This window comes from Mediterraneibacter sp. 210702-DFI.3.120, from assembly GCF_020561005.1.
Lineage (GTDB): Bacteria > Bacillota > Clostridia > Lachnospirales > Lachnospiraceae > Mediterraneibacter > Mediterraneibacter faecis.
This window is the reverse complement of record NZ_JAJCNG010000008.1, coordinates 57,672-115,342: the sequence shown is the minus strand read 5'-3', so window position 1 is coordinate 115,342 and position 57,671 is coordinate 57,672. Positions and strand designations below refer to the sequence as shown.

Below are 57,671 nucleotides of genomic sequence, written 5' to 3'. Positions count from 1 at the left end.
CCGGATGAAATGCAAATGCAATCTGATTCTTATATTTCACTCCGACAATACGATTCTCTACAATACTGAGGATCTCAGGTGTGTTTCCGGAAGCGTCAGCATGAACGGATTCTACAAAAGGGGCACGGATGAAAGTCATAGGAATTTCACCGATACCGGATGCATCAGCATTTGTATGGAAGCTTCCAAGCTGGCGACCGTAGGCGTTTCGTTTGACTGTCATAGGAATGGTTTCAAAATAGGTTTCGTCTTGTTCAGCAATGTCAGAAGCCAGGAGAATCATTCCGGCACAAGTAGCCAGAACGGGAATACCGGATTCAATCTTCTCTTTTAAAGGTTCGAACATGTTAAGATCGTGTAAGAGTTTTCCCTGAACGGTGCTTTCGCCGCCGGGAAGGATAATCCCATCAAAATCTTTTTGCAGATCAGAAGCCTGTCGGAGTTCAATGGTATGAACTCCAAGCTTTTGAAGCATCTGTTCGTGCTCTATGAATGCTCCTTGAAGGGCAAGTACTGCGATTGTCATTTTATTTTCCTCTTTCTGCCATGAGAAGTTCAATTTCCTGTTCGTTGATGCCGACCATAGCTTCGCCAAGGTCAGATGAAAGTTCAGCGATCAGTTTTGCATCTGTATAGTTTGTAACGGCCTGTACGATAGCAGCAGCACGTTTCGCCGGATTTCCGGATTTGAAGATACCGGAACCGACAAAGACTCCCTCTGCGCCTAACTGCATCATAAGAGCAGCATCAGCAGGAGTTGCAACACCGCCGGCAGCAAAGTTTACAACAGGAAGTTTTCCGTTTTCATGTACATAAAGGACAAGATCATAAGGAACCTGCAACTGTTTGGCTGCCTCGAAAAGTTCATCTTCACGCATACTTACTAGTTTGGAAATTTCACTGTTCATTTTGCGCATATGGCGAACTGCCTGAACAATATCACCGGTTCCCGGTTCACCTTTTGTACGGATCATAGAAGCTCCTTCATTGATACGTCTGAGTGCTTCGCCAAGATCTTTTGCACCGCAGACAAATGGAACATCAAACTCTCTTTTGTTAATATGGTAGACATCATCTGCAGGTGAAAGGACTTCGCTTTCATCAATATAGTCGATTTCAATTGCCTGAAGTACCTGAGCTTCTGCAAAATGTCCGATTCTGCATTTGGCCATAACAGGGATTGAAACAGCTTCCTGGATTCCTTTGATCATCTTCGGATCACTCATACGGGAAACTCCACCAGCAGCGCGGATGTCAGCCGGAATTCTTTCCAGCGCCATAACAGCACATGCACCGGCAGCTTCTGCAATCTTTGCCTGTTCCGGAGTTGTAACATCCATGATCACTCCACCTTTTAACATCTGTGCCAGATTTTTATTTAATTCATAACGTTCATTATTTGTACTCATTTTTAAATCTCCTTTTCTTTACTAATTCGATAGGTAATAGTATAATGACAAAGTGACTATATAAAAATACTCAGTTTTAATATATTCAAAAAGGTCAGAATGGAGAAAAAAGTAAATATGTTGACATATAATTTTGAAAATATAGGGTCAGATACGCTTTATCAATATTTGTATAAATGTATTAAGAATGACATTATTCAAGGGAAAATTAAGAGTGGAGAAAAACTTCCATCAAAGCGTGCACTTGCAAAAAATCTGGCCATAAGTGTGATCACTGTCGAGAATGCCTATGGTCAGCTTGCAGCAGAGGGATATATTTATTCCGTTCCAAAGAGTGGATTTTATGTAGCAGACCTGCGGGATGACAGAATGAAAAGCGAGAGTGGTTTATCAGAAAATAGGATTTACAGCAATAAGTTAAACCTTACCGGTGGAAAGAATGCTTATATCGCAGATTTTACGAGTAATCAGACGGAACAGAGTGCATTTCCATTTTCTATTTGGACAAAGACGATGCGGGCAGTAATGAATGACTATCAGACTGAATTGATGCTTAATCCACCGTGTGGCGGAGTAATGGAATTAAGACAAAGCATTGCGGATTATCTGAAAGCATTCCGAAATATGACGGTGCGGCCGGAACAGATCATTATTGGTGCTGGAACAGAATATTTGTCCAGTCTTTTGATTCAGCTTTTGGGAAAGGAATTGAAATATTCAGTTGAAAATCCGGGATATCATAAAATCGCAAAAATTTATCGCAGTATGGGAGCTTGTTATGAGTATATAGAAATAGAAGAGGACGGACCGAAGGTAGAAGAACTGGAAGAAAAAGAAATCAATGTGATACATTGTTCTCCGTCACATCATTATCCAACGGGAATCGTAATGCCAATCAGTAAACGCTATGAACTGCTAGGCTGGGTGACAAAAACGAAAGATAGATATATTATAGAAGATGAATATGACAGTGAACTTAGATTGAACGGTAAGCCAATTCCATCGCTTCAGAGCATTGATGTATCGGGAAAAGTGATTTATATGAATACATTTTCCAAGACTTTGTGTTCAACAGTGCGAATCAGTTATATGGTGCTGCCGGATGAATTGGCAGAACGATTTTACAGAGAACTTTCTTTTTATTCCTGTACGGTATCAAATTTTGAACAATATACGTTAGCGCAGTTTATGAATTCAGGGGCATTTGAGAAACATATTAACCGGCTGCGTAATTATTATCAGCAGAAGAGAGACCGGATCCTGGAAGCATTTTTACAGGGAGTATTGAAAACTAAAATCCAGATTCTGGAAGAAGATGCAGGAGTACATTTTTTAATGAAAGTAGATACAAACCTGAGTGAAGAAGAATTTCTGGATAAAATGAAGAGCAAAGGAATTAAGCTGGCTGCATTGTCATCCTATTATCATTCAAGTGAGAAGAAGAAAAAGTATGAAAATATTTATGTTATGAATTATTCATTTGTTGATTGTGAAAAAATGGAATATGTTGCAAAGATGATAACACAAGTGGAATGACATGGAGAAAAGTATGGAGGGAGAAAGATAAAATGACTTTGCGAAAGAAGTTAATGCTCTCTTTATTTATTCAACCGTGGAATGGTACTGGCAAGTGTGTACGATTTGATTTATAATGTATGTGGAATGCTTGGATTGTTGCTGGGACCTATCTCGGGATTATATCTGGTATCCTATCTGTTTGAGCATAAGACAGAGATTAGAAACAGCACTCATCAGGCACAAAAATCACCGCAGCTATGGAAAGCATAGACTGCGGTAGAAGTATAACTGAAACTAAGAGAGGAGTGGAAGGAAGTATCATGAAAACACTTGTAAAAAATGGAATGATCGTATCACCGGAGGACACTTATGAATCAGATGTCCTGATCGAGGACGGTGTGATCGAATGTATCGGAAAAAACCTGGAAGCAAAATTTGGGGATGCAGATAAGGTGATCGATGCGAAAGGAAAATATGTTCTCCCGGGAGGTATTGATGTTCATACGCATATGGATATTGATGTCGGAATTGCGAGAGCAGTAGATGATTTTTATACAGGTACTGTTGCAGCCGCATGCGGCGGAACTACAACAATCGTAGACCATATGGGATTCGGACCGGCAGGATGCCCACTACATCATCAACTGGATGTATATCATGGACTGGCAGACGATAAAGCTGTTATCGATTATGGATTCCATGGAGTAGTCCAGCATGTAGACGAGTCTATTTTAAATGAACTTGAGACAATGATGGATGACGGAGTCCAGAGCACAAAGGTTTATATGACTTATGGCTATAAGATTGATGATGATGGTATTTTAGAAGTTCTTAAGAAGATGAAAGAACTGCATGGAATCACAGCATTCCATTGCGAGAATCATTATGTGGTAGAGCATCTGAAGAAAGAATATGGTGATGCCGGAAAGACTGCGCCGATCTATCATGCAAAGAGCAGGCCGAATCTTGCAGAAGCAGAGGCTGTAAGAAGAGTCCTTTATCTTGCGAAGCTTGCAGGTGATGCACCGGTGTATATTGTACATCTTTCTTGTAAGGAAAGTCTTGAAGCAGTTGAAGAAGCAAGAAGAAACGGACAAAAAAATATTTTTGTCGAGACATGTACACAGTATCTGACACTTACAGAAGACAGATATAAAGATCCGGATGGATTGAAATATATTATGTCTCCACCGCTTCGTACACAGCAGGATCTTGATGCGCTGTGGAAAGGATTAGAGGCAGGAGAGATTCAGATCGTTGCGACAGATCATTGTCCATTCAATTATGCAAAAGAGAAACAGGACGGCAAGGATGATTTCAGAAAATGTCCGAATGGAGCTCCGGGAGTTGAAGAAAGAATGATTCTTCTTTTCTCAGAAGGTGTAATGAAAAACAAAATCAGCATCAACAAGCTGGTAGAAGTTGCCTGCACAAATCCAGCAAAGGTGTACGGAATGTATCCTAAGAAGGGAATTATTGAACCGGGAGCAGATGGAGACCTTGTGATTATTGATGCTAATGCAAAACAGACATTGACTCACGAGATGATGCACGGAGCTGTTGATTATACTTCATATGAAGGAACAGATCTGCACGGAAAGATTGATCTCGTAATGCAGAGAGGAAATATCATCGCTGAAAATAATGAATTTAAAGGTAATCGAGGAGATGGAAAGTATCTCTACAGAAAACCTTTTTTAGGAGATTTATAATCGAAAGACAGAGAATCTGAAATAATAAGAGACCCCCCAAAACAGAACCGTTCACACGGTAATGTTTTAGGGGTTTTTTGTAGTTATATATTTTAGACCATTACATTAGATCAGATGTGTACTTTCAAGCTTCTCCATAAATGCGTCGTTCATCTTTATGATCGGTTTTCTGAGCAGAAGACCAAGCAGCAATGACGGTGCAAGGAAGATTGCCAGTTTGCCGAGCTCTGTGGCATAAGTTGTTCCGTAGAATCCTGCAATACATTCACGCATCGCATTCATGCTGTGTGTGAACGGCAGAAGTGGATAAACAATCTGGAAAAACTTCGGTGCACACTGGATCGGGAATGTTCCACCACTTCCTGCAACCTGCATTACCATCAGGACAACGGCAATTGCTTTACCGATATCTCCAAAGGAGACAGTCAGTGCATAGATCAGATTCACATAGACAAAGCTTGTGAACATACCGGTTAGTACAAACATTACCGGATGCTTACACTGAATACCAAGGAAGAAAAGATCTCCAAGACAGATGAGTGCACTTTGCATGAAACCGATAATGATCAGAAGTAGGATACGTCCGATATAGAGCTGATATTCTTTCGGATGGAATAGTTTCTTCTTTGTGGAATCAGCTACAGTGACTTTTAGCATGGCAGCCATAACAACAGCACCTACCCAGATCGCAAGAGTGGAGTAGAATGGAGTCATTGCAGACCCGTAATTTTCAATTGGATAAATCTTTTTCTCATCCAGTTTGACTGGGGAGGAGAGAAAAGATGAAATCGTTTCGGAGTCTTCGGATAACAGGTTTGTTACGGCAGCCATACCTTCTGAATCATCAGTGGAAAGTTTTGTAGCTACAGCCGTCAGTTTTTCAGAAGATTCTTTTAACAGAGCAGCAGAATTAGTAAGTGCTGTCTGAAGTCCTGTAAGTCCACTTGAAGCAGAACCGGTAACGTTAGCAATATTTTCAATGCTGCTGTCAAGGCTTCCAAGCATAGAGGAGACAGAACCTGTTGTAGAATTCAATGAATTGGAAAGATTATCAAGATTTCCTTTTACATTTTGTTCGTAAGTTGTCTCAACTGCCTTGACGGAAGAGGTTGCTTCGCTGATCAGACTATCAAGTTCACTCTTTAATGTAGTGGCATTTGCAGTTGCTGTAGTAATTGAAGTTGCAGCACCGTTAATTTTATCACGGAGTGCAGTCTGTCGTTCAATTGCCAGCTGAATCTGCTGATTGATTCCATTGACCGCATTCTGAATCTCAGGATAATCTGAGGAGGCGTCTGCAATAGCAGATAATGCAGCAGAAAGCTGATTATACCCGTCAATGACATTCTGTACGCGGCTACTTACGGAAGACAATGCATTTGCTGCCGCCTGTGCATCTGAGTTGTAGGAACTTAAAGCCTTGTCAATAGTATCAGAGACAGCGGTGTAGAAGCTTGCATTCTGTGCTAATGCGCCAGAAATCGTGCTTGTAGTTCCGGACAGGGCAGCAGTTAATGAATCAATTCCGGAATCAGAATTCTTTAAGGAATTGAGGCTGGTTTTTGTGCCGGAACCGGTTTCCTGAAGAAATTCTGTTGTTGTGTTTAGCATTGTAACTGCAGAGTTTGTCATGTCAGAGAAGGACTGAACAGTTGCAGCAACAGTTCCAAGATCAGATCCCATCTGATTCAAATTACTACTCATATTGTTGATCAGAGAATCATCACCTGTCTTCTTTGCGATTGAATCTACCGTCTGAAATGCATCAAGTGCGGTCTGGGCAATTGTCTCAATGAATGTCTGATTAATTTGTTTCTGGACAGCCGTTGCGCCTTTTCCGGTAATGATCGGAGCAATCGCATTTTCTTTTTCATTTTCATAATAAGTCAGATCCGGATGTTCAGCTTCAGAAGAGAAGACACTCATCATTTTCTGGCTAAAGTCTTCAGGGATTATGATCGCAGCATAATATTCTCCGGATTTTACACCTTTTTGAGCATCTTTTGAATCAGTAAAAACCCAGTTGAACTGAGAATTTTTATGCAGAGAAGAGAGGATCTGCTCTCCCATGTTGATCTTTACGGCAATAAGATCACTTTCATACCCTTTGTCATCACTTGCAACTGCAAGTTTCAGCGCACCTGTATTTCCGTAAGGATCCCAGCTTGCGGAAATGTTAAACCATGCATAAAGAGTCGGAATTACAGTGATTCCCATAATAACGATCATTGCGATGACATTTTTCTGGATCTTCATCAGATCATTTTTTAGGATTAAAAAAATATTTTTCAAATTATTCCGCCTCCTTTCCACGGAAGTTTTCAAGCATTTCTTCATAAGACATGCCGGCAAGTTCTTTCTGTTCTTCTAATTTTGTATGAATGTATTCTACAACGATCAACCATACTGAGATCGCAATGATGGAAATGATCCATAAAGTCAGGAATACAATCTTTGATTCGAGACTGAACATCAGGATCAGGAAGATCAGAGGGATGATCGCAATGGCAAGGAAGCCGATACGAATCATCTTACGGTAATTGTTTTCAAATTTCTGTGCCCGTTCAGCTGTTACAAGGCGAAGGTCTTCGATGGAAAGAGATGCCTGTAAGAGCATGGAGAGCTGTGTACTTCTGCTAAGTTCTGCTTCGTGAGGTTCGCACATCATAAATTCTGTCTCTGCCAGTTTCTTGTCGAACAGATGGTTCAGTCCGGAAAGAGCCGGGCGAAGTCCAAGTCCAATAAGCAGAGAGATCGGCACGTAGCACAGGAGCAGGATCAGAAGATCATTGCGGAAGTTAGAACCGTAGAAACCGGCGATTGCTTCACGCATAGCATTCACACCATATGTAAATGGAAGGAGCGGATGCAGTTTTTGGAAAAAGGCTGGTGTCATCTCAATCGGGTAGGTTCCGGAAGAACCAGGAATCTGCAGGATTACGAGAATAACACAGAGCGCTTTACCAATATGCTTAAATGTAAGTGACAGTGCATAAATAATATTTACATAGACGAAAGAGCAAACCATTCCTGTCAGGATGAATTGTGCCGGATGATTGCATTGGACTCCTGGAAGGAGTGTATCACCAAGGCAGACGATAAATCCCTGAACAAGACCAACTGCCATGTATAAGAGCCAGCGTCCAAAGTATAATGTTGTCTGTCCGTAACCGCGCATGGATTCGTCTTTGTCCACTTCCATCTTAAAGATTGCGATCAGTACGATACCGCCGACCCAGATTGCAAGATTAGAGTAGAACGGTGTCATAGAAGAACCGTAATTATCTACGGCATAATAAGTCTCTGTTTTAATCTCCACAGGAGAGGACATAAATGATGAGATAGATTCTGCATCAATGCCTTCAAGAGAGAGTAGTTTTTGGTATGTAGCAGAGCCTGTCAGTGCATTCAGATCCGTCTGAATTGTACTTAGTTTGTCGCTTACGGCACTTAAAGATTCCTTCGTACTGTCAAGGAGAGCAGTTGTATTTGACAATCCACTCTCTAACTGGTCGAGCATATCATTGATCTGCTTAGAAGTGGCCGGTACTCCGTTTAGCATTCCTTCTACCTGACCGGTCAGTGTGGAAAATGTATCCAGTGTCTGACCGAGCAGTGGAAGAATATTCTGGTCAAATGTAGAACGGAAAGTATGTAAGTTATTGATACTTTCTTTTGTCAGAGAAGTAAGCTGTTCCTGTGTTGCAGTTGTTGTATCAATCGCATCTTTGATTCCGTTATTTCCAGTCTGAAGACTATTGATCAATTCCTGATTTGACTGGTTCTGAGTTTGCAGGGCAGAAATCTGTGCATTGATCTGATCTCCGATCGTTCCCGGAAACTTATTGGCAAGTTCCTGCATTTTTTTAAGAATATCTGCATTCAGTTCATTGACTGAGTTTGCATAACCAAGCGCATCACTGACAGAAGTGTTGATCTTTCCGGCTGCGGTAGCAAGTTCTGTCAGTCCTGTGGATGCTGAGCTGCTTGCCTGACCAAGTAAAAGTTCTCCGTCAGAGAGGGACTTAGAAAGTGCGGAAGAAAAATCTCCGGCAGAAGAACGTGTCGTATTCATGACAGAGTCAGCACTGGACAATGCATTTGCTCCGGATGTTGCTACATCTCCTAAAGATGTAGATGCATCTTTTGCATTCTCTATCAGCTTTGAGGTATTGGATGAGTCTTTACTGAATTTTTCTAGAAGCTGTTCGTATTCTTTGATATTATTATTTGCTTTTGTAAGCAGATCATTAATCTCTGCATTTGTTGAATCAACAGAGTCGGAAATGTTGAATACAGAATCCTTTAAAATCTCGGCAATTGTCTCAGATGCAACAGAGGAAAATGTGTTATTAACCTGTGTCTGGATCGTGCTTGCACCTGAACTGGTGATCTTTGGCGCAATTGCATTGAGTTTTTCATTGATATAGTATTCAAGTTCCGGAGTTTCAATCTTTCCGGACAGGACACTTAGCAGGGATTCGCTAAAATCTTGCGGAATAATGATTGCTGCATAATATTCACCGGATTTGACTCCTTTAATAGCAGCATCTTTGGGAACAAATGTCCATCCTAATTGGTCGTTTTCCTTTAGTTGTTCAATGATCTGGCTGCCGGCATTGATCGTCAGATCATCATGTGTGGCATCGGTGTCCAGATTTGCTACTGCTACCTTGATGCCGGAAGTATTGGCATAAGGATCGATATTTGCTGCAATATTGAACCATGCGTAGAGTGAGGGGAGAATAGATACTCCGATCAAAACAAGTATTGCTGCCGGATTACGGAGCAGGCGTTTCATATCGCGGCGAAAAATCCGAAATGCGTTTCTCATGGATAAAACTCCTTTTCTTAAAAATATTTCTAGTAATAGATACAATGTTGATTTTCATGTCAAAAAGTATTATATTAATGTAGAAACTAATTTACAACCATTAATCAACACTGGATATGTCTAATAATAGACGAAAGATTGAAAAATGTCTAGCAGGTGGAGAAAATCATGTTACTGTTCACACGATGTGCGACCAGCAACGCATCTCGCCATTTTAAATCGCCTTTGGCGATGGGGCGAGATGCATTTAAGTCATAGAAACAGAGTAGAGAGTTATTGGTCAGTAGTACTGTAAGTTATAAAGGGGGGAAGAGAAGATGCAGAAGAAGACAGATCGCAGAGTCAGAAAGACAAAAAGTCAGCTTAAAACAGGTCTTGCTCAATTGATGAGGGAGAAGAGTATCAGAGAGATTACGGTAAAAGAATTGGTAGATGCGGTGGATATCAATCGTTCTACCTTTTATCTGCATTATTCTGATATACCGGGGCTGCTTGCAGAAGTTGAAAATGAAATGATGGAAGAGATGCAGCGCGCAATCCGTGAACATCCAATTGATCCGGGAAAAGATAGCGTTTACTATTTTATTCAGGATTTATTTCATGTGCTTGATGAAAATCGTCAGATTGCAAGTGCGCTTGTAGGACCACATGGGGATATTGGTTTTGTACATAAGTTAGAGCAGCTTTTAGAGGAAAAGAGTCGGGAGTCACTTGCAGCTCTTGTACCGGAGAAATCAGGTGAAATGAAATATTTTTATTCTTATTGCCTGAACGGTTGTCTCGGTTTTGTGAAAACATGGTTGGAAACAGGCGAAAAGGAAACACCGGAATATGCAGCAGAGATGGCTTATCGAATGGTTGTAAGTTCAGTTACAGCATTTTATGACACTAAAGAAGGAAGAGAGGACAACTAAGAAATGAAACGAGAAAAATTTGGCTCACGTCTGGGATTTATCCTGATCTCAGCGGGATGTGCCATTGGCTTGGGAAATGTTTGGCGTTTTCCGTATATTACAGGAAAGTATGGAGGAGCAGCATTTGTTCTGATCTATCTACTGTTTCTTGTTCTGTTGGGATTGCCAATCATGGTAATGGAATTCGCAGTGGGTCGTGGAAGTCAGGCAAGTATTGCACTATCCTTTGACCGTCTGGAACCACTGGGAACAAAGTGGCACTGGTATAAATGGTTTGGAATCGGTGGAAACTATCTTTTAATGATGTTCTATACAACAATCGGCGGATGGCTTCTTCTATATACAGGAAAGATGGCAATCGGAGAGTTTAAAGGACTTGATGCGGATGGTGTGACCGGAGTATTTACATCACTTCTTGGACAGCCTGTTACAATGACAATCTGTATGATCCTTGTTGTTGTGCTGTGCTTTGGAATCGTCTGTATGGGACTTCAGAAAGGTGTGGAGCAGATCACAAAGAAAATGATGATCCTCCTTTTCGTGTTGATGATCATTCTTGCAGTGCGTTCCGTGACATTGCCGGGAGCAGAGAAAGGACTGGAGTTCTATCTTCTTCCTGATTTTAAGAAAGCAGCAGAAGCAGGATTGAAAGAAGTTATTTTCGCAGCGATGGGACAGGCATTCTTTACATTAAGTCTTGGAATTGGTGCGATTGCGATCTTTGGAAGTTATATCGGAAAAGAAAGAACTCTGACAGGAGAAGCAGTCTGCGTAACAGTTCTGGATACATTAGTTGCATTGATCGCTGGATTTATTATTTTTCCGGCCTGCTTTGCATTTAATGTCCAGCCGGACAGCGGTCCGAGTCTGATCTTTATCACACTTCCGAACATTTTCAATGCAATGAGTGCAGGGAGAATCTGGGGAACAATTTTCTTCCTTTGCATGTTTTTCGCAGCATGCTCTACGATCATTGCCGTGTTTGAAAATCTGATCGCATTTGTGATGGATTTAACAAATTGTTCAAGAACAAAGGCGGTTGTGGGAAATCTGATCGCGATCACTGTACTTTCCCTTCCATGTATTTTTGGATTCAACATATGGAGCGGCTTCATGCCTCTGGGAGCAGGAAGCAGCATTCAGGACCTTGAGGACTTTATTGTAAGTAATAACCTGCTTCCGATCGGAAGCCTGATCTACCTTCTGTTCTGTACAAGCCGCTATGGTTGGGGCTGGGATAAGTTCCAGAAAGAAGCGAATGCAGGAAGTGGAATCAAGTTCCCGGGTTGGGCAAGATTCTATGTATCCTATATTCTGCCATTGATCGTATTATTTATCTTTGTGCAGGGATATTGGAGTAAATTTGTTGGATAAAACAATAACAATATTGTGAAATAAAAAACGCTATAATAACCAGAAATTCATTGCCATTCTATTAGTGATAAGTTATAATTTAACTAATGGTTTTGCAAGAGATTTACAACTGTTCCAAACGGAAAGAATACGTTTCAATCTGAATGCAACAGAGAGATATCTCATAGCAATAAAGACATGGATTTTGAATAGAATATAGACTCTGACGGCAAGGAAGTAAGAGATACCGAGCGGGAATAGTTGTAAAGAAGCGTTTAGACAAAAAAATATTTTGTGATTTTAACAGACTCTTTTTCCGTTGGGGAAGAAGGGTCTTTCTCTTTACCAGGGAAATAAAATGGGAGGATCAGCAATATGTTAAAGGTAGCAATTTACGGAAAAGGTGGGATTGGAAAGTCCACGATTACATCGAATCTGGCAGCAGCATTTGCCGCTATGGGGAAGCGCGTAATTCAGATCGGATGTGATCCGAAAGCAGATTCAACGATCAATCTGTTAGGCGGCGAGCCATTGCGTCCGGTAATGAATTATATGAGAGAAGAGGATGAGGAGCCGGAAGAATTAGATCAGATCGCAAAGGAAGGATTCGGTGGTGTGCTCTGTATCGAGACAGGTGGACCGACACCGGGACTAGGATGTGCAGGACGCGGGATCATAGCGACATTTCAGTTATTAGAAGACTTGCGGTTGTTTGAGACATACAAACCGGATGTTGTTCTGTATGATGTGCTTGGGGATGTTGTCTGTGGCGGATTCGCAGCACCGATCCGGGAAGGATATGCAGAGAAGGTTGTGATTGTTACATCCGGAGAAAAGATGGCATTGTATGCGGCTAACAATATTTCCAGCGCAGTACGTAACTTTGAAGATCGCAGTTATGCAAGAATTTTTGGATTGATCCTGAATCATAGAAATGTGGAAAATGAGACTGAGAAGGTACAGGCATTTGCAGAAGAAAAACAGATCCCGATTGTCGGTGAGATTCCAAGAAGTGATGAGATTATACGCTGGGAAGATCAGGGAAAGACTGTGATTGAAGGTGACGCAGATTCTGAGATCAGTAAGAGATTCTTTGAACTGGCAGAAAAGCTGTTAGAGGATGAAACAGAACGTGTGAGATAAAATATAAGTCGAGGGAAAATATATGAAGAAAGCATATTTTTGTACAGCGGAAGAACTGGAACAAAGAGGAAAGGATAATCTTCCGAAACAGTTTCAGTCAGGGGAACATTTAATCTATAGTTCGCCGGCTACGCTTGCCTTTAACTCTCCAGGAGCAGAAGGGTTCGGAGTGAAAAGAGCAGGACTTGCAGTGCCTGGATCGATCATGCTGATCGTGGCACCGGGGTGCTGTGGAAGAAATACGTCCATGATCAGTTCAATGAAAGAATATAATAACCGTTTCTTTTACCTTTGCATGGATGAGACTGATATTGTAACAGGGCGTCATCTAAAGAAGATCCCGAAAGCAGTTGCATCAATCTGTGAAAGTCTTGAGAAGAAACCATCCGTTGTGATGATCTGTATTACCTGTGTGGATGCCCTTCTTGGAACAGATATGGAACGTGTCTGTAGAAAAGCGGAAGAAAAAGCCGGACTTCCGGTGCGTCCATGTTATATGTATGCATTGACACGAGAGGGACGAAAGCCACCAATGGTTCATGTGAGACAGTCTCTGTATTCACTTCTTGAACCAGGACATAAAAAAGGAAATGTAGTAAATCTGCTCGGATACTTTTCACCACTCGTAGATGACTGCGAATTATATACACTGCTTCAAGAGGCAGGTGTGAAAACGATTCATGAGATTTCGAGATGTGAAGATTTTGAAGAATATAAGAAAATGTCTGAGGCAAATTTTAATCTTGTTCTTCACCCGGAGGCACGATTTGCAGCAGAGGATTTTCATGATAGATTAAAGATTCCATTTATCGAACTGCGCAGACTTTATCAGATTGATAAAATTGGAAGCCAGTATCAGGCATTTGGCGCAGCACTTGGAATAGAATTTCATGCAGAGGAACAGAAAAAACAGGCACAGGAAGCAATTGAAAGTTTTCGTAAAGTCTGTCCGGAGCCGGTATTTGCTGTTGGGGAATGTGCAAATGCGGATCCGTTTGAATTATCATTAGCATTGGTGAAATATGGATTTAAAGTAGCAGAAATCTACGGAACGATTACTGGGGAGAACTTTATTTATATCAGACAGTTGAAAAAGTTAAGTCCGCAGACAAAGATTTTTTCAAATATGGAACCGACGATGCTCTATTACGATTCAGCGGAAAGTGGCGTGACACTGACAATCGGAAAGGATGCCTGTTATTATCATCCTAACACAAAAGGAATCCATTGGAATGAGGAGAGACAGCCTTTCGGATATGTAGGCGTGAGAAGACTGTTTGAGGCGCTGGAACTGGCTGTGACAGAACAGGCAGAAGGTAATGTTTTGCAGAAACAGGTGGAAGTGATCGGTTCTAAATCACAAGAAGCAATTGCAGAGCAGAGTCAAGAATCACTGTTCAAAGAGGAAGTGGACAAAAAAGAAGACGTTTATGTACGTGGCCTTTGGAAAGGACTGACTCCATTTGCACCGGATCAGTCAGGTGCAGCGTCCGTTTTCTATGAACTGGGAGGAATTCTTGTTATTTGTGATGCGGGAGGCTGTACAGGAAATGTATGCGGATTCGATGAACCGCGCTGGTTTGGGGAACGTAGTGCGATTTTCAGTGCGGGCTTGCGTGACATGGATGCAATCCTTGGAAGAGATGACAGGCTTGTTGCGAAACTTACGGATGCAGCAGAGAAGATTGATGCAAATTTTGCAGCGGTGATCGGTACTCCGGTTCCGGCTGTGATCGCAACGGATTATAGAGCATTACAGAGAATGTGCGAGAAGAAGACAAATCTTCCGATTCTGACTGTAGATACGAACGGAATGGAACTGTATGATGTGGGAGAAGAGAAGGCATGGCTGACTTTATTCAAGACATTTGCAGGAAAAGATGTAGCATCACAGAAGGAAGCTTCAGAAGAAGACGATTCTTCTAAAAAGATGAAAATCGGAGTTCTCGGTCTGACGCCACATGATGTCAGTGACCTGAAGATAGAAGAGAAGTTTCGGAAATCAGAAAATGAGAATACGCATTATATTTGCTATGGAATGAGAGCGGGTATTGATAAAGTAAAGACAGCAGGCTCTGCAGATAAGAATCTGGTTGTAGCACCGGCGGCACTCGAGACAGCAAAATATCTGGAAAAAGAATTTGGCACACCGTATGAAGTGGGATATCCATTCGTAGATGAATTGATACCTGAACTTGGTTATGAAAGGAAAAAGATACTGATCATTCATCAGCAGGTGATTGCAAATGCCATCAGACAGGAAATTCGTACAAGAAGTGATGAACAGAATACAGAAGTTACGGTGGCAAGCTGGTTTATGATGAAATCCGAGCTTTCAGAAGAAGGAGATCTTTCACTGAAAGAAGAGATGGATTATTGTAAGCTTGTTCAAAATGGGAACTATGACATTGTCTTTGCAGATGAAAATATGAGAGGCCTGGTACCGGGATTCAAAGGAACATTTGTTAATATACGGCATTTTGCAGTCTCAGGAAAACTGCAGGAGTCATAACGGGAGGAAAAAGTCTATGGAGAAGGAGATAACGAAGAAAATCCGTGTCTATGGAATTGTACAGGGCGTAGGATTCCGTCCGACCGTCAGTCGACATGCAGATTCCTGTAAGATCAGAGGAAGTGTCAGTAATCGTGGACCTTATGTTGAAATCTTCGCACAGGGAAGCGAGACGGCAGTGAATCTGTTTATTGAGAAAGTTCGTACCTGTCCGCCAAAACGTGCAGCGATTCTTAAGGTTTCAGAAGAAATACTGGATACAAAGGAAAAATATCCGGACTTTTCTATCATAGAAAGCGAGAAGACAAAAGGAGAGATCTTTATTTCTCCGGATATTGCAATCTGTGAGGAATGTAAGGAAGAATTGTATGATCCCAAGGATCGCAGATACTTACATCCGTTTATTAATTGTACGTGTTGTGGTCCGCGGCTTACGATTCTGGATGCTCTTCCATATGACAGAGAGCGTACGAGTATGAAAGAATTTCCGATGTGTCCGGAATGTGAGGCAGAATATTACAATCCGGAAAGCAGAAGATACGATGCGCAGCCGGTTTGTTGTAATATGTGCGGACCGGAAGTTTATTTGATCAAAACTTCTGATAGAACGATAGACATGAAAGGTTCTGATGCAATTACGGAAGCAAGAAGAGTGATTTCCGAAGGCGGAATCGTAGCAGTGAAGGGAATCGGAGGATTTCATCTTTGCTGTGATGCATCAAATGAGGCAGCAGTGGAACTGTTAAGAAAGAGAAAACGCCGCCCGGCGAAACCGTTTGCAGTGATGGCAAGAAATCCTGATGTAGTGCAAAGTGTCTGTGAGTTGAGTAAGGAGCAGGAAGAAATTCTCACTGGACATCAGAAGCCGATTCTTCTTTTGGTGAGGAAAGAGATAGAAACGAAGCAGCTGTGTTCATCTGTCGCACCGGGCAATCCAAAAGTAGGAGTGATGCTTCCATATGCGCCGGTGCAGTTACTTCTATTTCAATATCCGGATGGAATCAAGATGCCGGACTTTCTCGTAATGACCAGTGGAAATGTATCCGGTGCGCCAATCTGCAGATCGGATGAGGAAGCACTCGAAGAGCTTTCGGAATTTTGTGACTGCATTTTGTCTCACAATCGAAAAATTCGTGTGAGAGCAGATGATTCCGTGATGGATTTCTATAAAAACAGACCATATATGATTCGCAGATCAAGGGGATATGCGCCACTTCCGATCCAGACGTCAGGAAAATGGAAAGGACAGGTATTAGCTGTCGGTGGAGAATTGAAAAATACATTCTGTATCGGTGTGGATAGTAGATTTTATCCTTCGGCTTATGTGGGGGACTTAGAAGATTTAAGAACGGTAAATGCATTGAAAGAGACAATACAGCGGATGGAAACATTGTTAGAAGTGGAACCAAGCGTTGTCGTCTGCGATATGCATCCCAAATATAATTCGACGGTGGTTGCGGAAGAACTGGGACTTCCTGTTTTGAAAGTGCAGCATCATTATGCACATATCTTATCTTGTATGGCAGAGAATGACTGGATGGAACAGGTGATCGGAGTATCTTTTGACGGAACCGGCTATGGAACGGACGGAACCATATGGGGCGGAGAAATACTTCTGGCAGATCTTGACGGATTCCGGAGAATCGGAAGTATTGAACCATTTTTACAGGCTGGAGGCGACCTATCAGCAAAAGAAGGATGGCGTATCGCAGTTTCTTTAATCTGGCAAATATCTGAATCAAAAGATGAGGTGATGCAGATCATTCAGAAACTTGGTCTTTGCGAGGAAAAAGAAGCGAAAGTTCAGCTTGCGATGCTTGAGAGAAAGATCAATGCGGTAGAGTCAACCAGTGCAGGAAGATTATTTGATGGAATCAGTGCGATACTTGGAATTCGAAAGAAATCTTCTTTTGAAGGAGAAGCCTCCATGGCATTGGAATTCGCAGCAGAAGCTTATGAAAAAAGATCTGGTGAGAAGAAAATAAATGTCTTAGACGGGCAGAAGTGTTTAACTGAATCAGCAGACGACGGAAGAGAACTTCTTCTGACAAGTCGACTGGTGAGGGCAGCAGTCGAAGTGGTTAGCAATATTGGCGAAAATGCAGTGGCAGAAGATACATTTGATCAGGACTTAATAGAAAAGGCAGCTTATGAATTCCACAAAGGACTCGCAGAGCAGATTGTTGCAGCGTGTGTCCATGCTGCAGAGAAAACCGGATGCCGGACAGCCGCACTTAGTGGCGGTGTATTTCAGAATGGATTACTGCTTCGTCTGACGGAAGACGGATTAATTGCAAATGGTTTTCGTGTACTGACACATCAGCTGATTCCGCCGAATGACGGAGGAATTGCGCTTGGTCAGGCATTTTATGGAATGAATCATGAAAGAAAGGAATAGAAAATATGTGTGTAGGATTATCAGCTAAAGTGGTTCGCATCAGTGACGGAACTGCAGTGGTAGATGCAGGTGGTGCGAAAAGGGAAGTGTCTTCAGAGTTATTAGAAGATCTGGAGCCAGGCGATTACGTGATGGTGCACGCCGGAGTCGCAATTGCAAAGATCACAGAAGAAGATGACGAAGAGACCGATCAGCTTATGGAAGAACTGCTATAGAGCAGTGAACAATGGGGTGAAAAGAATAAATGATGATGCAGGATATAACAAAAAATCAAACATCTGAAAGAAATGAGAAACAAAGAAAAACAGCGAGGGAAATCATCGAGCAGTATGATGGCCCCCCGGTTCGCATTATGGAAGTGTGCGGAACACATACACATGAGATCTTTCGCCTTGGAATCCGCAAATTACTTCCAAAGCAGGTGGAACTGATCTCAGGACCGGGATGTCCGGTCTGTGTGACACCGGTTGGGTTTATTGATGAGGCAGTGTGGCTTGCACTTCAAGCAGGTGTGACAATCTGTACTTTTGGCGATCTTGTCCGTGTACCGGGAACAAAGATGAGTCTTGCGGGAGCGAGAGAAAAGGGCGCAAAGATCCAGATTGTTTATTCACCGGCAGATGCAGAAAAATATGCGAGGTTACATCCGGAGGAACAAGTCGTATTCCTGTCCGTTGGTTTTGAGACAACAACACCTTCTTCTTGCTTATCAGTAAAGAAAGCGAAAGAAGAACAACTAGAGAATTATTCTATCCTGACGGCAAATAAGACGATGCCGGGAGCTTATGAAGCATTAAAAGGAAGTGCAGATGTGTTTCTTTATCCGGGACATGTAAATGCAATTACCGGAACGGCATTGTGTGAATCTCTGACAAAGAAGGGAGTCAGTGGAGTTGTAGCAGGATTTACTGCGAAAGAACTGCTGACAGCATTGGCTGTTTCATTGAAACGCTACCAGGAAGGAAAACCATTTTTTGTAAACTGCTATCCAAGAGTAGTAACAGCAGAAGGAAGCAAAGAGGCACAGCGTCTTGTAGATGAACTGATGGAATCCTGCGACAGTGAATGGCGTGGTCTTGGAGTGATTCCAGATTCCGGAATGAAGCTTCGTAAAGAGTGGGAAATGTTTGATGCAAGAGTGAAATATCAGATTCCGGAAATGGAAGGAAGAGCAAATCCGGCTTGTCGTTGCGGAGATGTTTTACAGGGAAAATGTAAGCCATCAGATTGCAAAGTATTTGGAAAAGTCTGTACACCGCAGCATCCGGTAGGAGCATGCATGGTTTCAAATGAAGGTGCGTGTTCCGCTTATTTCATGTACGGAGTATAGAAGAAAATAGAAATGGTTACTGTGAACAGTGACGGAAAAAGAGGAAATAATATGAGCGAAAAAATAGAAAGCCAGACAGTTACAATGGCACACGGAGCAGGCGGAAAACAGACTTCAGAACTGATCGACAAAGTATTTGCAGCACATTTTGCAAATCCGGATCTGACAGCAGATGATGCAGCCGTATTAAATCCGCCGGTTGGGAAAATGGCAGTGTCAACAGATGGATTTATCGTATCTCCGGCATTTTTCCCGGGAGGAAATATTGGAAAACTGTCTATCTGCGGAACAGTAAATGACCTGGCCTGTATGGGGGCAAAACCATTATATCTGACTTGTGCATTTGTGATTGAAGAAGGATTCCCAATGGAGAAACTGGAGCAGATTGCGGAGGCAATGGCTAAAACAGCGAAAGAAGCAGGTGTTCGCATCGTATCAGGAGACACCAAGGTCGCCGGAAAAGGACAGGTAGACGGAGTCTTTATCACAACAACCGGAATGGGACAAATTGAAGATGGCGTACAGGTTGGCGGAGAACTTGCGAAGCCAGGAGATGCAGTTATCGTAACCGGAGATATCGGCAGACATGGATGCACGATCCTTCTTGCGAGAGAAGATTTCGGAATCGAGGCAGATGTGAAGAGCGATTGCGCCCCACTTTGGAAGACGGTGGAGGCTGTTATGGACACGACACATGAACTTCATGTAATCCGCGATGCGACAAGAGGCGGTGTCGGAACTGTATTATACGAGATTGCAGGACAGAGCCAGGTTGGAGTACAGATTGATGCAGCAAAAATCCCGGTAGCTACCGAGGTGCAGGGAGTCTGTGGAATGCTTGGACTTGAACCACTTTATCTTGCCTGCGAAGGAACAATGGTGATCATTGCTCCGGCAGAACAGGCAGAAAAGATCGTAGAGACACTTCACCAGTGTCCATACTCTCAAAATGCAGCAATCATCGGAACAATCACAGAAGAAAACCCAGGCAAAGTTATCCGTATGACAGAAATCGGAACCCAGTCCCTCCTCCCACAGCCGGGAGGAGAGTTGTTGCCACGGATCTGTTAAACCAGTTCCGAAATGCGGAGAAATGAAGCATGAGCGGAATTGAGCTGTAGTATGAGGAACGGAAGAGAGCGATATAAAAAAATGCGGAGAAAGGAATCGAAATGGATACAAGAGTAGCAGTAATCTCCATAATTGTGGAAAATCCGGAAGCGATTGTTACACTGAATGATCTTCTTCATGAAGCCGGAAATTATATTATCGGGCGTATGGGGATTCCATATAGGGAAAAAGGAATTAATATCATCAGTATTGCAATTGATGCACCGCAGGATATGATCAGCAGCCTTTCCGGAAAGATCGGAAGACTCAAAGGTGTGTCAGCGAAGACTGCCTATTCAAACATCATTACAAAAGTGGAGGCACAGAATGATTAAAATTGCAGTATATGGAAAAGGTGGAATCGGAAAGTCGACGACAGTCTCCAATGTGGCAGCAGCACTGGCTGAGCAGGGATTAAAGGTTCTTCAGATTGGATGTGACCCAAAGGCAGATTCAACGATTCTGCTCCGACATGGAGAAGAAGTTCCGACCGTACTTCATATGTATCAGGAAAAGAAACAGAACCTGAAACTGGAAGATATTGTGAAAATTGGATACAAAGGAATTGTCTGTGTAGAAGCAGGAGGCCCGACACCGGGACTTGGGTGCGCAGGACGCGGAATCATAACTGCACTGGAAAAACTAGAAGAGACAGGTGCATATGAGAAATACCAGCCGGATGTAGTGCTTTATGATGTGCTCGGAGACGTTGTCTGTGGTGGATTTTCTATGCCGATGCGAAATGGGTATGCAGACAAGATCTTTATTGTTACATCTGGAGAAAATATGGCGATTCACGCAGGTGCGAATATTGCTATGGCGGTAGAAAACTTTAAGAATCGCGGATATGCCACACTGGGAGGGCTGATCCTGAATCGAAGAAATGTCCTGCGTGAGGAGAAGAAAGTAGAAGAACTGGCGGAAGATTTTCATACAAGTATCGTAGGAACTTTGACAAGAAGTGATCTTGTTCAGCAGGCAGAAGAACAGAAAAAGACCGTTCTTGAAGCATTTCCGGAAAGTGAAATGGCAGAAGAATATCGTATACTTGCCAAAGCAATCCTGATGAAAGTGAGAGAAAAACAAGAGGTGTCAAATGCTTAGAAAAGTTGGAGAATCAGCCTGGCCGATCAGTGAGAAAGATGCGGTTGTCAGCATAAAAGACGCATCCTATCCAATTCCGTTCCCACAAGGGCTGGAATTTAATTCACCGGCACATGGCTGTTGGAATATCGTTCATACTGGAATGCTGATTCCGGAAGCACATCAGATTTATGTCTGTGCGGACAACTGTATGCGGGGCGTTGTGCTTACTGCAGCAGAGATGTGTGAAGAAGATAGATTTTCCTTTGTGATCGTAGAGGAGCAGAACCTGTTAAGCGGAAATCTGGAAGATGTGACGATTGAAGGAACGGCAGATATTTTAAGAAAACTAAAAGAACGCGAGGAAAAGACGGGACAGAAAATGCCGAAGGCGATTCTTTTGTTTACAGTCTGTATTCATCATTTTATCGGATGTGATCTGGAAAGAATTTACAGAGAATTGGAAGAACAATTCCCGGAAATCACATTTCTGAGATGCTATATGGATCCAATCATGCAGAAGCACGGACCGACACCGGATCAGAAACTCAGAAAAGCAATGTACGAGTCATTGGATTCAGAACCTGATAAAATGGATACAAAACAGATTTCTGTTTTGGGAAGTGACTTTGCTTTAGATCAAAGTAGTGATCTGAAAGAATTGTTACCAAAAGCAGGTTATACAGTTAGGGAATTGCAGAGCTGCAGAACATGGGAAGAGTATAAAGAATTGGGAAATGCAGGAACATTTCTCTGCTGTTATCCATCTGGAAAATATGGGATAGAACTTTTGGCAAAACGACTGGACAGAACATTTCTTTATCTCCCACTGAGTTTTGATTATGAAGAAATCAAGAAGGAAGAAGAGATTTTGTGGAATACTTTAAAACCTGAAGACAATCAGGAACTGTTACCATGGATAGAAAAGAAAATTTCACTCTGTGAGGCGGCATTAGAACACACAAGGCAAGTGATCGGAAACACACCGATTGCAATCGACTATACATTCCATCCGCGTCCGCTTGGATTGGCGAAACTGTTACTGACACATGGGTTCAACGTAGAGACGGTGTATCTGGACAGTATAAGTCCAGAAGAAAAAGAAGCTTTTGCGTGGCTGAAAGAGAAGAAACCGGAGTTGGAACTTCGTTCAACAGTCCATGCGAAAATGCGTCTGCTACATGAGGAGCATGCAACGGATAAGATTCTGGCAATCGGCCAGAAGGCAGCATGGTTTACAGGAAGCCGATATTTTGTAAATCTTGTTCAGGGAGCAGGATTACAGGGATTTGACGGAATCCGCAGGACTGCCGAACTAATGGAAGAAGCATTTTCAGAAGAAAAAGATTCGAAAACGCTTATTGTAAAAAAAGGATGGGGGTGTACAAGCTGTATATGAGACAGACATATCGAATTATACCGATTTATACCTCAGATGTATCTGGAGTCTGTTCTGCACTATATGAATTAGGTGGGATGGTTGTTATACATGATCCTTCCGGTTGTAATTCCACTTATAACACGCATGATGAAATCAGGTGGTACGATCAGGACAGTCTGATCTTTATTTCCGGATTAACAGAGATTGATGCAGTGATGGGGAATGATGAAAAATTTTTATCTGATATCAAAGAGACGGCAGGTGAATTACATCCGAAATTTATTGCTCTTGTAAGTTCACCGATTCCATTTATGAATGGAACAGATTTTCCAGCTTTGTCGAAAGTGCTTGAGACAGAGACGGGGATTCCGGCCTTCGCAGTGCCAACGAATGGAATGCATGATTATGTGTATGGTGCAGGAAAGGCACTGGAGGAAATTGCGAGAAGATTTGTTCCGGAGCAAATGGAAGACAGAAATGGTTCAGAACGTACAGTAAATCTGCTTGGAGCAACACCTCTCGATTTTGGCCCGATTTCAAAAGTAGAAGAACTAAAAAAGAATCTTGAGCAGTATGGGTGGAAGACGATTTCCACATGGGCGATGGGAGATTCTTTGGAAGATCTGGCACAGGCAGGAAAAGCGGAGATGAATCTTGTGATATCCTCTGTCGGGCTTATGGCAGCGAAGATGCTGAAAGAAAAATATGGAACGCCTTATGTGATTGGAACACCTTATAAAGAATATGCAGAGAGAATCAGTGAAGCTTTGGAAAAACGCATCCAGATTCCCGCTATAGAAGATCGGAGAAGAGAGAATTTACAGGGAACTGGTAACTCTGAAAAAATAATTACGTTGATCGGAGAACCGGTTACAATTGGATCTCTTGCTGCAATTATCGAAAGAAGACACCATTATAAAACAAGGATACTCTGTCCCTTAGAGAATGCAGAAGGATTGCTGGGAGAGCATGATCTGAAGATATGCGGTGAAGAAGAGATGGAAAACGCCCTGAAAAACGCTCAGATCGTTGTAGCAGATCCATTGTATCGCCCAATCTGCCCGATTGAGTGCGAGTTTTATGAGAGAGCGCACATAGCATTTTCAGGGAGAATGTTTCTAAAAAATAAATAAGTAGGGATGACAGATCAATACTGTCACCCCGTCTTTTTCAGATACCACTTTTCTATCAGGTTGATTATCGCATACAACAGCACTGCAATGATACATAGAATGCAGATACTCATCAGAAGCCAGTCAAGTTTAAATACCTGGCTGGAATAGATGATCAGGTATCCAAGTCCGCTTCTTGCGGCTAGAAATTCACCGATGATAACTCCGACAAGACAAAGTCCAATATTGACTTTCATATTACTGATGATTGCCGGAATGGAACCAGGAAGAACCACTTTGGTCAGCGCATGCCTGCGTTTTCCATGTAGTGTGTAGATCAGACGAATTTTTTCCTGGTCGATCGTAGAAAAACTGGTGTAGAGGTTCAGGATACTTCCGAAAATTGCAACGGACATTCCGGCAACAACAATGGTTGTGGTATTGGCACCCAGCCAGACAATAAGTAAGGGCGCCAGGGCAGATTTTGGCAGGCTATTCAGGACAACCATGTAAGGGTCAAGAATTTCGGAGAGTCCATGGAAACACCAGAGGAGGATTGCAATCAGAATGCTGGTAAGTGTGACCAGAAGAAAGCTGACAAGTGTCTCATACAAGGTGATTCCAATATGGTGAAAGACAGAACCATCCTCTGTCATTTTCAGAAAACAGGTTACGATACGGGAAGGGCTGCTGAAGATAAAGGAATCAACAACTCCGGTATCGGCACAGATTTCCCATTGTAACAGGAATAAGAAAAGAATCAGAATCCGCAGAAAGACGACCATCCGTCGGCGTCTGCGGATTTTTTTGAGAAAACGAAGATGCTCAGTTGTCATGGTTTAGCTCCTTCCAGATTTGATTAAAGTAGTGTTTGAATTCAGGTGCATTCCGCCGATTTAAAGGTGTGTCTTGTTCTAATTTAAAGAAAATCGGAATTTCGCAACGGACTTTGGCAGGACGGTTGGTGAGGACAATGACCCGGTCGGAAAGGCTGATTGCTTCCGATAGATCATGAGTGACAAGAAGTGCGGTCTTTCCACTCTGTCGGATAATCTGACCGATGTCGTCGCTGACGGTCAGCCTGGTCTGATAATCCAGAGCGGAAAAGGGCTCATCAAGCAGTAAGAGTTGCGGATCAGGCAGCAGAGTCCGAATCAGGGCGGCACGCTGGCGCATTCCTCCGGAAAGCTGGGAGGGACGTGCAGAAGCAAATTGTTTTAAACCATATTGTTCGAGAAGCTCATACGCACGTTTTTTGGTTGCAGTATTCAGTGTGCCGCAGATTTCCGGACCGAGGGTGACATTCCGGTAAATACTGCGCCAGTCCAGTAAATGATCGTGTTGGAGCATATAGCCAATCAGGGGGGAATTTTCCTTGAGAGGGATACCATTTAACAGGATTTCTCCTGCATCTGGCTTCATCAATCCACAGATCAGGGAGAGAAGTGTAGATTTGCCACATCCGGAAGGACCGACAACTGCTGTGAAGGTTCCAGGTTGCACGGAAAAGGAAAGATCAGATAAAGCCCTTGTTTCTGCGTCCAATGTGTGATAAGAATAATATATGTTATGAAGTTCCAGAAGAGAATTCATTGAAGACTCCATTTCAGTAGTAGTTAATGTTATGATATGTAAAAATAATCCTGAGAGTGAATCAATGAACATGTCAGGCGTTTTAGAAAAAAGGAATGATTGATCTGGAACAAAGATACAGGAGAATGATGAAAATGAACTTACAGAAAATAAACTATCAGAAAGAACTGGAGAAGCTTCTGACAAGACTGGAAAAGGAAGAAAAAGTACCAACTCTTTTATTACATAGTTGCTGCGCACCGTGCAGTAGTTATGTATTAGAGTATTTATCACAGTATTTTAAAATCACTGTCTTCTATTATAATCCAAATATTTATCCGGAAAGTGAATACACAAAGCGTATCCTGGAACAACAGAAATTGATTGAAGAGATGCATTTCCGGTATCCGGTATCATTTTTAGCCGGTAAATATGACCGCGACCGGTTCTATGAGATGGCAAAAGGGCTGGAAGAAGTGAGAGAGGGCGGTTCCAGATGCATGGGATGCTATGAACTTCGTCTGAAGGAATCCGCAGAAATTGCAGTAGCCGGAGGATTCGACTATTTTACAACAACACTTAGTATAAGTCCGATGAAGAATGCACAGAAGTTGAATGAAATCGGACAACGTGTCGGTGAAGAATATGGTGTACAGTATCTGCTTTCTGATTTTAAGAAGAAGAATGGATATAAGAGATCCATTGAATTGTCTGGAATCTATGGTCTTTACCGTCAGGATTATTGTGGATGTGAGTTCTCCTATAAAGCACGTCAGGCAGAAAAATGTGTGTGAAATGACGGAAGAAGCAATCAAAATAGCAGAAAATAAGAAAAAATCTACAGAATTCGTCGAAATCAGGTATATTTTGCAAGTTTATAGTAGACATTTGACACTTTAGTGTGATAAACTAATGGGCAAATACGATATAATAGAAAAGGGGAAAGACAGATGGCACAGTTATGGGGCGGTCGTTTTACAAAAGAGACAGATCAGCTGGTTTATAATTTTAACGCATCCATCTCTTTCGACAAGAGATTCTATGAGCAGGATATCCGAGGAAGTATTGCACATGTGACAATGCTTGCAAAGCAGGGAATTCTGACTGAGGATGAGAAGAAGCAGATCATTGACGGACTGAACGGAATCCGTGAGGATGTGGAAAACGGAACACTTGAGATTACAGATAAATATGAAGATATTCACAGCTTTGTTGAGGCAAACCTGATCGACCGGATCGGGGATGCAGGAAAGAAGCTGCATACAGGAAGAAGCAGAAACGACCAGGTTGCACTGGATATGAGACTTTATACAAGAGATGAGATTATTGAGCTTGACGGACTCTTGAAAGAGATTCTGGAAGTTCTTCTGAAACTGATGAAAGAGAATGTCGAAACTTACATGCCGGGATTTACACATCTTCAGAAAGCACAGCCGATCACTCTTGCACATCATATGGGAGCTTATTTCGAGATGTTCAAGCGTGACAGATCCAGAATGAAAGACATTTATAAGAGAATGAATTACTGTCCGTTGGGAGCCGGAGCACTTGCCGGAACAACTTATCCGCTTGACAGAGAGTACACGGCAGAGCTTCTGGGTTTTGCAGGACCGACACTGAACAGTATGGATTCTGTATCTGATAGAGATTATCTGATCGAGCTTTTGTCAGCGATGTCAACTGTGATGATGCATCTGAGCAGATTCTCAGAGGAAGTGATTATCTGGAATTCCAACGAATATCAGTTTGTGGATATTGATGACGCTTACAGTACAGGAAGCAGTATCATGCCACAGAAGAAGAACCCGGATATTGCAGAGCTTGTCCGTGGTAAGACAGGAAGAGTTTATGGAGCATTGACATCTCTTCTGACAACAATGAAGGGAATTCCGCTTGCTTATAACAAAGACATGCAGGAAGACAAAGAACTTGTATTTGACGCAATTGATACAACAAAAGGATGTCTGGCGCTCTTTACAGGAATGCTTAAGACAATGAAGTTTAACGATGCACGCATGGAAGAGAGTGCGAAGCATGGATTTACCAATGCAACAGATGCAGCAGATTATCTGGTGAATCATGGAGTTCCGTTCCGTGATGCACATGGAATCGTTGGACAACTCGTACTGTACTGCATTGAGCATAAGAAAGCGCTGGATGATATGACAATGGAAGAATTCAAAGCCATCTCACCGGTGTTTGAAGAAGATATTTATGATGCGATCAGCATGAAGACCTGTGTAGAGATGAGAAATACGATCGGTGCACCGGGAAAAGCGGCAATGGAGAAAGTGATCGCAATCGAAGAAGCTTATCTTGTGACAGAGTAATGGATAATCACAGCGAGCAAAAATAACTGAATGTTTTCTTTCATTATATAATGGGAATTGAAAGAGAACGTTTGGATAGAAAATAGAAAATAAGAAGAAAAGGGAGAAGAAAACAATGGAGCAGAAATTAAAAGTAGGTATCCTTGGAGCAACAGGTATGGTAGGACAGAGATTTATTTCTCTGCTTGAGAACCATCCATGGTTTGAAGTTGTAACAGTAGCAGCAAGCCCTCGTTCCGCAGGTAAGACATATGAAGAAGCAGTAGGTGACCGTTGGAAAATGGATACACCGATGCCGGAAGCAGTTAAGAAGCTGGTAGTCCTGAATGTAAATGATGTAGAGCATGTAGCATCTACAGTTGATTTTGTATTCAGTGCAGTGGATATGTCTAAAGACGAGATCAAAGCAATTGAAGAAGCATATGCGAAGACAGAGACACCGGTTGTATCTAACAACAGTGCACACCGCTGGACACCGGATGTACCGATGGTAGTACCGGAGATCAATGCAGATCATTTTGAAGTGATCAAAGATCAGAAGAAACGTCTTGGAACAACACGCGGATTCATTGCAGTAAAACCAAACTGCTCAATCCAGAGCTATGCACCTTGCCTTGCAGCATGGAAAGAGTTCGGACCAAAAGAACTGGTTGTTACAACATACCAGGCAATCTCCGGAGCAGGTAAGACATTCAAAGACTGGCCGGAAATGGTTGGAAATATTATCCCATTCATTGGTGGAGAAGAAGAGAAGAGTGAGCAGGAGCCGCTTCGTGTACTTGGTAAAGTAGAGAACGGACAGATCGTGAAAGCAGAGCTTCCGAAGATTACATGCCAGTGTGTGCGTGTACCGGTTCTGAACGGACATACAGCAGCAGTATTCATCAACTTCGAGAAGAAGCCTACAAAAGAGCAGCTGATCGAGAAACTTGTAGCATTCAAGGGATTCCCACAGGAAGCAGAACTTCCGAGTGCTCCGAAGCAGTTTATCCAGTACCTTGAAGAGGACAACCGTCCACAGGTAACAGAGGATGTGAACTACGAGCGTGGAATGGGCGTATCTATCGGACGTCTGAGAGAAGATACAATGTTCGATTACAAGTTTATCGGACTGTCCCATAACACAGTAAGAGGTGCAGCAGGTGGAGCAGTTCTCTGTGCAGAGGCATTGACAGCAAAAGGATATATTGCAGCAAAATAAGAAAATAGAAAAGGCAGTGGCAGTACAAAAATAGTCACTGCCTTTTATACGTATACAAGTCGGGAAGGCAGCTGCCAATCCGATGAAAGAAAATGGGGATAAAAATAAAAATGGTATGAGTAGGAGGATTTTATGGAGAAGGAGAAAAAAGGAAGAGCGATTGCACTACTTCCAATAGGAGTGTTTTTGATCATTTTTCTCGGTGCGGGAATTGTGTTCAAAGATTTTTATGCGATGCCGGCGATCGTTGCGTTTTTGATCGCATTGTTTGTTGCATTTTTGCAGAATAAAGAATTGAGTTTTAACAAGAAGATTGAAGTGATTGCCAAAGGTGTTGGTGAGGAAAACATCATTACGATGAGCCTGATCTTTCTCTGTGCCGGAGGCTTTTCAGGTGCAGTTACTGCAGCCGGCGGAGTAGACAGTACAGTCAATTTAGGATTGTCATTGATCCCGGCACATTTTGCAGTTGCAGGTCTGTTTCTGATCGGATGTTTTATTTCGGTCTCTATGGGGACTTCCATGGGAACGATTGCAGCACTTGCACCGATCGCAGTTGGAATCAGTGAAAAGACAGGATTTGCACCTAGTATCTGCATCGGAGCAGTTGTGTGTGGAGCTATGTTTGGAGATAACCTTTCTATGATCTCTGATACAACAATTGCAGCAGTTAAGACACAGGGATGTGAAATGAAAGACAAGTTTAAGGCAAACTTTTTCATCGTTCTTCCGGCAGCGATTATTACAGTATTAATCTTCTGGTTTGCAACAAGAAATATGAATTTCCATTTGGAGGAAAACGTAAGTTACAGCCTTTGGGAAGTTCTTCCGTATATGGTTGTTCTTCTTGGAGCACTTATCGGAATCAATGTATTTGTTGTTTTGATCAGCGGAATTGTGATTTCCCTGATCGTAGGTGTAAGCATGGGACATATTGCACTTTCTGAAATGTTCCAGGTTGTTGGAAATGGTGTGACATCAATGTATGACATCACAGTTATTTCTATCATTGTAGCATGTATCGTATCACTTGTGAAAGAGCATGGTGGAATCCAGTTCATTCTGAATCTGATCAAGAGCAAGATCAATGGAAGAAGAGGAGCAGAATTCGGAATCGCACTTCTTGCCTTTTTTGTTGATGCATGTACAGCAAATAATACGGTTGCCATTGTTATGACAGGTCCAATCGCAAAAGAAATCAGTGAAGAGTTTGATGTGGATCCGAGAAGATCAGCCTCACTTCTGGATATGTTTACATCTGTAGGCCAGGGTATCATTCCATACGGAGCACAGCTTCTGTCAGCAGCAACACTGACCGGATTGACACCGCTTCAGATTATTCCGAATCTGTATTATCCGCTTCTTATGGGAGTATGCGGAGTTTTGGCAATCATCTTCCGGCCACAGAGTAAAAAAACTACAGTAAAGTAAAGTGGTAACTTAAAAAAGCAAAAATAATATATTTTCTTGTGGTATAAGAAAAGTTGTGTTATACTTGCAGACAAGAGTGATTTTCACTGGAAACTAAAAGTAAGAAATCAAGATAAAAGAGGGATGTAAGGATGAATCTATTATACAAAAGCACCAGAAATTCAGACAAGACTGTTACAGCTTCACAGGCCATCTTAAAGGGACTGGCTGATGATGGAGGACTGTTTGTTCCTGTATCCGTTCCGAAGCTGGATGTAACAATGGATGAACTTAAAGACATGTCATATCAGGAGACAGCTTATGCAGTTATGAAACAGTTCTTTACAGATTTTACAGAAGAAGAACTGAAACACTGCATCAACAGTGCTTATGATTCAAAGTTTGATACAGAAGTGATCGCACCACTTGTGAAGGTGGGAGATACTTATCATCTGGAACTGTTCCACGGAGCAACGATCGCATTTAAAGATATGGCACTTTCTATCCTGCCGCATCTGATGATCACTTCCGCAAGAAAGAACCAGGTGAAAAATGATATCGTGATCCTGACAGCAACTTCCGGAGATACAGGTAAGGCTGCACTTGCAGGTTTTGCAGATGTTCCGGGAACAAAGATCATCGTGTTCTATCCAAAGGGAGGCGTAAGCCACGTTCAGGAATTACAGATGGTGACACAGAAGGGAGAGAATACTTCTGTTGTAGCAATCCATGGTAACTTTGATAACGCACAGAGCGGTGTGAAGGCAATCTTTGAAGACAAAGAGCTGGCAGCAGAATTAGATGCGAAGGGATATCAGTTCTCATCAGCAAACTCCATCAATATCGGACGTCTTGTACCGCAGGTTGTTTATTATGTATATGCTTATGCAAAGCTGCTTGAGAATGAAGAGATCCAGGCAGGCGAGGAGATCAATGTCACAGTTCCGACAGGAAACTTTGGAAATATCCTTGCTGCATATTATGCAAAACAGATGGGCGTGCCGATCGCAAAACTGATCTGTGCTTCTAATGATAACAAGGTTCTCTTTGATTTCTTCCAGACAGGTGTCTATGACAGAAACAGAGAATTTATCTTGACATCTTCACCGTCCATGGACATTCTGATCTCAAGCAACCTGGAGCGTCTGATCTACACAATCGCAGGACAGGATGCACAGAAGGATGTAGAGCTCATGACACAGCTGAAAGAAAAAGGTGTGTATGAGATCACAGCTGAGATGAAGGAAGGTCTGAAAGACTTTGTCGGAGGATTTGCGACAGAAGAAGAAGTGAAAGAGACGATCCATGACACATATCAGAAGACAGGATATGTGATGGATACTCATACAGCAGTTGCAGCACATGTGTGTGCACAGTATCGTAAAGATACAAAGGACGAGAAGAAATGTCTGGTTGCTTCCACAGCAAGTCCGTACAAGTTCGTACGCAACGTTATGACAGCAATTGATCCGAAGTATGATGAGATGGAAGACTTTGCACTGATTGATGAGCTTGAAAAAGTATCTGGCTTCCCGATTCCAAATGCGATCAAAGAAATCCGTGATGCAGAGGTTCGTCATACAACAGAGTGTGATGCAGATCAGATGAAAGAGACAGTAAAAAATATTCTTGGGGTGTAAAAAATGGATAACAGCTTGTGGGGATTTATAGGTATTTTTGTTCTATGTTGTGGAATTTACGCATTGTATTCCTTTGTTATAATGAAAGTAAAGGGCGAGATCAATGCATCAATTCTCCTGGGAAAAGATTATACTTATAAAAAATGTAAGGATAAAGAGGCTTATATAGCAAAAACAGCTCCGGCACTTTTTGTCTTTGGACTGGTATCTGTGATCTATGGAGTGATCGATGTGATTCACTGTTATGTTCATACAATGACAATAGTAGATACAGTTGCAATGATTATTTTTCTTATTGTATTGATCTGGTTCGGTGTTTATACAAGAAATCTCAGAAACAGATATTATTAAAAATGTCAGTTCCGTTTCTTTTTGCTGACAGAAACTATGAGAAACACGCTCCGTGAGTTTCTCAAGTTATCGCGGCAGTCGCCAAGGTCTCGTGCAAGCACGGACTTTGGCTCGTTGCTCGCGTAAATGCAAAAATCCACATATTTACAGTTGTAAAAATGATGTGGATGGAGTATAATAGCAATAGGTTAAGAAAGAAGAAAAACCTGAAATGTGCGAGAACCCTGATATTTTGAACCTACATTATTTAAAAAGGGATTCCGATAAGACTGAGTAATATGCCAGGCCTCCGTTTTTGCAGTGGACGGCAGAAAAGCAGGATGAGGTTGCCCACCTAGCCGTGGCTAGGACTCAAAATACAGGGAACGGCATTTTGGGGATTAGACAAAAGATAAAGTTAAGGGACAGCTGAAGAGATTCGGCTGTCTTTCTTTTTTGCTTGAATATTGAGAATAGTTATGGTATTATCCATGAAGTAACAATTTCGTGACGGCTTAGAAGAAACATAAGCCGTTCTGAGTATTTAACCTGGAGAGTTAAAGAAAATGGAGAAGTTTAATAAGATAAAAGAGCGCGGATTGCGAATTGCAGCTACCGTGAGTTCGCATCACACGGGAGCTTTCGCAGCACAGGCGGCATATTTCTTTGTGCTTTCATTGATTCCTATCTTTATGTTGCTTTTAACAATGGTACAATTTACACCAGTGACGAAAGCGGATGTGATGGAGGCTGTACTTCCGGTATTTCCATCCACGGTCAGCCCGATGATTGAAAGTATTGTGAATCAGGTATATATGACTTCCGGTACGATCATTCCTTTGACAATCCTTGTGGCTTTGTGGTCAGCGGGGAAAGGAGTACTTTCTGTAACATATGGATTGAACTGCATTTATCAAAACACAGAGACGAGAAATTATTTTTACCTTCGCGCAAGAGCATGTATGTATACTTTTTTGTTCCTTGTGGCAATTATGCTCTCATTGGTGCTTTCCGTATTCGGTAACAGTATCAGTGTTGTGGTTTATGAACATGCACCGCTTATAAGCAAAGCAATTCATAAGATTATACATTTGAGGATTTATTTCACACTTCCGCTTCTGACTTTCTTCTGGGATCTGGTGTACAAGTATCTTCCAAATCGTGGTGCGGAAGGAAAGACGACTCTTCGGAAACAATTGCCGGGCGCATTCTTTACAGCTTGCGGCTGGATGGTACTGTCCTTTATCTTTTCTGTTTATTTGGATATCTTTAAAGGATTTACCAATATGTATGGAAGCTTTACAACAATCATTCTTGTTATGTTGTGGTTATATACGTGTATGTATATTATTCTGCTTGGGGGAGAAATCAATGCAATTTTAGAAGGGGTTAAAAGCAGAAAATAAGAAAAACACAAAAAGTACACAAATAATTGACAGAAGAATAATTAAGGCGTATACTACAAGCGTATGAATATGCCGCAATGTAAAGATTGGGTAGATAATAGACAGAATTGATGTTATTAGCGGTATAGCCTCTCAGATACAAGATGGAAGTCAGAAGTCTTTTGATGTAATGAGTGTCTCTATATATTATGTCGAAAGATTTTTGAAATAGTAAAAATTGTTTTTTATAATTAAAATGGTTTTTGCGATAATTTATAAGAAGGGGGGTTAGAAGTCATACAAAAGAGACTTATACTCATAATTAAGAAAGGAAGGAAAGATTTGTTATGAAAAAGAGGATGAGAAAACTCCTTATTTCAAGCCTTACATTAGCGATGTTACTGGTTAATTCGCTGAATGTTTTTGCTACTGAAACAAGTGAGGATCAGACGACAAATGTTGACGTACCGCTTGGAGTGACATCTGAACATACAATGGATGTAGAGTCTATTCCGGCAGAAACAGCAGAGGCCGTTTTGAATGTGACATTTGCAACAGTAAAAGGTGAGTATGTTGGAAGCACAACAGTAAAAGAATCAGCTGCAGAAGGCGAGGGTGTATTAAAGACATTTGAACTTGGAACAGATTTCCAGCTGCCAGAAGGATATCAGCTCGTATCATGTGTACCACAGATGACAAAGATTAAAGTAGCTTATGGCACACTGCGTGTACGCATTATGATCGTAGAAAAGATTCCAGCTGTAGATCCAGAACCAACTCCAGATCCAGAACCAACTCCAGATCCGGAGCCAACTCCAGATCCAGAGCCGACTCCAACTCCAGATCCAGAGCCGACTCCGACTCCAGATCCAGAACCAGCTCCAAATCCAGAGCCGACTCCAACTCCAGATCCAAAGCCGACTCCAGATCAAACTACACCTGTAAATCCAACTCCGGTAAAACCAGCTGTAGAAAAGGATAATAACAAAACAAATGACAATACAAACAAGAAAGTAGATACAGCAGATAAGAAAACAACAAAGACAGAAGCTCCTAAGACAGGAGATACAGCTAATATCGCAATGAATGTTTTTGTAATGGCTATTTGTGGTGCTGCAATTGTTACTGTTATTTTCAGAAAGAGATTTACACGTAGATAATAAGAATTGTCTTGATTTAAATTAAGGTAATACATAATTGCCAGAAGTGTCTAAACAGATGCTTTTGGCAATTTTCTTTTTATCAAACAAAAATTGTACACTATAATAGGAGTTCATTTAGACTTGACAAAAAGAAATGCTGTGTTAAAATAGACTGGTAAATTCACTTAGAATATGAAAAGTTTATTAGATTTGAAAAGCGAAGATCGTGCACAGTAGAGACCTGTTTTCTTGCAGAGAGAGAGAATCATCGGCTGAAAGTTCTCTTAAGTTCAGATAGCGATTGAAATTCACACGTGAGCTGCATTTTTGAAAGGAAGCATCTAAGGGACAGTCAGGAGAACGGATATGTCCGGATGTGAAAAGTAGAGAATGTCGTATGTTGTACGTTACACAACTTAGAGTGCCTGTGGATCAGACTGCAGGAATCAGGGTGGTACCGCGAGCGATTCAGACCTCGTCCCTTTTGGGATGAGGTCTTTCTTTATGAAAACGTTCGTCCCTGATAAGTGAGTTAAGAAAGGAGAAAACGATGAAAGAAAGACTGGAACAGATTAAAGCGGAAGCAGTCGCAAGAATTCAGGAGGCTGACGTTCCGGAGAAACTCAATGACGTGCGTGTAAAGTTTCTTGGTAAAAAAGGTGAACTGACAGCCGTATTAAAAGGAATGAAAGATGTTGCACCGGAGGAACGTCCGAAGGTTGGACAGCTTGTGAATGATACAAGAGCAGCAATTGAGGAACTCTTAGAGGAATCTAAGACAAGAATGGAGAAAGCGATTCGTGAAGAGAAGCTGAAAGCAGAAGTAATCGATGTTACACTTCCATCTAAGAAGAACAGTGTAGGACATAGACATCCGAACACAATCGCACTGGAAGAAGTAGAGCGTATCTTCGTAGGCATGGGATATGAAGTTGTAGAAGGACCGGAAGTTGAGTATGATCTGTACAACTTTGAGAAGCTGAACATTCCGGCAGATCATCCGGCAAAGGATGAGCAGGATACTTTCTATATTAATAAAGATATCGTACTTCGTACACAGACATCTCCGGTACAGGCCCGTGTGATGGAGCAGGGAAAACTTCCGATTCGTATGATCGCACCGGGACGTGTATTCCGTTCTGACGAAGTAGATGCAACACATTCACCATCCTTCCATCAGATCGAGGGTCTTGTGATCGACAAGAACATTTCCTTCGCTGACCTGAAAGGAACACTTGAAGTATTCGCAAAAGAGCTGTTTGGACCGGACACAAAGACAAAATTCCGTCCACATCATTTCCCATTTACAGAGCCAAGTGCTGAGGTTGATGTGAGCTGCTTTAAGTGTGGCGGCAAGGGATGTCGTTTCTGTAAAGGATCAGGCTGGATCGAGATTCTTGGATGTGGTATGGTTCATCCACATGTTCTCGAGATGTGCGGAATTGATCCGGAAGAGTACAACGGATTTGCATTCGGTGTAGGACTGGAGCGTATCGCTCTTCTGAAATACGAAATCGACGATATGCGTTTATTATACGAGAACGACATCAGATTCCTGAAACAGTTCTAACGAGCGCGATAAAATCTTCAAGCGGCGCGAATGCGGCGCGGCAACGGCGCAGAGCCGTTGGATTTTAGAGCCGCCCCTTTGATGAAATTAAACTAAAAAAGGAGATATAAAATGGATACTTCATTATCATGGATCAAAGCGTATGTCCCGGATCTTGACGTGACAGCGCAGGAATATACAGATGCAATGACTCTGACAGGAACAAAGGTTGAAGGATTCGAGGAGCTGGATGCAGACCTTGACAAGATCGTTGTGGGTCAGATTGAGAAAATTGAGAAACACCCGGATGCGGACAAGCTGGTAGTTTGTCAGGTGAATATCGGTACAGAGGTTATACAGATCGTAACAGGTGCAAAAAATGTGTTCGAGGGAGCGAAAGTTCCTGTTGTATTAGACGGTGGACGCGTTGCAGGCGGACATGAGCCGGGACAGAGAGTTGCCGGTGGAATTAAGATTAAGAAAGGAAAACTCCGTGGAGTTCCAAGTTACGGAATGATGTGTTCTATCGAAGAACTTGGTTCTACAAAGGAGATGTATCCGGAACAGCCGGAGAATGGTATTTACATTTTCCCGGAGGACACAGAGGTTGGAGCAGATGCGATAGAACTTCTTGGTCTTCATGATGTTGTTTTTGAATATGAGATCACATCAAACCGTGTAGACTGCTACAGTGTAGTAGGTATCGCACGTGAAGCAGCTGCTACATTTAATAAAGAGTTTAAACCACCGGTTGTTACAGAGACAGGAAATGATGAGGATGTCAATGACTATGTAAAGGTGACTGTAGAGAATACAGATCTGTGTTCCAGATACTGCGCAAGAGCGGTTAAGAATATTAAGATCGGACCATCACCAAAGTGGTTACAGCGCAGACTGTCATCTGTTGGAATCCGTCCGATCAACAACCTGGTTGATATTACAAACTATGTAATGGAAGAGTACGGACAGCCAATGCATGCTTATGATCTTGATACACTTGCAGGACATCAGATCGTAGTTAAGAATGCACAGGATGGAGAGAAGTTCGTTACACTGGATGGACAGGAAAGAACAATGGACAAAGATGTTCTGATGATCTGTGACGGAGAAAAGGCTGTTGGAATCGCCGGAATCATGGGAGGAGAGAATTCCATGATCACAGATAACGCGAAGACAATGCTTTTTGAGGCAGCTTGTTTTGACGGGGTGAACATCCGTAAGTCCAGTAAGCGTGTCGGACTTCGTACAGATGCTTCTGGTAAGTTTGAGAAGGGACTTGATCCGAACAATGCGATGGCAGCACTGAACCGTGCCTGCCAGCTTGTAGAAGAGCTTGGAGCAGGTGAAGTTGTCGGAGGAGCAATTGACGTATACAGCAAGAAGAAAGAGCCTGTACGTGTTCCATTTGATGCAGAGAAGATCAACCGCATGCTCGGAACAAATATTTCTGAGGAAGATATGCTTGGATATTTCAAGAAAATCGATCTTGATTACGATGCAGAGACAAAAGAAGTGATCGCACCGACATTCCGTCACGATCTGTTCAGATTAGCTGACCTTGCAGAGGAAGTTGCAAGATTTTTCGGATATGACAATATCCCGACAACACTTCCGTCTGGAGAGGCTACAACAGGTAAGCTTCCGTTCAAGCTTCGTATTGAGCAGGTGGCAAGTGATATTGCTGAGTTCTGTGGATTCAGCCAGGGAATGTCTTATTCCTTCGAAAGTCCGAAGGTATTTGATAAGCTTCTTCTTCCAGAAGATTCCAAGCTTCGCAATGCGATTTCCATTATGAATCCACTTGGAGAAGATTACAGTATCATGCGTACAACATCCTTAAACGGTATGCTGACTTCTCTTGCAACAAACTACAACAGAAGAAACAAGAATGTTCGTCTGTATGAGATGGGTAATATTTACATTCCGCAGGAGCTTCCACTGACAGAGCTTCCGGATGAGAGAATGCAGTTTACACTTGGAATGTATGGAGATGGAGATTTCTTCAACATGAAAGGTGTAGTGGAAGAGTTCTTTGAGAAAATCGGTATGAAGGGCAGAGAGAAATACGATCCGAATGCAGGAAAGTCATTCCTTCACCCGGGACGCCAGGCAAACATCATTTATGATGGAAAAGTAGTTGGATATCTTGGAGAAGTTCATCCGGAAGTTGCTGATATCTATGGAATCGGTGAGCGCGCATATGTTGCAGTTCTGGATATGCCTGAAATCATCCCATATGCTACATTTGACAGAAAATACACAGGAATTGCAAAATATCCTGCAGTGACAAGAGATATCAGTATGGTTGTTCCGAAAGAAATCCTTGTCGGACAGATTGAAGATGTGATTGAGAAAAAGGGCGGCGCTCATTTAGAGAGCTTTAACCTGTTTGACATCTATGAAGGTGCTCAGATCAAAGCAGGATTCAAGTCAGTTGCTTATTCTATCGTATTCCGTGCAAAGGATAAGACACTGGAAGAAGCTGAGATCACAGCAGCAATGGATCGCATTCTTTCCGGTCTGGAAGAACTTGGTATTGAGTTGAGAAAGTAAGAAGAGAGGGTAAGAGCATTGAAAACAAGTGATTTTTATTATGATCTTCCGGAGGAACTGATCGCACAGGATCCTTTGGAGGACCGCTCTTCCTCCCGCCTTATGATACTTGATAAAGAGACAGGGAAGACAGAGCATCATGTATTTCGTGAGATTATCGATGAACTGAATCCAGGAGATTGTCTGGTTATCAATGATACGAAAGTAATTCCGGCCAGACTGATCGGAGCCAAGGAAGACACCGGAGCAAAGATAGAAGTGCTTCTTTTAAAACGAGGAGCAGATGATGTCTGGGAGACATTGGTAAAGCCTGGAAAAAAGGCAAGACCGGGAGCAAGAATCAGCTTTGGAGACGGCCTGCTTGTCGGAGAAGTTATGGATGTAGTGGAGGAAGGAAATCGTCTGATCCATTTTGAATACGAAGGAATCTTCGAGGAGATTCTGGACCAGTTAGGACAGATGCCGCTTCCACCGTATATTACACATCAGCTTCAGGATAAGGACAGATATAATACTGTCTATGCGGTACACTCAGGTTCTGCGGCAGCACCGACGGCCGGACTTCATTTCACACCGGAGCTTTTGGAAGAGATTCGCGCGAAAGGTGTGGAGATCGCACCGGTTACACTTCATGTCGGACTTGGAACGTTCCGTCCGGTGAAGGTAGATGATGTGGAGCATCACCATATGCATTCAGAATTTTATATGATTACTGAAGAGTCTGCACAGAAGATCAACCATGCAAAAGAAGCAGGACATCGTGTCATCTGTGTCGGAACAACAAGCTGCAGAACAATCGAATCCGCTGCCGATGAGAATGGAAGATTAAAAGAATGCAGTGGTTGGACAGAAATCTTTATCTATCCGGGATATCAGTTCAAGATTCTGGATGCGTTGATCACGAACTTCCATCTGCCGGAATCTACACTGATCATGCTTGTTTCTGCATTAGCCGGAAAAGAGCATGTGATGGCAGCGTATGAGGAGGCAGTAAAAGAAAGATATCGTTTCTTCAGTTTTGGGGATGCGATGTTCATACGATAGAAAGGGACAACCTATGTCAGAAAATGATTTTATCATTGTAGATGAAGAAGAGACAAACAAGGAAGACAACAGACAGGACACTGGCAGGGAAGAAGAAAAAAAAGAAGTGACAACTTCTGACCATTCTGAAAAAGATGATGACGGATATGAGAGAATATGTTTTATTTGTCATCGCCCGGAGAGTGTGACTGGGAAGATGGTTGAGCTTCCGAATAATATCGCAGTATGTCCGGATTGTATGCAGAGAAGCTTCGATATGATGAACAATAGTTCTATGGATCTAAGCAGCATGATGAACATTCCGGGGGTACACTTTATGAATCTTTCTGATCTTGATAATCTGCAACCGAAAGCACAGAAAATCAAAAAGAAAAAGAAAGAGCCGAAAGAATTCAAACAGCTGGATATTAAAAAGATTCCGGCACCACATAAGATCAAAGCACGTCTGGATGAATATATCGTTGGACAGGAGTATGCAAAGAAAGCAATCTCCGTTGCAGTTTATAATCATTACAAACGTGTAGCAACAGGAACAATGGATGAGATTGAGATAGAGAAATCAAATATGCTCATGATTGGGCCTACAGGATGTGGTAAAACATATCTGGTTAAGACACTGGCGAAGCTTTTAGATGTGCCGTTGGCGATCACAGATGCAACATCTCTTACAGAGGCAGGATATATCGGTGATGACATCGAAAGTGTTGTTTCCAAGCTTCTTGCAGCAGCAGACAACGATGTTGAGCGTGCGGAACAGGGAATTATTTTTATTGATGAGATCGATAAGATTGCCAAGAAAAAAACTTCCAGTCAGAGAGATGTGAGTGGTGAATCTGTGCAGCAGGGAATGCTCAAACTCTTAGAGGGAAGTGAAGTTGAAGTTCCGGTAGGCGCGAACAGCAAGAATGCAATGGTTCCACTGACAACAGTGAATACAAAAAATATTCTGTTTATCTGTGGAGGTGCATTCCCGGATCTTGAAGACATTATCAAAGAGCGTCTGCAGAAGAAAACGTCGATGGGATTCAATGCAGAACTGAAAGATACAGTCGAGCATGATGAAGAGCTGCTCTCTAAGGTGACAATTGAGGACTTAAGAAAATTCGGTATGATCCCGGAGTTCTTAGGACGTCTTCCGATTGTATTTACATTAAAGGGACTCGACAAAGAGATGCTTGTCAAGATCTTAAAAGAGCCGAAAAATGCAATTTTAAAACAGTATCAGAAGCTGCTGGCATTAGACGAAGTGAAGCTTGAGTTTGATGACAGCGCATTAGAAGCAATTGCAGAAAAGGCAATGGAAAAAGATACCGGAGCCAGAGCACTGCGTGCGATCATTGAGGAATTTATGCTGGATATTATGTATGAGATTCCGAAAGATGATAATATTGGAGAAGTAACAATTACAAGAGCTTATATAGAAGGTACCGGCGGACCGGTTATTCAGTTGAGAGGCCAGGCAGTACCGAGATTAGATGGATAAAGTGAGATTTTAGAAAGAGAAGTTTTGTTCAAAAATCTAAAAACTGATTGGGGAATTAGTTTAAAAAAATCACAAAAAGGAAGAGAGAAAAATGGACACATACAGATACTTACTGGATTTAGCAATTATTCTTATATCTACAAAATTACTTGGACTATTAACAAGACGAGTACAGATGCCGCAGGTTGTTGGCGCACTTCTGGCGGGATTGATCCTCGGACCGGCAGGATTTGGAATTCTGTCAGAGACTTCATTTATCCATGAAGTTGCAGAAATCGGAGTTATTGTTCTGATGTTTACTGCAGGTATGGAGACGGATATCAAAGAGCTGAAAGCAAGTGGAAAAGCTTCTTTTATTATTGCTCTTTGTGGTGTGATCGTTCCACTGATCGGAGGTTATGGTGTTGCCTGGTTCTTTAACCGTCCAAGCATGGCAGGAAGTAACCTGTCATCCCCTGTAGTTCTTCAGAATGTCTTTATTGGAGTTGTACTCACAGCAACGTCTGTAAGTATTACAGTAGAGACATTGAAAGAATTAGGAGCATTGAAGAGCCGTTCAGGAAATGCAATCCTTGGTGCTGCGATCATTGATGATGTTCTCGGTATTATCGCATTGACAATCGTTACAAGTCTTGCAGATGATTCTGTAAAGATTGGAATGGTTCTGATTAAAATCGTGGGATTCTTCGTATTTTCAGGTGTTGTAGGATTTGTTTTCTATAAGATGTATAAGAAATGGGTTGACGGAGCTGAGAAGGAACTGCATCGTCATACGATTATTGCATTTGTATTCTGCCTGATTATGGCATTTATCGCAGAAGAAGTTTTCGGTGTTGCAGATATTACAGGTGCATATATCGCAGGATTAATTATTTCCAACGTACAGAGATCTACTTATCTGGAGTCTAAGTTTGATACGTTGTCTTACCTGCTTCTGTCACCGGTATTTTTCGCAAGTATCGGTCTGAAGGTAAACCTTCCACAGATGTCAGTATCCATCATTATGTTCGCAGTTGCTCTTACAGTTGTGGCAGTTCTTACTAAGATAGTCGGCTGTGGACTTGGTGCAAAGATTTGTGGTTACAAGAATTATCAGGCGAAACGAATCGGAGTGGGAATGATCTCTCGTGGTGAGGTTGCCTTGATCGTAGCAAGTAAAGGTTCCGCACTCGGACTTATGAGTTCTTCCATTTTAGGACCGGTTATCGTAGTGGTTGTTATTACAACAGTCATCACACCGATTCTTCTGAAAGTAGTGTTCGCTCCTGGAACAGGACCGTCAACACAGGTAGAAGATGCTAAGAAGGTTACAAGCTACTATGAGAATCGAGAAGATAACAGATAGAACAAAAGAGAAAAGAATCGATAAAAGATATTGTAGAAACTTTGAGGTCATGGGACAGTTAAAGCTGTCTCATGACCTCAAATGTGTTATAGAGGTTTAATTGTCCGTATCCCCATTCACGGTTAGGGTATTCCATACTGTCTGGTCGGATGGCTCCAAGAATAAGAAGGCTTTTGATCTGGAATACGTCGATGCCGGGCATTTTGCGTTCATAGAGCTGCCATTCTAACATAAGTGCGACTGCCCCGGCGGTGATAGCGGCTGCGGCGCAGGAGCCGCTGCGCACGGCAAAACGGTCTCCTGGAAGAGCTCCTTTGATATTAATCCCGGGAGCAGTGATGGAAGGATTTTCAAATCTTGTTCTTGTATAGCCACGTCCGGATGCCTGGGCGACTGCACCATTGCTGCCGTCGTAATAGGAGACCGTCAGAGGACTAGGGGCATTGGCCGGGTTTGTAAGAGTCGTGTAAGGATCTGATTCAAGGAAATAGACTTCTCCGTCTAAAAATTCTGTGACAGGAAGCCAGATATGGAAATCACCATTAATCAGGCGGGTCGGTTCTACGATGATTTTCCAGATGCCTTCTGCCGGGGTACGGAAACGGAAGAAGATGAGTTCAGAGTTTGCTTTTTCGACCAGAAGCCGGTAGTCAACAGAGACGCGGGTCTTTTCAAAGAGAAAATCAATGTCTGCGCTTGTGCCTACATGAAATGGAATTTTGGATGTATTTTCCCCGGACGGTGAAATAATTGAAATTGAGAAGAGATTGGGGATCAGTACCCAAAGTTCCAAAGTGAAACCGGATACATTTTCACCAACCCGGATCTCTACAGTTTTACGGTCATTTTCTGACTGGATCGTATTGAAATAATGATGACGTTTGTCTGCTTCATTTCCCGTGCCGACCACAGCAATCCGGTCGGGCATCAGACTGTAGCTGCCAAGTAATGCGGGAAGCGGAAGCGTGCCGACATGACCGCCAAGATTAGAGCCTATAGTGATACACATGACAAGTGGAAGCCCCAGTTCATCTGCCAGATCATTCAGATATTTTAATCCAAGGATCAGATCTGTTTCCTGATAGCAGACGGCTGTTTCCGTGATGCAGTAATAATCCCGCAGATATTGCTTCGCTTGTTTTAATTTGACAACAGCGAGAGTAGATTCCGGAGCGGCTCCCAGAAACTGTTCGTCAGCGTCAGCATTTCCGGCAGCGAGACTGGCAATATAAGTTCCATGTCCGTCGATATCGACAGAAGGGACCTGTGACAGTGGGGAATCAGAAGAAAGTGCCAGATCAATCTCTTCCTTACGGTATTCACTTCCGTAGAAGAAGTCTCTGGGTGGAGTTCCGCTTTGAATAGTTTGATCCCAAAGTGCCGCAATTCGCGTGGTACCGTCCAGATTGCGGAAAACTTTGTTTTGATAGTCAATCCCGCTGTCAAGAAATCCAATCAGAACGCCTTTTCCTTTTAATTGAAGTGCCGGATAGTTCTGCACAGGAAGGATGCCGGTCTGGTTCAATGTTTCCATAGCGACAGGAGCAAAACAATTCGGAATGGAATTGTAAGAAAAACGCGCCAGAGAGATTGGCTCTACAAGTTCTTTGGAAAAGTAAATGCACTGATATCCAAGCCCGGCATCCTGGATGCATGGATCTTTTTTCAGAAGTTCATTGAACAGTGGAGTACGCAGCGGATTACTGATGAAGTCGCGTGTATCTTCGGAGAGTATCTGTTCCCTGCAAGTTTCAAGATCATTCATAAGATGACTCCTGAGTTGAGTTGTAGAAAGGATATGCAAGAAGGATTCTATTTATGAAATTAGTCTAAAAATAATAGAAAATGACTTCAAAAACTGGAAGAATACGATATAATAAGACCAAGAGAAATTGTAGATCACCTTTCTGGTGGTTGAGATGATACAGCAATGATAAGAAGGGAGATTTCAGTATGAAAGATTTTTTTGAAGATTTAGGAAAACGTCTGAGCGAGACAGCAGAGGCAGTGACAGCAAAGGCAGGAGACGCGATTGAGATACAGAAATTAAAAGCACAGATCAGAGAGCTTGCAAGAGGAAATGCAGAAGATCTGATGGAACTTGGTCAGAGTATTTATGATAGATTTGAGAATGGAGAAGAACTGGATGAGGCTTCCAAGGGACTGTGCGAGGCAATTGCAAGCCGCAAGGAAAGCATGGAAGAGTATGAGAATAAGATTGAAGGGCTCAAAGGTGCGTGTGAGTGTACACGGTGTGGTAAGATGGTTGCGAAAGATATGGCTTTCTGCCCATACTGCGGATCACCTGTAGCAGAGGAAGAAGATATTTTTGAAGCGGATGATCTGGCTCAGGAAGTAAGAGAAGAGGCAGAGGAAGCAGAAGAGAGCGTTGCAGAGGCTGCGGAAGCAGCAGTTGAGGCGGTTACTGAGGCCGCAGAAGAAGCAGTGGATGCAGTAGAAGAGTCTGTGAAAGAAGAGACAGAAGAATAGTTTCAAGGAATTAAGGGAGAATGGAACGTGAAGGTTATTATATTAAGTTTTACACAGGCAGGAACAAGACTTGGTGAGAGAATTGGAAGTCAGTTCCGGAACGAAGGAATTACGTGTCAGAACTATGCACCTGCCGGATATGCATTCGCTGACATTCTTCCGTTTCCGGACAATCCAAAAGAGCTGATCAGGGAAGGATGGGGAGAGACATCCTTCCTTTTTATTGGTGCAGTTGGAATCGCAGTGAGATATATTGCGCCTTATGTAAAGGATAAATTCACTGATTCAGCGGTCGTAGTCATGGATGAAAAAGCAGGGTATGTGATCCCACTGCTGTCAGGACATCTCGGGGGTGCGGTGGAACTTTCCAATCAGCTTGCAGTATGGACCGGCGCAGTTCCGGTACAGACAACAGCGACAGATGTTCAGGGAAAATTTGCAGTAGATGTTTTTGCAAAGAAGAATCACCTGTATTTTACAGAGCGCGAAGCAGCGAAGCAGATATCAGCTGCAGTGCTGGATGGAAAGCAGGTCGGTCTGTGGATCGGTGAAGGACTGGTATTTGAACAGGAAGATTTTCAGAAAAGCTGTTTAAAAGAACTTATACTATGTGGTTCACAGGAAGAATTGTACTCCTTTGCAGAGGAACATCCTGTGATCGTGATCACAAAGACCGCAGAAGAAGGGAGACAGTTCGTGGAATCCCTAGCGGGTTCTCTGTGGGGAGATGTCAGGAATAACGTATGTGGATGTGAGCGTAAGCCATGCATTCTCCTTTTGTATCCAATCAATATCACGGCAGGAGTAGGCTGTAGAAAACAGATTTCAAAAGAACTTTTTGAAAAGGGTCTAAACGATGTTCTGGAAGGGTATGGACTTGAACCTACGCAGTTAAAACAGCTTGCATCGATCGATCTTAAGAAAGAAGAACCTGCGATTTTGGCCTATGCGCAGAAATATAAAGTACCGTTTGCAACTTATCCGGCAGAACAGTTAGAGAAGATTACAGAGGTATCAGCTACATCACGGTTTGTGAAACAGGTGACAGGTGTTGACAATGTGTGTGAGAGAGCCGCACGGACAGCAGATGCTGACGGAGAACTGCTGTGTCCCAAGTGCATAAGAGAGCAGATGACGGTGGCATTGACAGAGACAGAAGTAACACTTCAATTTTAAAACGAAAGAAAGTTCCAGAATCTTCCGACATTCTGGAACTTTTTTTCTACTAAAGTATCTGTTCTTTTGACTGGAGTGCATCATATCCTGTCTCACGAGTGCGGATCTTCATGGCACTCCGGATTTCATAGCTGAAGATCTTACCATCACCGACTTCACCGGTATAGGCAGCTTTCTGGATTGCTTCGATTGTTTTTTTCTCCCATTCTTCGGAAGAGACAACAATTTCAAATTTGATTTTCGGCTGCATGAAAATCTCAATCTCAGAACCACGGACAATCTCCTTATAACCTCGCTGTGCACCACATCCCATGACCTGGGAGACAGTGATACCATTGACTTCTATTTCATTTAAGGCAGCCTTGACATCCTCAAATTTCTCTTCCCGAACGATAGCTTCTACTTTAATCATCATTTTAAAAATCCTCCTGTATTAATGGATATATAAATTTTGGACAGATTATCTTAGTCGAATCCGTTGAAGGACGGATATGCATTTTCACCATGTTGGGAGATATCCAGTCCAAGAGCTTCTTCCTTCTGATCTACGCGCAGTGGAGTGAAGATACGGATAATTCCAATGCAGATCAGAGTACCGACAACTGCAACAGCCGCAGTGATGATAATGCTTAATACCTGTGCAACGAAGAGATGAACATTACCGAAGACCAGCCCGTCCCATCTTGCAACAGAGTTAATAGAAGTTTTTGCAAAAAGTCCGGTTGCAATTCCACCCCATACACCGCCGATTCCATGGCAGCCAAATGCGTCCAGTGCATCATCTATTTTCAGTTTATGCTTAATGAAGTTCATTGTAAAGTAGCAGATCGGGCTGACCAGTGCACCGATGATATAGGAAGACCAGATCGGAACAAATCCTGCTCCCGGTGTAATAGCAACCAGTCCGACAACCAGCCCGGTAGAAGCACCGACCAGAGTAGGCTTCCCGTCTTTGATCACATCGATCAGCATCCAGGATACGAGAGCAGCTGCGGAAGAAATTGCACTTGTCATAAATGCATGAGCTGCAAGTCCATCTGCCGCCAGAGCACTTCCTGCATTGAATCCAAACCATCCGAACCAGAGCAGGGAAGCTCCAAGCACAACAAAAGGAATATTATGGATACGGTAAGATGTTTTTTCGTATCCTTTTCTTCTGCCAAGATATGTTGCGAGAACCAGGGCGCTGACACCGGAACTGATGTGTACCACATTTCCGCCTGCAAAGTCAACGGAGCCGATTGCTGCAAGGAATCCTCCCTCTCCCCAGACCATATGAGCCATCGGATAGTAAACGAGGAAAGACCACAGTGCAATAAATGCGAATAATGCCTTAAATCTCATCCTTCCGACTACAGCACCGGTGATCAGTGCCGGAGTAATCATGGCAAACATCATCTGGAATGCAGCAAATACAAGATGCGGAATGGTATCCGCATACGGACCGGCTTCCCAGCCGACATCATTTAAAAAAGCCCAGCGGAAATCTCCGATAATTTCGGCGTGATTGCCGCCAAAAGAAAGAGAATAGCCAAACATGGTCCAAAGAAGAACAGATAGTCCCATGATCGCAACGCAGGCCATCATTGTGTTACATACATTTTTTCTCCGCACAAGACCGCCATAGAAGAAGGCAAGTCCCGGTGTCATAAAGAAGACAAGCGCAGTGCAGATCATCATAAAAGCAGTGTTTCCGGTGTTCATTTTCTAAATCCTCCCAATTCATCTGATAATGCAAAAAAGACGCCTGATAGAAAGGCAATCTCTTACCTTTCTGTCAGACGTCTTTGTCTTGCATATTAAGATATCACGGCTTTTGGAAAAATGCAAGAGAAAATTTTGTGGTTGCCGGTCGCACACAGTATGAACAGTAAGTAACTTATGCGGAACAAGTTGAAGAAAACGTGTTTTTGCTTTATAATCAGTGACAGAGTAAAAAGAAAGGGTTCGATGGATGATTATGAAAGAGCATACGCATTTCCGTGAGGACGGAACAGAATATACCCACGTGCATCATAACGGAGATGGGGTGGCAGAGTCACATGTACATCATCATGATCATAAAGGAGCAGGTCATGTTCATCGCCATGTACATAGTGCAGAAGAGAAGAAGAAGGTTATGAATCGTCTGTCCAGGGCAATTGGACATCTTGAAGCTGTGAAGCGAATGGTGGAACGTGATGAGGATTGCAGTGAAGTGCTGATCCAGCTTGCGGCGGTTCGTTCTGCAATCAATAATACAGGAAAAGTGATTTTAAAGAATCATCTGGATCATTGTATTGTGGAAGCTATTGAGCAGAATGATATGGAGACAATCCGTGCTCTTGACGAGGCAATCGATAAGTTTATTAAATAAATGTAAATGTGGGTGATTTGATGAAGAAAAATATTCTTATTTTTGCCGGTACGACAGAGGGACGACAGCTGGCAGAATACGCCGTTAAAAAAGGAATTCCCTGTATCGTAAGTGCTGCGACAGAATATGGGGAAGAACTATTGGGAAATGATCTGCAGTTGCGAAAAGAGAAGCATAAGAAATCAGAACTTCGAGTGATCCACGGACGTATGGATCAGCAGGAGATGGAAGCATTCTTTGAAAAAGAGCAGGTGGGGCTTGTCATAGATGCGACGCATCCGTTTGCAGTTATAGTGACGGAAAATATACAGCGGGCATGTAAAAACAGCGGAATAGAGTATTTACGATGTTTAAGAGATTTTTTGACAGAAGCAAAGGCAGTCAGGTCAGAAAAATTTGCTTATGAAAGAACAAATGCGATTACTAAGAGTGACAGTTCTGCAGTCTGTGTGAATAGCGTGGAAGAGGCCGTGGACTATCTCGAGCAGACGCAGGGAAATATACTGATAACAACAGGCAGTAAAGAACTGGATAAATATACTCGTTTGACAAATTATAAAGAGCGGTGCTATGTAAGAGTACTTTCCGTACTTCCTTCAGTGATGCAGAGCATAGATCTCGGATTTTCAGGGAAGCATCTGATTGCAATGCAAGGCCCGTTTTCCAGGGAAATGAATCTTGCACTTCTTCATCAGACAGAGGCAAAATATTTCGTAACAAAAGAATCCGGAAAGAATGGAGGATTTGCAGAAAAGCTTGAAGCAGCAGAGCAGGCAGGTGCAGTTCTTCTCGTAATTGGAAGGCCGATAGAAGAAGGCTTGTCGGTAGAGGAAGCAGAACAGGAGATGAGAAAATGGAACAGGGATTGATACACATTTATTGTGGAGATGGAAAAGGGAAAACATCAGCGGCAATCGGACTTGCAGTACGTGCTGCAGGAAGTGGACTTAAGGTTTTATTTACCCGGTTTTTAAAAAATGAATCTTCCGGAGAACTGGCGATTCTCGATGATATTTCTCAGATTAAAGTACTTCATCTTGAAAAGTCTTATGGCTTTTTTAAAAATCTTTCCGAAGAGAAAAAGCAGGAAGTAAGGGAAACTTATCTGCGGTTATGGAGAGCGATTGAACTGGAGATTCTTACCGGAAGATATGATGTGCTTGTAATCGATGAGTTTATGGCAGCGTATAAGTATGATTTGATTCCGAAGGAGGAAGCAATCGAGTTCCTGGAGAAGAAACCAAAAGAACTGGAGATTGTATTGACTGGACGAAATCCGGATGAAAAGCTTGTAGAACTGGCAGATTATGTGTCAGAAATCAAGAAAGTGAAGCATCCGTTTGATCAGGGAATCTACGCGAGAAAAGGGATTGAATATTGATGAAGGAAATCGGAAGAACAAGATCGGGACTTCAGATGGGATATACGACCGGAAGTTGTGCGGCAGCGGCGGCAAAAGCGGCAGCAGAGATGTTATTGTCGGGAGAAGAGATTCGCCAGGTGAGACTGCTGACGCCGAAGGGCATTGAACTGTATCTTGAGTTGGAAGAGATCATGCGTAAGAAGTCAGAAGTTTCATGTGCAGTGCGAAAATACAGTGGAGACGATCCGGATGTGACGAATGGAATACTTGTTTATGCAACAGTTCAAAAGGTAGAGAAGAAGAGTAAAATAAATTCGGAGAATAGTGTGGATCTTTCCGAGAAAATCAATCTGGATGGTGGTATAGGAATCGGCCGAGTAACGAAGCCTGGACTGGAACAGAAAATCGATCAGGCAGCAATCAACAAAGTACCGCGGAGAATGATCTGTGAAGCAGTGGAAGAAGTTTGCAGGAAGTATGAATATACGGGAAATCTGCAAGTGCGCCTATCCGTGCCGGAAGGGGCAGAGGTTGCGAAGAAGACATTTAATCCAAGACTGGGGATTGAGGGAGGAATCTCAATCTTAGGAACAACAGGTATCGTGGAACCAATGAGTGAGAAGGCACTGACGGATACGATTTATCTGGAAATGAAGATGCTCAAAGAAAATGGAACAGATTGGTGTTATGTTGTCCCGGGAAATTATGGGATGGACTTCTTACGGAAAAAGCTGCATGTGGACACCGCATTTTCAGTAAAATGCAGTAATTATGTCGGTGAGACAATTGAGGATGCAAAGCTTCTTGGAATGAAAGGTATTCTCTTGATCGGGCATATTGGTAAGTTTATCAAGCTGGCCGCAGGAGTGATGAATACGCATTCCAGACAGGCAGATTGTCGAATGGAAGTGCTTGGTGTGCACGCGGCTATGAATGGCGCGGATGCAGTAGTTGTGCGTGAAATCATGGATTGTATCAATACAACGGAAGCAATGGAAATACTGCGAAGGGAGAAGTTGATTGAGCCGGTGATGGAAAGTGTGATGAAACGTATTGAATTCTTCTTGAAGAACAGAGCAGGAGAAGAATTGGAAATCGGTGTGATTTTATTTTCAACAGAGGATGGAATTCTTGGAAAGTCAGAAAATGCGGATGAGTTGTTAAAGAAGATACAGGAGAATAGATGAAACAAGCAGGAAAATTTTATGGAATCGGAGTGGGACCGGGAGATCCGGAACTGATGACATTGAAAGCAGTTCGAACAATCAGGGACTGTGATGTAATAGTACTTCCGGTTTCAAATAGAGAATTGACAGAGCCACTACTGCTAGAACAAAATGAGATGGAAAACAGAGCAGCAGGATATTTAGAAAGCTGTACAGCTTATCAGATTGCAGTGCAGACAGTTTCAGAGCTTAAGGAAAAGCAGATTCTCTTTCTCCCAATGCCAATGATCAAAGATAAGGAAAAGCTGAGAAAGATTCATGCACGGGGAGCAGAAGTGATAGAGCAGTTTCTTGAGAAAGGATGGAATCTGGCATTCCTGACGCTGGGAGATCCAACGTTTTATTCTACATGTATGTATATAGAGCAGATGATTGAACAGGATGGTTATCAGGTTGAGACAGTTTCAGGAATCCCATCTTTTTGTGCAGCAGCTGCAAGACTGAATCAGCCACTTGGAGAGCAGGAAGATCAGATCCATATTTTACCGGGCTCTTATGAGGCAGGAGAAGGTCTGCAGTTATCGGGAACAAAGATTTTGATGAAGACCGGGAAAAAGATGGGACAGATAAAAGAATTTTTACAGGGGAGCAGTCAGGATATCTGTCTTGTAGAAAACTGTGGAATGGACGACGAACGTATTGTCCGGTCAGTGGAAGAGATTTCGGAAGATGCGGGATACTATTCCCTTCTAATTGTAAAAGATAGGAAAAGATAGAAAAGGCAGGAAGAATTATGATTACATTTGTAGGAGCAGGTCCGGGAGCAGAAGATCTGATCACAGTAAGAGGGCAAAGACTTTTGAAAGAAGCAGACATCGTGATCTATGCGGGTTCTCTTGTGAACCCGGGATTACTTAAACTGTGTAAAGAAAAGTGTGAGATATATAATAGTGCAAAGATGACATTGGAAGAAGTATTAGAAGTGATGGTGAAGGGCCATGGGGACGGAAAAGAAATCGTACGTCTGCATACAGGAGATCCTTGCCTTTATGGTGCGATCCGAGAGCAGATGGATGAACTGAAGAAACTTGAGATACCATATGAAGATTGTCCGGGTGTCAGTTCATTTTGCGGAGCTGCGGCAGCACTGGAAGCGGAGTACACACTTCCGGGAATCTCCCAGTCAGTTGTAATTACGAGAATGGCTGGAAGAACGCCGGTGCCGGAGAAAGAATCCGTTAGAAGCTTTGCGGCACATCAGGCGACGATGGTTTTATTCTTGAGCACAGGACTGTTAAAGGAACTTTCAGCAGAATTGATCGAAGGCGGATACAGCGAAGATACACCGGCAGCGATTGTTTATAAAGCGACCTGGCCGGAACAGAAAGTACTTCGTTGTACGGTAGGAACGCTGGAGCAGACTGCACGCGAGGCGGATGTCACCAAGACAGCGCTGATCGTAGTCGGAGAAGTGCTTGACGGGACTTATGAGAGATCAAAGCTTTATGATCCGACATTTACGACAGAATTCAGACAAGCATCCTGTTCTAAGAAGGAATTAGGACAAACCGGAGAGAATCAAAGCAAAGAGATGAGACAGGAAGCAGAGGGGCAGAGCAAATGAGTACAGTATATGTAGTAGGAATCGGACCGGGAGCAGAAGAGCAGATGACAGTGCGTGCACAGAAAGTATTGGAGCATTGCCCTGTTTTGATCGGTTACAATGTTTATATTGATCTTGTGAAAGAGCAGTTTCCTGATAAGATATTTTTGAGCACTCCGATGCGGAAAGAACCGGAACGCTGCAGAATGGCTTTTGAAGAAGCAGAAAAAGGTCAGGACGTTGCAATGATCTGTAGCGGAGACGCCGGAGTCTATGGAATGGCAGGATTGATCTTCGAGATAGGAAAAGAATACCCTGAGATTCAGATAGAAGTTGTTCCGGGAATTACAGCGGCATCAGGAGGTGCAGCTGTTCTTGGAGCGCCGCTCATGCATGACTTTGCAGTAATCAGTTTAAGTGACCTTCTGACACCGTGGGAGACGATTGAGAAGCGTCTACATGCGGCAGGAATGGCTGATTTTGTCATCTGCCTTTACAATCCGTCAAGTAAGAAGCGCGCAGATTATCTGCAGAAAGCCTGTGATATACTGCTTCAGTACAGAGATGTGGGAAATATCTGCGGTTATGTGAAGAATATCGGACGTGAAGGAGAAACTTATCAGATTCTGTCATTGAAAGAACTTAGAGATACAAAGGTGGATATGTTTACAACAGTGTTTATTGGAAATTCAAGAACGATGGAACTGAATGGGCGGATGGTGACACCGAGGGGGTATAAACTGTTATAAGAAAAAAGAAACGGGCAGGCCACAACAAGAAGTGTGGTAAAAACCCGTTTCTAGATTTTATTATAGCAGATAGAAACCAAAAGAATCAAGGGAAAAATAGTTATATAGTGGGAGATGAAATGGAATCACGACAAATTATCCTTGCGGGAATAGGAATGGGATCTAAAGAATTAATTACGGCAGAAGTTAGAAAATTGATAGAAGAGGCTGATTGCCTGATTGGAGCAGAACGAATGCTTGCTTGTGCAATCAAGCTTAGAAATTCTGAGGAAAAGTGTACAAGAGAATGCACCAAGTATCAAGAATATAGAACGGAAAAGATCATATCTTATCTTCAGAAACACAAAGAGTATAAGCAAATTGTAATTCTTCTTTCCGGAGATACAGGATTTTATAGTGGAGCGAAGAATTTGCGGAATCAGTTGCTGGAAAAATTGAGCCTTGTTGAGGAAAAGAAAATAAAAATCCTCCCCGGAATTTCCTCACTTTCTTATCTTGCATCAAAAGTCGGTGTTTCATGGGAAGATGCAAAAATCCTGAGTCTTCATGGAAAAGACATGAATTTTGTACAGACGATTCACAGACATTCGAAGACCTTTCTGCTTCTCGGAGGAAAAGACACGGGGCGTCATTTCTATGAGACATTACTAGAGTATGGCTTAGGGGACGTGCAGGTTCATGTGGGATGTCAGATGTCTTATGAGGAAGAAAAGATACTTTCGGGCAAATTGTACGAGATGAAGGCAGAAGATTTTGAAGGACTTTGCGCAGTTCTTGTAGAAAATCCATCGTATTGTAAGGCGGCCGGTATGCATCTGAAAGATGAAGAATTTCTCAGAGGAAAGGTGCCAATGACGAAGTCGGAAGTACGTTCTGTCAGTATAGCAGAGCTTGAACTAACGGAAGATGCGATAGTGTATGATATCGGCGCCGGAACAGGTTCTGTTTCTATAGAAATCGCGCGTGCAGGTGAGCAGATCCGTGTGTATGCGATTGAGAAGAATCCGGAAGGAGTGAAACTGATCGATCAGAATCGGAAGAAATTTAGGACAGACGGAGTGCGAATCATAGAAGGGCTTGCGCCACAGGCATTAGAGGAATTGGAAACACCGACACATGCATTTATCGGCGGGAGTTCGGGAAACTTACGAGAGATTGTCCAATTACTTCAGAGGAAAAATCCGGATGTGCGAATCGTGATTAATGCAATTTCTCTTGAGACCGTAAGTGAAGTGATGGGGCTTGTGGACGAAGGGGTTCTCCCAGATGCGGAGATTCTGCAAGTGAGTGCAGCAAGATCAAAGGTTCTTGGAAGATATCATATGATGATGGGACAGAATCCGGTTTATATTATTTCCGCAGGTGGAAGAAGGCCTGGATAGGTATAAGATGAGAGAAAAGGAAACAAACAGACAGGAGAATCATGAGAAAAATGAAAGAGAATGCTTGCAATAATAAAAATCAGAAAAAAAATCCAGGGTTTTTGTTGTCTGCTGTTTCCAGTAATAGTGGAAAGACAGCTGCAGCCTGTGGCCTGATGTCTGCGTTTAAGCAAGAGGGAAAGCGTGTATATGCGTGTAAATGCGGCCCGGATTATATAGATCCAATGTTCCACAGGGAGGTTCTTGGCGTTGATTCTAAGAATCTGGATCTGTTCTTCTCGGAAGAAGACATTTTGAAAGAGGGATACCTAAAGCATACGAAAGATGCGGATATTACTATAACCGAAGGCGTTATGGGGTTCTATGACGGAATGTCACTTGATTCTGTAAAAGGAAGTTCTTATGATGTCGCACAGACGCTAGGATTGCCAGTGATCCTTGTGATTAATGCGAGAGGTGCAGCAATGACACTTGTAGCTACGGTGAAAGGAATTGTTGAATTTCGTCCGGATAGCAATATTCGTGGAATTCTATTAAACAGAGTATCCGCAATGCTATATCCAAGATTAAAAGAAATGTTGGAGAATGAACTGGCGAGAATCGGGCATGACGAGATTAAAATTGTCGGTTACATGCCGGAAAATGAAGCTTTTCATCTGGAAAGCCGTCATCTGGGACTTGTAACACCGAAGGAAATGGAAAATCTGCAGGAGAAGGTAAGACAGGCGGGAGAAATTCTGGCAAAAACAGTGGATCTTGAATTGCTGGAAAAGATTGCCGGTGAAGCAGCAGTATGGAAAGCAGAAGTTTCAGAAGAATCGGAGAAGGTTGGAAATTTAAAAAGTAAGAACGATCCAGTTCGAATCGCAGTGGCGCGTGATGAAGCTTTCTGTTTTTATTACAAAGATAATCTTGAACTATTAGAAAGCCTTGGCTGTGAAGTGATAGAATTCAGTCCGCTTCATGATAAAAAACTTCCTGAAAATGTGAAAGGAATTCTTCTCGGTGGCGGTTATCCTGAACTGTATGGAAAAGAATTGGCAGAAAATCAGAGCATGCTTGAATCAATAAGAAGAGCATTGGATGATAAGATCCCATGTCTGGCAGAGTGTGGCGGATTTATGTATCTTCATGAAGAGATGGAAGACACCGCTGGAAATGTCTGGAAACTAGTTGGGCGAATCAAAGGGAGAACCTTTCCGACAGGAAAACTGGTTCGATTTGGATATGTGAATTTACAAAGGAATCTTGATGAGGATCAGATTTCTGAGCTTAAAGAACGGATGAGTATAGCGGACAGCTGGATTCTTCCGGGGGAAAACATCCGTGCACACGAGTTTCATTACTGGGATAGCACAGACAGTGGAAGTGACTGTCTTGCTGTCAAGCCGGATGGAAAGAGAAAATGGGAATGCATGCATCTGGAAGAGAATCTCGTGGCGGGATATCCGCATTTGTATTACCCATCTTGTAAAGAATTTGCGGAGCGTTTTGTAGAAAAATGCAGAAGTGGTTACAGAGAATAGAACAAAGAGAAACAGCAACAGATGTCGTTATAATAACATCTGCTGCTGTTTTTTTAGGCTCTATGAAATATCCAGATCAATCGGTTCGTCCAAATGTTCGGAAACATATTTTCCATTTTTCTTCCGCTGCCTGACGCACTCAGTCAGAAGATATTCAATCTGACCGTTTACGGAACGAAAATCATCTTCTGCCCAGGCTGCGATTGCGTCATACAGTTTAGCGGAGAGACGGAGAGGAACCTGCTTCTTTTTATTATCTTTTTCAGCCATCTCTAGTACAGACTTCCGGAATTAATGATCGGCTGTGTGTCGTGGTTTCCACACAGAACAACAAGTAGATTAGATACCATAGCAGCCTTACGTTCTTCATCCAGTTCTACGACTTCTTTCTCGCTTAATTGATCCAGAGCCATTTCAACCATGCCGACTGCTCCGTCTACGATCATCTTTCTTGCATCGATGATAGCGGAAGCCTGCTGACGCTGGAGCATGACAGCAGCGATTTCCGGTGCATAAGCAAGATATGTGATTCTTGCTTCGATGATCTCAAGCCCTGCGTCTGTCACTTTCGTCTGGATCTCTTCACGGATTCGCGCTGCAACAATCTCACTGGAGCCACGGAGACTTCCCTCATCAGCCTTTCCGTCACCGGTTGTATCGACATCAGGAGCAGTGTCATATGGATAGATGCGGACAATATTACGAAGAGCACCATCACACTGAAGTGAGAGATATTCTTTGTAATTATCAACATTAAAGACAGCTTTCGCAGTATCTACGACACGCCATGTTACGGCAATACCAATCTCAATCGGATTTCCGAGACAGTCATTGATCTTCTGACGGGAGTTGTTCAGTGTCATAACCTTGAGAGAAATCTTTTTGCTTGAAGACTCTTCAGTGGTTCCTGTTGTAGAAACACCCAGGAGACTGGAAAGATTTGCTCCCTTCTTGGAATTGTTATCAACATCTCCACTCTGACTCAACTTTGTCTTGGAAGCAGGGTTTACACTGGTACAGAATGGATTGACAAAATAGAATCCGGCTTCTTTCAGTGTACCGATATA

At 42.6% G+C, this 57,671-nt stretch carries 50 protein-coding genes, 1 other RNA gene, 1 pseudogene and 1 other annotated feature (2 of these 53 cut by a window edge); of the genes and pseudogenes, 41 read left to right on the top strand and 11 right to left on the bottom strand.

From position 1 onward, the window contains the following. Positions 1-526, bottom strand: partial view of a pyridoxal 5'-phosphate synthase glutaminase subunit PdxT gene (gene pdxT / locus LI162_RS06250; protein WP_227156043.1) — the 5' portion only. It extends 53 nt beyond the left edge of the window; only the first 526 of its 579 coding nucleotides appear in the window; the start codon lies at positions 524-526; its stop codon lies beyond the left edge, outside the window. Between the two features lies 1 nt (position 527). Then, positions 528-1,409, bottom strand: a complete 882-nt coding sequence (gene pdxS / locus LI162_RS06245; protein WP_117961732.1) for a pyridoxal 5'-phosphate synthase lyase subunit PdxS — start codon at positions 1,407-1,409, stop codon at positions 528-530. A 99-nt stretch (positions 1,410-1,508) separates the two neighbouring features. Here pdxS and pdxR point away from each other — a divergent pair, with 99 nt between their 5' ends. The 3 genes from pdxR (at position 1,509) to hydA (ending at position 4,639) form a co-directional block, all read left to right on the top strand. Next, the gene (gene pdxR, locus LI162_RS06240) at positions 1,509-2,945 is read left to right on the top strand and encodes a MocR-like pyridoxine biosynthesis transcription factor PdxR (RefSeq protein ID WP_227156041.1); all 1,437 of its coding nucleotides are present in this window, start codon (positions 1,509-1,511) and stop codon (positions 2,943-2,945) included. A gap of 81 nt (positions 2,946-3,026) precedes the next feature. Continuing rightward, entirely contained in the window at positions 3,027-3,197 is a 171-nt protein-coding gene (locus LI162_RS06235) for a hypothetical protein (RefSeq protein ID WP_227156039.1), read from the top strand. A 50-nt stretch (positions 3,198-3,247) separates the two neighbouring features. Continuing rightward, positions 3,248-4,639 carry a dihydropyrimidinase gene (gene hydA / locus LI162_RS06230; RefSeq protein WP_227156038.1) on the top strand — a complete coding sequence of 464 codons (1,392 nt, stop codon included), beginning with the start codon at positions 3,248-3,250 and terminating at the stop codon, positions 4,637-4,639. A gap of 105 nt (positions 4,640-4,744) precedes the next feature. On the opposite strand, the gene LI162_RS06225 is transcribed toward hydA, so the two are convergent. Beyond that, a complete protein-coding gene (locus LI162_RS06225; RefSeq protein ID WP_227156036.1) occupies positions 4,745-6,931 on the bottom strand; it encodes a YhgE/Pip domain-containing protein in 2,187 nt (728 codons plus the stop codon). Position 6,932: 1 nt separating this feature from the next. Continuing rightward, positions 6,933-9,473, bottom strand: coding sequence for a YhgE/Pip domain-containing protein (locus tag LI162_RS06220; RefSeq protein ID WP_227156034.1), 2,541 nt, complete (start codon positions 9,471-9,473; stop codon positions 6,933-6,935). A gap of 317 nt (positions 9,474-9,790) precedes the next feature. Between LI162_RS06220 and LI162_RS06215 the strand changes: the two genes are divergently transcribed. From LI162_RS06215 to LI162_RS06155, 13 genes and pseudogenes are all read left to right on the top strand, one after another. Continuing rightward, positions 9,791-10,387: a TetR/AcrR family transcriptional regulator gene (locus LI162_RS06215; RefSeq protein ID WP_227156032.1), complete on the top strand. Its 597-nt coding sequence runs from the start codon at positions 9,791-9,793 to the stop codon at positions 10,385-10,387. A gap of 3 nt (positions 10,388-10,390) precedes the next feature. Next, positions 10,391-11,761, top strand: a complete 1,371-nt coding sequence (locus LI162_RS06210) for a sodium-dependent transporter (RefSeq protein ID WP_227156030.1) — start codon at positions 10,391-10,393, stop codon at positions 11,759-11,761. Positions 11,762-12,115: 354 nt separating this feature from the next. After that, positions 12,116-12,883, top strand: coding sequence for a nucleotide-binding protein (locus LI162_RS06205; protein ID WP_117497404.1), 768 nt, complete (start codon positions 12,116-12,118; stop codon positions 12,881-12,883). 22 nt (positions 12,884-12,905) lie between these two features. Then, positions 12,906-14,171: pseudogene (locus LI162_RS16070) on the top strand (nitrogenase component 1); the annotation flags it as partial. Next, positions 14,148-15,395, top strand: a complete 1,248-nt coding sequence (locus LI162_RS16065) for a nitrogenase component 1 (RefSeq protein ID WP_412941669.1) — start codon at positions 14,148-14,150, stop codon at positions 15,393-15,395. The pseudogene LI162_RS16070 and the gene LI162_RS16065, both read left to right, overlap by 24 nt. 16 nt (positions 15,396-15,411) lie before the next feature. Beyond that, entirely contained in the window at positions 15,412-17,793 is a 2,382-nt protein-coding gene (hypF, locus tag LI162_RS06190; protein ID WP_117497401.1) for a carbamoyltransferase HypF, read from the top strand. A 5-nt stretch (positions 17,794-17,798) separates the two neighbouring features. Continuing rightward, positions 17,799-18,008, top strand: coding sequence for a HypC/HybG/HupF family hydrogenase formation chaperone (locus tag LI162_RS06185; RefSeq protein WP_015527775.1), 210 nt, complete (start codon positions 17,799-17,801; stop codon positions 18,006-18,008). Between the two features lie 29 nt (positions 18,009-18,037). Next, the gene (gene hypD, locus LI162_RS06180) at positions 18,038-19,123 is read left to right on the top strand and encodes a hydrogenase formation protein HypD (RefSeq protein ID WP_117497399.1); all 1,086 of its coding nucleotides are present in this window, start codon (positions 18,038-18,040) and stop codon (positions 19,121-19,123) included. Positions 19,124-19,174: 51 nt separating this feature from the next. Next, positions 19,175-20,194, top strand: coding sequence for a hydrogenase expression/formation protein HypE (gene hypE, locus LI162_RS06175; protein ID WP_020436038.1), 1,020 nt, complete (start codon positions 19,175-19,177; stop codon positions 20,192-20,194). A gap of 101 nt (positions 20,195-20,295) precedes the next feature. Beyond that, the gene (locus tag LI162_RS06170) at positions 20,296-20,568 is read left to right on the top strand and encodes a TM1266 family iron-only hydrogenase system putative regulator (RefSeq protein ID WP_117497397.1); all 273 of its coding nucleotides are present in this window, start codon (positions 20,296-20,298) and stop codon (positions 20,566-20,568) included. Then, complete coding sequence (locus tag LI162_RS06165) at positions 20,561-21,337, top strand: nitrogenase iron protein NifH (RefSeq protein WP_117497395.1); 777 nt, start codon at positions 20,561-20,563, stop codon at positions 21,335-21,337. The genes LI162_RS06170 and LI162_RS06165 overlap by 8 nt, the downstream gene beginning before the upstream one ends. Continuing rightward, positions 21,330-22,715 carry a nitrogenase component 1 gene (locus LI162_RS06160; protein ID WP_117497393.1) on the top strand — a complete coding sequence of 462 codons (1,386 nt, stop codon included), beginning with the start codon at positions 21,330-21,332 and terminating at the stop codon, positions 22,713-22,715. Before LI162_RS06165 ends, LI162_RS06160 begins: the two co-directional genes overlap by 8 nt. After that, positions 22,712-23,830: a nitrogenase component 1 gene (locus LI162_RS06155; RefSeq protein WP_117497391.1), complete on the top strand. Its 1,119-nt coding sequence runs from the start codon at positions 22,712-22,714 to the stop codon at positions 23,828-23,830. The genes LI162_RS06160 and LI162_RS06155 overlap by 4 nt, the downstream gene beginning before the upstream one ends. A gap of 23 nt (positions 23,831-23,853) precedes the next feature. On the opposite strand, the gene LI162_RS06150 is transcribed toward LI162_RS06155, so the two are convergent. Further along, the gene (locus LI162_RS06150) at positions 23,854-24,594 is read right to left on the bottom strand and encodes an ABC transporter permease (RefSeq protein WP_412941668.1); all 741 of its coding nucleotides are present in this window, start codon (positions 24,592-24,594) and stop codon (positions 23,854-23,856) included. Between the two features lie 40 nt (positions 24,595-24,634). Continuing rightward, positions 24,635-25,402 carry an ABC transporter ATP-binding protein gene (locus LI162_RS06145; RefSeq protein ID WP_020436044.1) on the bottom strand — a complete coding sequence of 256 codons (768 nt, stop codon included), beginning with the start codon at positions 25,400-25,402 and terminating at the stop codon, positions 24,635-24,637. A 134-nt stretch (positions 25,403-25,536) separates the two neighbouring features. Here LI162_RS06145 and LI162_RS06140 point away from each other — a divergent pair, with 134 nt between their 5' ends. From LI162_RS06140 to LI162_RS06075, 14 genes are all read left to right on the top strand, one after another. Next, positions 25,537-26,175, top strand: coding sequence for an epoxyqueuosine reductase QueH (locus LI162_RS06140; RefSeq protein ID WP_054753470.1), 639 nt, complete (start codon positions 25,537-25,539; stop codon positions 26,173-26,175). 156 nt (positions 26,176-26,331) lie between these two features. Continuing rightward, positions 26,332-27,711: an argininosuccinate lyase gene (gene argH / locus LI162_RS06135; RefSeq protein ID WP_020436045.1), complete on the top strand. Its 1,380-nt coding sequence runs from the start codon at positions 26,332-26,334 to the stop codon at positions 27,709-27,711. Between the two features lie 115 nt (positions 27,712-27,826). Continuing rightward, positions 27,827-28,912 carry an aspartate-semialdehyde dehydrogenase gene (gene asd / locus LI162_RS06130; RefSeq protein WP_020436046.1) on the top strand — a complete coding sequence of 362 codons (1,086 nt, stop codon included), beginning with the start codon at positions 27,827-27,829 and terminating at the stop codon, positions 28,910-28,912. Positions 28,913-29,044: 132 nt separating this feature from the next. Then, entirely contained in the window at positions 29,045-30,343 is a 1,299-nt protein-coding gene (locus tag LI162_RS06125; protein WP_117497389.1) for a Na+/H+ antiporter NhaC family protein, read from the top strand. A gap of 131 nt (positions 30,344-30,474) precedes the next feature. Continuing rightward, on the top strand, positions 30,475-31,962 hold the full coding sequence (gene thrC, locus LI162_RS06120) for a threonine synthase (protein ID WP_020436048.1): 1,488 nt from the start codon (positions 30,475-30,477) through the stop codon (positions 31,960-31,962). An 81-nt stretch (positions 31,963-32,043) separates the two neighbouring features. Further along, positions 32,044-32,313 (top strand): hypothetical protein, encoded by a 270-nt coding sequence (locus tag LI162_RS06115; RefSeq protein WP_227156028.1) that lies wholly within the window; start codon positions 32,044-32,046, stop codon positions 32,311-32,313. Positions 32,314-32,513: 200 nt separating this feature from the next. After that, positions 32,514-32,697, top strand: a non-coding RNA gene (gene ssrS / locus LI162_RS06110) — 6S RNA. Between the two features lie 161 nt (positions 32,698-32,858). Further along, entirely contained in the window at positions 32,859-33,698 is an 840-nt protein-coding gene (locus tag LI162_RS06105; RefSeq protein WP_117497387.1) for a YihY/virulence factor BrkB family protein, read from the top strand. A gap of 326 nt (positions 33,699-34,024) precedes the next feature. After that, on the top strand, positions 34,025-34,837 hold the full coding sequence (locus tag LI162_RS06100; RefSeq protein ID WP_227156026.1) for a hypothetical protein: 813 nt from the start codon (positions 34,025-34,027) through the stop codon (positions 34,835-34,837). A 193-nt stretch (positions 34,838-35,030) separates the two neighbouring features. After that, positions 35,031-35,305: a binding site (T-box leader), on the top strand. Between the two features lie 64 nt (positions 35,306-35,369). Beyond that, on the top strand, positions 35,370-36,389 hold the full coding sequence (gene pheS, locus LI162_RS06095; protein ID WP_015527792.1) for a phenylalanine--tRNA ligase subunit alpha: 1,020 nt from the start codon (positions 35,370-35,372) through the stop codon (positions 36,387-36,389). Positions 36,390-36,500: 111 nt separating this feature from the next. Continuing rightward, a complete protein-coding gene (gene pheT, locus LI162_RS06090) occupies positions 36,501-38,921 on the top strand; it encodes a phenylalanine--tRNA ligase subunit beta (protein ID WP_117497383.1) in 2,421 nt (806 codons plus the stop codon). A gap of 18 nt (positions 38,922-38,939) precedes the next feature. Then, positions 38,940-39,965 (top strand): tRNA preQ1(34) S-adenosylmethionine ribosyltransferase-isomerase QueA, encoded by a 1,026-nt coding sequence (queA, locus tag LI162_RS06085; RefSeq protein ID WP_055148538.1) that lies wholly within the window; start codon positions 38,940-38,942, stop codon positions 39,963-39,965. Positions 39,966-39,978: 13 nt separating this feature from the next. Next, complete coding sequence (clpX, locus tag LI162_RS06080) at positions 39,979-41,448, top strand: ATP-dependent Clp protease ATP-binding subunit ClpX (protein WP_020437129.1); 1,470 nt, start codon at positions 39,979-39,981, stop codon at positions 41,446-41,448. Positions 41,449-41,539: 91 nt separating this feature from the next. Next, a complete protein-coding gene (locus LI162_RS06075) occupies positions 41,540-42,793 on the top strand; it encodes a cation:proton antiporter (RefSeq protein ID WP_117497381.1) in 1,254 nt (417 codons plus the stop codon). Between the two features lie 58 nt (positions 42,794-42,851). Here the strand turns inward: LI162_RS06075 and LI162_RS06070 are convergent, their stop codons facing one another. Next, positions 42,852-44,558: a S8 family peptidase gene (locus LI162_RS06070; RefSeq protein WP_055148534.1), complete on the bottom strand. Its 1,707-nt coding sequence runs from the start codon at positions 44,556-44,558 to the stop codon at positions 42,852-42,854. A 188-nt stretch (positions 44,559-44,746) separates the two neighbouring features. Here LI162_RS06070 and LI162_RS06065 point away from each other — a divergent pair, with 188 nt between their 5' ends. After that, complete coding sequence (locus LI162_RS06065; RefSeq protein ID WP_020437133.1) at positions 44,747-45,283, top strand: zinc ribbon domain-containing protein; 537 nt, start codon at positions 44,747-44,749, stop codon at positions 45,281-45,283. A 27-nt stretch (positions 45,284-45,310) separates the two neighbouring features. After that, positions 45,311-46,459: a cobalt-precorrin 5A hydrolase gene (locus tag LI162_RS06060; RefSeq protein WP_227156024.1), complete on the top strand. Its 1,149-nt coding sequence runs from the start codon at positions 45,311-45,313 to the stop codon at positions 46,457-46,459. Positions 46,460-46,508: 49 nt separating this feature from the next. Here the strand turns inward: LI162_RS06060 and LI162_RS06055 are convergent, their stop codons facing one another. Together LI162_RS06055 and LI162_RS06050 are read right to left on the bottom strand one after the other, a co-directional pair. Beyond that, a complete protein-coding gene (locus tag LI162_RS06055) occupies positions 46,509-46,874 on the bottom strand; it encodes a P-II family nitrogen regulator (protein ID WP_020437135.1) in 366 nt (121 codons plus the stop codon). 50 nt (positions 46,875-46,924) lie between these two features. Then, a complete protein-coding gene (locus LI162_RS06050) occupies positions 46,925-48,163 on the bottom strand; it encodes an ammonium transporter (protein WP_117497377.1) in 1,239 nt (412 codons plus the stop codon). A gap of 250 nt (positions 48,164-48,413) precedes the next feature. Here LI162_RS06050 and LI162_RS06045 point away from each other — a divergent pair, with 250 nt between their 5' ends. From LI162_RS06045 to LI162_RS06005, 9 genes are all read left to right on the top strand, one after another. Further along, positions 48,414-48,815: a metal-sensing transcriptional repressor gene (locus LI162_RS06045; protein ID WP_117497375.1), complete on the top strand. Its 402-nt coding sequence runs from the start codon at positions 48,414-48,416 to the stop codon at positions 48,813-48,815. A gap of 20 nt (positions 48,816-48,835) precedes the next feature. Then, entirely contained in the window at positions 48,836-49,684 is an 849-nt protein-coding gene (locus LI162_RS06040) for a precorrin-6A/cobalt-precorrin-6A reductase (protein ID WP_227156022.1), read from the top strand. Continuing rightward, positions 49,669-50,196, top strand: a complete 528-nt coding sequence (locus LI162_RS06035; RefSeq protein ID WP_054753488.1) for a cob(I)yrinic acid a,c-diamide adenosyltransferase — start codon at positions 49,669-49,671, stop codon at positions 50,194-50,196. The genes LI162_RS06040 and LI162_RS06035 overlap by 16 nt, the downstream gene beginning before the upstream one ends. Further along, positions 50,196-51,365, top strand: a complete 1,170-nt coding sequence (gene cbiD, locus LI162_RS06030; protein ID WP_227156020.1) for a cobalt-precorrin-5B (C(1))-methyltransferase CbiD — start codon at positions 50,196-50,198, stop codon at positions 51,363-51,365. Before LI162_RS06035 ends, cbiD begins: the two co-directional genes overlap by 1 nt. Next, a complete protein-coding gene (gene cobI, locus LI162_RS06025) occupies positions 51,362-52,120 on the top strand; it encodes a precorrin-2 C(20)-methyltransferase (RefSeq protein WP_227156018.1) in 759 nt (252 codons plus the stop codon). Before cbiD ends, cobI begins: the two co-directional genes overlap by 4 nt. A gap of 17 nt (positions 52,121-52,137) precedes the next feature. After that, positions 52,138-52,968 carry a precorrin-4 C(11)-methyltransferase gene (gene cobM / locus LI162_RS06020; RefSeq protein WP_227156016.1) on the top strand — a complete coding sequence of 277 codons (831 nt, stop codon included), beginning with the start codon at positions 52,138-52,140 and terminating at the stop codon, positions 52,966-52,968. Then, positions 52,965-53,696: a precorrin-3B C(17)-methyltransferase gene (cobJ, locus tag LI162_RS06015; protein ID WP_227156014.1), complete on the top strand. Its 732-nt coding sequence runs from the start codon at positions 52,965-52,967 to the stop codon at positions 53,694-53,696. The genes cobM and cobJ overlap by 4 nt, the downstream gene beginning before the upstream one ends. A 119-nt stretch (positions 53,697-53,815) precedes the next feature. Continuing rightward, entirely contained in the window at positions 53,816-55,078 is a 1,263-nt protein-coding gene (cbiE, locus tag LI162_RS06010; protein WP_227156012.1) for a precorrin-6y C5,15-methyltransferase (decarboxylating) subunit CbiE, read from the top strand. Between the two features lie 41 nt (positions 55,079-55,119). Continuing rightward, on the top strand, positions 55,120-56,604 hold the full coding sequence (locus LI162_RS06005; RefSeq protein WP_318270230.1) for a cobyrinate a,c-diamide synthase: 1,485 nt from the start codon (positions 55,120-55,122) through the stop codon (positions 56,602-56,604). A 60-nt stretch (positions 56,605-56,664) separates the two neighbouring features. Here the strand turns inward: LI162_RS06005 and LI162_RS06000 are convergent, their stop codons facing one another. Together LI162_RS06000 and LI162_RS05995 are read right to left on the bottom strand one after the other, a co-directional pair. Beyond that, the gene (locus tag LI162_RS06000) at positions 56,665-56,874 is read right to left on the bottom strand and encodes a hypothetical protein (protein ID WP_015527809.1); all 210 of its coding nucleotides are present in this window, start codon (positions 56,872-56,874) and stop codon (positions 56,665-56,667) included. A 2-nt stretch (positions 56,875-56,876) separates the two neighbouring features. Next, a protein-coding gene (locus LI162_RS05995; protein WP_055170830.1) for an SPFH domain-containing protein crosses the window boundary here: on the bottom strand, positions 56,877-57,671 show its 3' portion. 249 nt of this gene lie beyond the right edge of the window; the window shows 795 of its 1,044 coding nt (coding positions 250-1,044); its start codon lies off the right edge, out of view; it ends in the stop codon at positions 56,877-56,879.

Excerpts from the sequence above, each read along its gene's own strand:
- pdxS (WP_117961732.1), bottom strand. The coding sequence starts at position 1,409 with ATGAGTACAAATAATGAACGTTATGAATTAAATAAAAATCTGGCACAG.
- pdxR (WP_227156041.1), top strand. The coding sequence starts at position 1,509 with ATGGAGAAAAAAGTAAATATGTTGACATATAATTTTGAAAATATAGGG.
- LI162_RS06235 (WP_227156039.1), top strand. The coding sequence starts at position 3,027 with ATGGTACTGGCAAGTGTGTACGATTTGATTTATAATGTATGTGGAATG.
- hydA (WP_227156038.1), top strand. The coding sequence starts at position 3,248 with ATGAAAACACTTGTAAAAAATGGAATGATCGTATCACCGGAGGACACT.
- LI162_RS06220 (WP_227156034.1), bottom strand. The coding sequence starts at position 9,473 with ATGAGAAACGCATTTCGGATTTTTCGCCGCGATATGAAACGCCTGCTC.
- LI162_RS06215 (WP_227156032.1), top strand. The coding sequence starts at position 9,791 with ATGCAGAAGAAGACAGATCGCAGAGTCAGAAAGACAAAAAGTCAGCTT.
- LI162_RS06210 (WP_227156030.1), top strand. The coding sequence starts at position 10,391 with ATGAAACGAGAAAAATTTGGCTCACGTCTGGGATTTATCCTGATCTCA.
- LI162_RS06205 (WP_117497404.1), top strand. The coding sequence starts at position 12,116 with ATGTTAAAGGTAGCAATTTACGGAAAAGGTGGGATTGGAAAGTCCACG.
- hypF (WP_117497401.1), top strand. The coding sequence starts at position 15,412 with ATGGAGAAGGAGATAACGAAGAAAATCCGTGTCTATGGAATTGTACAG.
- LI162_RS06185 (WP_015527775.1), top strand. The coding sequence starts at position 17,799 with ATGTGTGTAGGATTATCAGCTAAAGTGGTTCGCATCAGTGACGGAACT.
- hypD (WP_117497399.1), top strand. The coding sequence starts at position 18,038 with ATGATGATGCAGGATATAACAAAAAATCAAACATCTGAAAGAAATGAG.
- hypE (WP_020436038.1), top strand. The coding sequence starts at position 19,175 with ATGAGCGAAAAAATAGAAAGCCAGACAGTTACAATGGCACACGGAGCA.
- LI162_RS06170 (WP_117497397.1), top strand. The coding sequence starts at position 20,296 with ATGGATACAAGAGTAGCAGTAATCTCCATAATTGTGGAAAATCCGGAA.
- LI162_RS06165 (WP_117497395.1), top strand. The coding sequence starts at position 20,561 with ATGATTAAAATTGCAGTATATGGAAAAGGTGGAATCGGAAAGTCGACG.
- LI162_RS06160 (WP_117497393.1), top strand. The coding sequence starts at position 21,330 with ATGCTTAGAAAAGTTGGAGAATCAGCCTGGCCGATCAGTGAGAAAGAT.
- LI162_RS06155 (WP_117497391.1), top strand. The coding sequence starts at position 22,712 with ATGAGACAGACATATCGAATTATACCGATTTATACCTCAGATGTATCT.
- LI162_RS06150 (WP_412941668.1), bottom strand. The coding sequence starts at position 24,594 with ATGGTCGTCTTTCTGCGGATTCTGATTCTTTTCTTATTCCTGTTACAA.
- LI162_RS06145 (WP_020436044.1), bottom strand. The coding sequence starts at position 25,402 with ATGAATTCTCTTCTGGAACTTCATAACATATATTATTCTTATCACACA.
- LI162_RS06140 (WP_054753470.1), top strand. The coding sequence starts at position 25,537 with ATGAACTTACAGAAAATAAACTATCAGAAAGAACTGGAGAAGCTTCTG.
- argH (WP_020436045.1), top strand. The coding sequence starts at position 26,332 with ATGGCACAGTTATGGGGCGGTCGTTTTACAAAAGAGACAGATCAGCTG.
- asd (WP_020436046.1), top strand. The coding sequence starts at position 27,827 with ATGGAGCAGAAATTAAAAGTAGGTATCCTTGGAGCAACAGGTATGGTA.
- LI162_RS06125 (WP_117497389.1), top strand. The coding sequence starts at position 29,045 with ATGGAGAAGGAGAAAAAAGGAAGAGCGATTGCACTACTTCCAATAGGA.
- thrC (WP_020436048.1), top strand. The coding sequence starts at position 30,475 with ATGAATCTATTATACAAAAGCACCAGAAATTCAGACAAGACTGTTACA.
- LI162_RS06115 (WP_227156028.1), top strand. The coding sequence starts at position 32,044 with ATGAAAGTAAAGGGCGAGATCAATGCATCAATTCTCCTGGGAAAAGAT.
- LI162_RS06105 (WP_117497387.1), top strand. The coding sequence starts at position 32,859 with ATGGAGAAGTTTAATAAGATAAAAGAGCGCGGATTGCGAATTGCAGCT.
- LI162_RS06100 (WP_227156026.1), top strand. The coding sequence starts at position 34,025 with ATGAAAAAGAGGATGAGAAAACTCCTTATTTCAAGCCTTACATTAGCG.
- pheS (WP_015527792.1), top strand. The coding sequence starts at position 35,370 with ATGAAAGAAAGACTGGAACAGATTAAAGCGGAAGCAGTCGCAAGAATT.
- pheT (WP_117497383.1), top strand. The coding sequence starts at position 36,501 with ATGGATACTTCATTATCATGGATCAAAGCGTATGTCCCGGATCTTGAC.
- clpX (WP_020437129.1), top strand. The coding sequence starts at position 39,979 with ATGTCAGAAAATGATTTTATCATTGTAGATGAAGAAGAGACAAACAAG.
- LI162_RS06075 (WP_117497381.1), top strand. The coding sequence starts at position 41,540 with ATGGACACATACAGATACTTACTGGATTTAGCAATTATTCTTATATCT.
- LI162_RS06070 (WP_055148534.1), bottom strand. The coding sequence starts at position 44,558 with ATGAATGATCTTGAAACTTGCAGGGAACAGATACTCTCCGAAGATACA.
- LI162_RS06065 (WP_020437133.1), top strand. The coding sequence starts at position 44,747 with ATGAAAGATTTTTTTGAAGATTTAGGAAAACGTCTGAGCGAGACAGCA.
- LI162_RS06055 (WP_020437135.1), bottom strand. The coding sequence starts at position 46,874 with ATGATGATTAAAGTAGAAGCTATCGTTCGGGAAGAGAAATTTGAGGAT.
- LI162_RS06050 (WP_117497377.1), bottom strand. The coding sequence starts at position 48,163 with ATGAACACCGGAAACACTGCTTTTATGATGATCTGCACTGCGCTTGTC.
- LI162_RS06045 (WP_117497375.1), top strand. The coding sequence starts at position 48,414 with ATGATTATGAAAGAGCATACGCATTTCCGTGAGGACGGAACAGAATAT.
- LI162_RS06040 (WP_227156022.1), top strand. The coding sequence starts at position 48,836 with ATGAAGAAAAATATTCTTATTTTTGCCGGTACGACAGAGGGACGACAG.
- LI162_RS06035 (WP_054753488.1), top strand. The coding sequence starts at position 49,669 with ATGGAACAGGGATTGATACACATTTATTGTGGAGATGGAAAAGGGAAA.
- cbiD (WP_227156020.1), top strand. The coding sequence starts at position 50,196 with ATGAAGGAAATCGGAAGAACAAGATCGGGACTTCAGATGGGATATACG.
- cobI (WP_227156018.1), top strand. The coding sequence starts at position 51,362 with ATGAAACAAGCAGGAAAATTTTATGGAATCGGAGTGGGACCGGGAGAT.
- cobM (WP_227156016.1), top strand. The coding sequence starts at position 52,138 with ATGATTACATTTGTAGGAGCAGGTCCGGGAGCAGAAGATCTGATCACA.
- cobJ (WP_227156014.1), top strand. The coding sequence starts at position 52,965 with ATGAGTACAGTATATGTAGTAGGAATCGGACCGGGAGCAGAAGAGCAG.
- cbiE (WP_227156012.1), top strand. The coding sequence starts at position 53,816 with ATGGAATCACGACAAATTATCCTTGCGGGAATAGGAATGGGATCTAAA.
- LI162_RS06005 (WP_318270230.1), top strand. The coding sequence starts at position 55,120 with ATGAGAAAAATGAAAGAGAATGCTTGCAATAATAAAAATCAGAAAAAA.
- LI162_RS06000 (WP_015527809.1), bottom strand. The coding sequence starts at position 56,874 with ATGGCTGAAAAAGATAATAAAAAGAAGCAGGTTCCTCTCCGTCTCTCC.